Annotated in this window: 40 protein-coding genes and 1 pseudogene (1 of these 41 running past the window's edge); 7 read left to right on the top strand and 34 right to left on the bottom strand. The window is 73.9% G+C overall.

Annotated elements, in window-relative coordinates; translation table 11 throughout:
• Positions 1-392: 392 nt before the first annotated feature.
• The 9 genes from dapB to O2W16_RS11570 form a co-directional block, all read right to left on the bottom strand.
• Positions 393-1,202, bottom strand: coding sequence for a 4-hydroxy-tetrahydrodipicolinate reductase (gene dapB / locus O2W16_RS11610; RefSeq protein ID WP_269158975.1), 810 nt, complete (start codon positions 1,200-1,202; stop codon positions 393-395).
• Positions 1,203-1,262: 60 nt separating this feature from the next.
• Positions 1,263-1,643, bottom strand: coding sequence for a VanZ family protein (locus O2W16_RS11605; protein WP_269158974.1), 381 nt, complete (start codon positions 1,641-1,643; stop codon positions 1,263-1,265).
• Between the two features lie 7 nt (positions 1,644-1,650).
• Positions 1,651-3,042: a M16 family metallopeptidase gene (locus tag O2W16_RS11600; RefSeq protein WP_269158973.1), complete on the bottom strand. Its 1,392-nt coding sequence runs from the start codon at positions 3,040-3,042 to the stop codon at positions 1,651-1,653.
• On the bottom strand, positions 3,039-5,303 hold the full coding sequence (locus tag O2W16_RS11595; RefSeq protein WP_269158972.1) for a polyribonucleotide nucleotidyltransferase: 2,265 nt from the start codon (positions 5,301-5,303) through the stop codon (positions 3,039-3,041). The genes O2W16_RS11600 and O2W16_RS11595 overlap by 4 nt, the downstream gene beginning before the upstream one ends.
• Before the next feature lie 259 nt (positions 5,304-5,562).
• Positions 5,563-5,832, bottom strand: coding sequence for a 30S ribosomal protein S15 (rpsO, locus tag O2W16_RS11590; RefSeq protein WP_091942961.1), 270 nt, complete (start codon positions 5,830-5,832; stop codon positions 5,563-5,565).
• Positions 5,833-6,048: 216 nt separating this feature from the next.
• On the bottom strand, positions 6,049-7,020 hold the full coding sequence (locus tag O2W16_RS11585) for a bifunctional riboflavin kinase/FAD synthetase (RefSeq protein WP_269158971.1): 972 nt from the start codon (positions 7,018-7,020) through the stop codon (positions 6,049-6,051).
• 37 nt (positions 7,021-7,057) lie between these two features.
• A complete protein-coding gene (locus tag O2W16_RS11580; protein ID WP_269158970.1) occupies positions 7,058-8,209 on the bottom strand; it encodes a branched-chain amino acid aminotransferase in 1,152 nt (383 codons plus the stop codon).
• Between the two features lie 196 nt (positions 8,210-8,405).
• Entirely contained in the window at positions 8,406-8,732 is a 327-nt protein-coding gene (locus O2W16_RS11575) for an antibiotic biosynthesis monooxygenase family protein (protein ID WP_269158969.1), read from the bottom strand.
• Positions 8,733-8,823: 91 nt separating this feature from the next.
• Positions 8,824-9,324, bottom strand: coding sequence for a GNAT family N-acetyltransferase (locus O2W16_RS11570; RefSeq protein ID WP_269158968.1), 501 nt, complete (start codon positions 9,322-9,324; stop codon positions 8,824-8,826).
• Positions 9,325-9,362: 38 nt separating this feature from the next.
• Here O2W16_RS11570 and larB point away from each other — a divergent pair, with 38 nt between their 5' ends.
• Positions 9,363-10,040 (top strand): nickel pincer cofactor biosynthesis protein LarB, encoded by a 678-nt coding sequence (gene larB, locus O2W16_RS11565; RefSeq protein WP_269158967.1) that lies wholly within the window; start codon positions 9,363-9,365, stop codon positions 10,038-10,040.
• Here larB and O2W16_RS11560 read toward each other — a convergent pair.
• From O2W16_RS11560 to rimP, 12 genes and pseudogenes are all read right to left on the bottom strand, one after another.
• Positions 10,031-10,864, bottom strand: a complete 834-nt coding sequence (locus O2W16_RS11560) for an ExsB family transcriptional regulator (protein WP_269158966.1) — start codon at positions 10,862-10,864, stop codon at positions 10,031-10,033. The genes larB and O2W16_RS11560 overlap by 10 nt on opposite strands.
• Before the next feature lie 22 nt (positions 10,865-10,886).
• A complete protein-coding gene (truB, locus tag O2W16_RS11555) occupies positions 10,887-11,807 on the bottom strand; it encodes a tRNA pseudouridine(55) synthase TruB (protein WP_269158965.1) in 921 nt (306 codons plus the stop codon).
• Positions 11,804-13,066, bottom strand: coding sequence for an MATE family efflux transporter (locus O2W16_RS11550; RefSeq protein ID WP_269158964.1), 1,263 nt, complete (start codon positions 13,064-13,066; stop codon positions 11,804-11,806). The genes truB and O2W16_RS11550 overlap by 4 nt, the downstream gene beginning before the upstream one ends.
• Positions 13,067-13,101: 35 nt before the next feature.
• The gene (locus O2W16_RS11545; RefSeq protein WP_269158963.1) at positions 13,102-14,091 is read right to left on the bottom strand and encodes a DHH family phosphoesterase; all 990 of its coding nucleotides are present in this window, start codon (positions 14,089-14,091) and stop codon (positions 13,102-13,104) included.
• A gap of 4 nt (positions 14,092-14,095) precedes the next feature.
• Entirely contained in the window at positions 14,096-14,338 is a 243-nt protein-coding gene (locus tag O2W16_RS11540) for a hypothetical protein (protein ID WP_269158962.1), read from the bottom strand.
• Complete coding sequence (gene rbfA, locus O2W16_RS11535; protein ID WP_269158961.1) at positions 14,335-14,886, bottom strand: 30S ribosome-binding factor RbfA; 552 nt, start codon at positions 14,884-14,886, stop codon at positions 14,335-14,337. The genes O2W16_RS11540 and rbfA overlap by 4 nt, the downstream gene beginning before the upstream one ends.
• Before the next feature lie 85 nt (positions 14,887-14,971).
• The gene (locus O2W16_RS11530; protein WP_269158960.1) at positions 14,972-15,271 is read right to left on the bottom strand and encodes a DUF503 domain-containing protein; all 300 of its coding nucleotides are present in this window, start codon (positions 15,269-15,271) and stop codon (positions 14,972-14,974) included.
• 79 nt (positions 15,272-15,350) lie between these two features.
• On the bottom strand, positions 15,351-17,189 hold the full coding sequence (infB, locus tag O2W16_RS11525; protein WP_269158983.1) for a translation initiation factor IF-2: 1,839 nt from the start codon (positions 17,187-17,189) through the stop codon (positions 15,351-15,353).
• A gap of 1,053 nt (positions 17,190-18,242) precedes the next feature.
• Positions 18,243-18,383 (bottom strand): annotated as a pseudogene (locus tag O2W16_RS11520) (translation initiation factor IF-2 N-terminal domain-containing protein); the annotation flags it as partial.
• 212 nt (positions 18,384-18,595) lie between these two features.
• Positions 18,596-18,862: a YlxR family protein gene (locus tag O2W16_RS11515; RefSeq protein WP_269158959.1), complete on the bottom strand. Its 267-nt coding sequence runs from the start codon at positions 18,860-18,862 to the stop codon at positions 18,596-18,598.
• A gap of 8 nt (positions 18,863-18,870) precedes the next feature.
• Positions 18,871-19,995, bottom strand: coding sequence for a transcription termination factor NusA (gene nusA, locus O2W16_RS11510; RefSeq protein WP_269158958.1), 1,125 nt, complete (start codon positions 19,993-19,995; stop codon positions 18,871-18,873).
• Positions 19,992-20,825 (bottom strand): ribosome maturation factor RimP, encoded by an 834-nt coding sequence (gene rimP, locus O2W16_RS11505; protein ID WP_269158957.1) that lies wholly within the window; start codon positions 20,823-20,825, stop codon positions 19,992-19,994. Before rimP ends, nusA begins: the two co-directional genes overlap by 4 nt.
• A gap of 225 nt (positions 20,826-21,050) precedes the next feature.
• Here rimP and O2W16_RS11500 point away from each other — a divergent pair, with 225 nt between their 5' ends.
• Complete coding sequence (locus O2W16_RS11500; RefSeq protein WP_269158956.1) at positions 21,051-21,554, top strand: hypothetical protein; 504 nt, start codon at positions 21,051-21,053, stop codon at positions 21,552-21,554.
• 39 nt (positions 21,555-21,593) lie between these two features.
• The gene (locus tag O2W16_RS11495; RefSeq protein WP_269158955.1) at positions 21,594-22,067 is read left to right on the top strand and encodes a ferritin-like domain-containing protein; all 474 of its coding nucleotides are present in this window, start codon (positions 21,594-21,596) and stop codon (positions 22,065-22,067) included.
• Here O2W16_RS11495 and O2W16_RS11490 read toward each other — a convergent pair.
• The 5 genes from O2W16_RS11490 to dxr form a co-directional block, all read right to left on the bottom strand.
• Entirely contained in the window at positions 22,064-23,956 is a 1,893-nt protein-coding gene (locus tag O2W16_RS11490; RefSeq protein WP_269158954.1) for a penicillin-binding transpeptidase domain-containing protein, read from the bottom strand. The two genes, O2W16_RS11495 and O2W16_RS11490, sit on opposite strands and share 4 nt — an antisense overlap.
• A 127-nt stretch (positions 23,957-24,083) precedes the next feature.
• Positions 24,084-24,938: a GNAT family N-acetyltransferase gene (locus O2W16_RS11485; RefSeq protein WP_269158953.1), complete on the bottom strand. Its 855-nt coding sequence runs from the start codon at positions 24,936-24,938 to the stop codon at positions 24,084-24,086.
• A gap of 37 nt (positions 24,939-24,975) precedes the next feature.
• Positions 24,976-26,136, bottom strand: a complete 1,161-nt coding sequence (gene ispG, locus O2W16_RS11480) for a flavodoxin-dependent (E)-4-hydroxy-3-methylbut-2-enyl-diphosphate synthase (protein WP_442928909.1) — start codon at positions 26,134-26,136, stop codon at positions 24,976-24,978.
• Positions 26,137-26,201: 65 nt separating this feature from the next.
• Positions 26,202-27,656 (bottom strand): M50 family metallopeptidase, encoded by a 1,455-nt coding sequence (locus O2W16_RS11475; protein WP_269158952.1) that lies wholly within the window; start codon positions 27,654-27,656, stop codon positions 26,202-26,204.
• Entirely contained in the window at positions 27,593-28,825 is a 1,233-nt protein-coding gene (gene dxr, locus O2W16_RS11470) for a 1-deoxy-D-xylulose-5-phosphate reductoisomerase (RefSeq protein WP_269158951.1), read from the bottom strand. The genes O2W16_RS11475 and dxr overlap by 64 nt, the downstream gene beginning before the upstream one ends.
• A gap of 259 nt (positions 28,826-29,084) precedes the next feature.
• Between dxr and O2W16_RS11465 the strand changes: the two genes are divergently transcribed.
• The 4 genes from O2W16_RS11465 (at position 29,085) to O2W16_RS11450 (ending at position 32,618) form a co-directional block, all read left to right on the top strand.
• Positions 29,085-30,059, top strand: coding sequence for a hypothetical protein (locus tag O2W16_RS11465; RefSeq protein WP_269158950.1), 975 nt, complete (start codon positions 29,085-29,087; stop codon positions 30,057-30,059).
• 2 nt (positions 30,060-30,061) lie between these two features.
• Positions 30,062-31,048 (top strand): LCP family protein, encoded by a 987-nt coding sequence (locus O2W16_RS11460; RefSeq protein ID WP_269158949.1) that lies wholly within the window; start codon positions 30,062-30,064, stop codon positions 31,046-31,048.
• Between the two features lie 70 nt (positions 31,049-31,118).
• Entirely contained in the window at positions 31,119-31,439 is a 321-nt protein-coding gene (locus tag O2W16_RS11455) for a DUF2631 domain-containing protein (RefSeq protein ID WP_269158948.1), read from the top strand.
• Positions 31,440-31,760: 321 nt separating this feature from the next.
• On the top strand, positions 31,761-32,618 hold the full coding sequence (locus tag O2W16_RS11450; protein ID WP_269158947.1) for a hypothetical protein: 858 nt from the start codon (positions 31,761-31,763) through the stop codon (positions 32,616-32,618).
• A 236-nt stretch (positions 32,619-32,854) separates the two neighbouring features.
• Here O2W16_RS11450 and O2W16_RS11445 read toward each other — a convergent pair whose 3' ends face one another.
• From O2W16_RS11445 to tsf, 8 genes are all read right to left on the bottom strand, one after another.
• Entirely contained in the window at positions 32,855-33,562 is a 708-nt protein-coding gene (locus tag O2W16_RS11445) for a VIT1/CCC1 transporter family protein (RefSeq protein ID WP_269158946.1), read from the bottom strand.
• 2 nt (positions 33,563-33,564) lie between these two features.
• The gene (gene rlmN, locus O2W16_RS11440) at positions 33,565-34,743 is read right to left on the bottom strand and encodes a 23S rRNA (adenine(2503)-C(2))-methyltransferase RlmN (protein WP_269158945.1); all 1,179 of its coding nucleotides are present in this window, start codon (positions 34,741-34,743) and stop codon (positions 33,565-33,567) included.
• A 95-nt stretch (positions 34,744-34,838) separates the two neighbouring features.
• Positions 34,839-36,347, bottom strand: a complete 1,509-nt coding sequence (locus tag O2W16_RS11435; RefSeq protein ID WP_269158944.1) for a hypothetical protein — start codon at positions 36,345-36,347, stop codon at positions 34,839-34,841.
• Positions 36,348-36,631: 284 nt separating this feature from the next.
• Positions 36,632-37,315, bottom strand: coding sequence for a TrmH family RNA methyltransferase (locus O2W16_RS11430; protein ID WP_269158943.1), 684 nt, complete (start codon positions 37,313-37,315; stop codon positions 36,632-36,634).
• Positions 37,316-37,380: 65 nt separating this feature from the next.
• Positions 37,381-38,325 (bottom strand): phosphatidate cytidylyltransferase, encoded by a 945-nt coding sequence (locus tag O2W16_RS11425; protein ID WP_269158942.1) that lies wholly within the window; start codon positions 38,323-38,325, stop codon positions 37,381-37,383.
• A 293-nt stretch (positions 38,326-38,618) separates the two neighbouring features.
• Positions 38,619-39,176 carry a ribosome recycling factor gene (gene frr, locus O2W16_RS11420; protein ID WP_269158941.1) on the bottom strand — a complete coding sequence of 186 codons (558 nt, stop codon included), beginning with the start codon at positions 39,174-39,176 and terminating at the stop codon, positions 38,619-38,621.
• Between the two features lie 93 nt (positions 39,177-39,269).
• On the bottom strand, positions 39,270-40,031 hold the full coding sequence (gene pyrH, locus O2W16_RS11415) for a UMP kinase (RefSeq protein ID WP_269158940.1): 762 nt from the start codon (positions 40,029-40,031) through the stop codon (positions 39,270-39,272).
• Between the two features lie 160 nt (positions 40,032-40,191).
• A protein-coding gene (tsf, locus tag O2W16_RS11410) for a translation elongation factor Ts (protein WP_269158939.1) crosses the window boundary here: on the bottom strand, positions 40,192-40,933 show its 3' portion. Its footprint extends 74 nt past the window's final position; only the last 742 of its 816 coding nucleotides appear in the window; its start codon lies off the right edge, out of view — the gene reads right to left on this strand; its stop codon occupies positions 40,192-40,194.

Genomic DNA, 40,933 nt, shown 5'->3' with positions numbered 1-40,933 from the left:
AAGACACCGAAGGGGGATTTGTTACTTGGCACTGACTTTCGGCACGCTGTTGAGTTCTCAAGGAGCGGACGCGCACGAAACCCGACCAATTGCTTGGCCCTCGTTCGAGGCGGCTTGTCCGACTGTACGCCGTGCACGGCTCGCTGTCACACCCGGGGGTCTGACCTCGCGGCTCCCGGCTCTTTCGACCCGGTCTCGCTCGGCGCAAAGAAGAACTTACGTGCCGTCCCCGGCTCCGTCAAACCGCCAGAGGGCCCCGGAGCGCCCTGACCGGCTCCCGAGGCCACTCGCCGGAGAGAAAGCCCAGGTCAGCGCCGATCACCCGACCGGAGATTGCGAGGCAGGTCACCTTCCGAGCGCCCTGGAACGACCCGTGGACCGCCCTGAGGGCCTCAGAGGCCGAGCAGGGACTCGATCCCGACGGTGAGGCCGGGCCGGCGGTGGATCTCCCGGACGGCGAGGAGCACCCCGGGCATGAACGACGCCCGGTCGTAGGAGTCGTGCCGCAGGGTCAACGTCTCTCCCGCGGCTCCCATCAAGACCTCCTGGTGGGCGACGAGGCCTGCGAGCCGGACCGCGTGCACGGGCACGCCCTCGACGTCGGCACCGCGCGCCCCGGGCAGGGAGTCGGACTCCCGGGTCGCGTCCGGGGCGGCCGGGACGCCCGCGGCCCGTCGGGCGGCGGCGACCAGCCGGGCCGTACGGGCTGCGGTGCCCGAGGGTGCATCGACCTTGTTCGGGTGGTGCAGCTCCACGATCTCCACGGACGGGAAGAAGCGGGCCGCCTCCTGGGCGAAGCGCATGAGGAGGACTGCCCCGATCCCGAAGTTCGGTGCGATGAGCACCCCGACGTCGGGCTTGGGCTCCAGCCACTCGGCGATCGTGGCCAGTCGCTGCTCGTCGAAGCCCGTCGTCCCGACGACGCAGTGGATGTTCTGGTCGATGCAGAAGCGGATGTTGTCCATGACCGAGTCGGGACGGGTGAAGTCGACGACCACCTGAGCACCGGCGTCGGCGACGTTGAACAGCCAGTCCCGCTCGTCGACCATGGCGACGAGCTCGAGGTCCTCGGCGGCGTCGACCGCCCGGCAGACCTCGGCGCCCATCCGGCCCCGAGCGCCGAGCACCCCCACCGAGACCAGCGGGGCCTCTCCGGAGGTGGCGGACGGGGGCTGGACGTCGGGGGCCGGTGGGGTGCTCATCCCGCGATGCTCACCAACGCGGGCGCCGCACGCAAGGCGGCACCCCACCCACCGGCACGGTCAGGCGGGGCGGGTGCCCCGGTGCCGGGCGAGGGCGTCCCCCACCAGGAGCCCGACGACGACCCCGGCGACGTCGGCGAGCAGGTCCACGACCGACGTCGACCGGTTGAGCACGGGCAGGGACTGGACCAGTTCGCTGACCGCGGCGTAGACCACGAGGACGATGGCGAGCACCGCCCGGCCGACGCCGGCCCATCGACCACTGACCGCCAGCACCGCGAACAGCAGCACGTGTACGACCTTGTCCACGCCTGCCGGAGCGGACGGGACACCCGAGGCCGGCGTGAACAGCACGGCCAGGGAGACCAGCACGACGACCGCGAACACGCCGCGCGCGAGCGGACCGTGGCCGGCGGACACCGCGGTCGGGCGGGAGGTCATCGGCGGCTCAGGCGGCGAGCAGCCGGTCGAGGTCGCGTTCGCGGTACGGGCCGACGACGGCCAGGCAGGTCGGCCGGGTGAACAGGTCTGCGGCCACCGCGCGCACCTGGTCCTCCTGCACGGCCTCGATCCGGTCGAGGACGGCCCGCACCGGCAGGTACTCGCCGTAGGACAGCTCGCTCTTGCCCAGCCGGCTCATCCGCGAGCCGGTGTCCTCCAGCCCCAGCACGAGACCGCCCTTGAGCTGGCCACGCGCCCGGGCGACCTCCTCGGCGGTCAGGCCGGTGGTCGCGACCTCCGCGAGTCCGGCCCGGATCAGCCGGAGCACCTCGGGCACCCGCTTGGGCGAGCACCCGGCGTACACGGAGAAGCTCCCGGTGCCGGCGTAGTGGGTGAGCGAGGAGCCCACGCTGTACACCAGGCCCCGCTTCTCCCGGATCTCCTGGAACAGCCGCGAGCTCATCCCGCCGCCCACCGCCGCGTCGAGCACGGCCCCGGCGTAGCGGCGCTCGTCCAGCCGGCCCATCCCGAGGCTGCCCAACAGCAGGTGGGTCTGCTCGGTGCGCCGGTGGATCAGCCCGGTGGGCTGCGCCGGTCCGGCGAGGACGACGTCGGTCCCCAGCCGCAGCGGATCGGGCCGTGCTCCCCCGGTCAGCCGGTCGCCGAAGGCGGCGGTGACCAGGTCCAGCACCTGCTGGTGGTCGACCCGCCCGGCCGCCGAGACGACGATCGAGGGGACGGCGTAGCGGTCGCGGTACCAGCCGTCGACGTCGTCCCGGCTCAGCGCCTCGATCGAGGCCACCGTGCCGAGCACCGAGCGCCCCAACGGGGTGTCGCCGAACAGTGTCTCCGCGTACAGGTCGTGCACCGCATCGGCGGGCTCGTCGTCGCGCATCGCGATCTCCTCGAGCACCACCGTGCGCTCGGACTCCAGGTCCGGTGCGGTGTTGAGGGCCTCGGTGACGAGGTCACCGAGGAGGGTCACCGCCAGCGGGAGGTCACTGGCGAGGACGTTCGCGTAGTAGCAGGTGTGCTCCTTGGCGGTGAAGGCGTTCATCTCACCGCCGACGGCGTCCATCGCGGTCGCGATCTCCAGCGCCGTGCGGCTCTGCGTGCCCTTGAACAGCAGGTGCTCGAGGAAGTGCGAGGAACCGCCCAGTTCCGGGCTCTCGTCCCGGGACCCGACGCCGACCCAGATGCCCAGCGTCGCCGACAGCACTCCGGGCATCGTCTCGGTGAGCACCCGCAGGCCGCCGGGCAGCTCGGTCCGCTCCACCCGGCCGCCGACCTCGTCGACGTCCAGCAGCTGCGTCACCCCGGGGGTGGTGACACCGACCGGGGCCGGGACGGACGCCGCAGCGCCCGCCCCGGCCCCGGTCAGGTCGGTACTCGTGTTCACGCCTCCGTGGGGGCGGCGGTCTCGTCGGCCGAGGCTGCGTCACCGGCAGCGCCGGCCTCGCCCTCGACGACCGGCACCAGGCTGATCTTGCCGCGGGCGTCGATGTCGGTGATCTCGACCTGCAGCTTGTCCCCGACGTTCGCGACGTCCTCGACCTTGGCGATCCGCTTGCCGTTGCCCAGCTTGCTGATGTGGACCAGGCCGTCGCGGCCGGGCAGCAGCGAGACGAAGGCGCCGAACGCCGTCGTCTTCACCACGGTGCCGAGGAACCGCTCGCCGACCTTCGGCAGCGTCGGGTTGGCGATGGCGTTGATCCGGTCGACCGCGGCCTGGGCCGAGGGGCCGTCGGAGGCGCCGACGTAGATCGTGCCGTCGTCCTCGATGGTGATGTCCGCGCCGGTCTCGTCCTGGATCGCGTTGATCATCTGGCCCTTGGGGCCGATGACCGCGCCGATCTTGTCGACCGGGATGCGCACCGTGGTCACCCGCGGGGCGTACGCGCTCATCTCGTCGGGGCCGTCGATCGCCTCGAGCATGACGTCGAGGATGTGCAGCCGGGCCGCGCGGGCCTGGGTCAGCGCACCGGCGAGGACGTCGGAGGGGATGCCGTCGAGCTTCGTGTCCAGCTGGAGGGCCGTCACGAAGTCCTTGGTGCCGGCGACCTTGAAGTCCATGTCACCGAAGGCGTCCTCGGCGCCGAGGATGTCGGTCAGCGCGACGTACTCGGTCGTGCCGTCGACCTCGTCGGAGACCAGGCCCATGGCGATGCCGGCGACCGCGGCCTTCAGCGGCACACCGGCGTTGAGCATGGACAGCGTCGAGGCGCAGACCGAGCCCATCGAGGTGGAGCCGTTGGAGCCGAGGGCCTCGGAGACCTGACGGATCGCGTAGGGGAACTCCTCGCGGTCCGGCAGCACCGGCAGCAGTGCCCGCTCGGCCAGCGCGCCGTGGCCGATCTCGCGGCGCTTGGGCGAGCCCACCCGGCCGGTCTCACCGGTGGAGTACGGCGGGAAGTTGTAGTTGTGCATGTACCGCTTGCGGGTGACCGGGTTCAGCGTGTCCAGCTGCTGCTCCATGCGGAGCATGTTCAGCGTGGTGACGCCCATGATCTGGGTCTCGCCACGCTCGAACAGCGCCGAGCCGTGCACCCGCGGGAGCACCTCGACCTCGGCCGACAGCGGCCGGATGTCGGTGAGCCCACGGCCGTCGATGCGGACCTTGTCGCGCAGGATGCGCTGCCGGACGACCTTCTTGGTCACGGCGCGGAAGGCTCCGGAGATCTCCTTCTCGCGGCCCTCGAACTGCCCGGACAGGGCGGCCTTGACCTCGTCCTTGAGCGCGTCGGTGGCCTCCTCGCGCTCCTGCTTGCCGGCGATGGCCTGGGCCGCGGCGAGCTTCTCGGCGGCCTGGGCCTCGACGGCGGCGTACACGTCGTCCTGGTAGTCCAGGAAGCGGGGGAAGTGCGCCTCCGGCTTGGCGGCCTTGCCGGCCAGCGCGGACTGCGCCTGGCACAGCGCCTTGATGAACGGCTTCGCCGCCTCGAGGCCCTGGGCCACGACCTCCTCGGTCGGGGCGGTGGCGCCACCGGCGATCAGCTCGATGGTCTTCTCGGTGGCCTCGGCCTCGACCATCATGATCGCGACGTCGCCGTCGGGCAGGAGCCGGCCGGCCACGACCATGTCGAAGACTGCGTCCTCGAGCTCGGCGTGGGTCGGGAAGCCCACCCACTGGCCGTTGATCGGCGCCACCCGGGTCGCGCCGATCGGGCCGGAGAACGGCAGGCCGGAGAGCTGGGTGGAGGCCGACGCGCCGTTGATCGCGAGCACGTCGTACAGGTGGTCGGGGTCCAGGGACAGGACCGTGATGACGACCTGGACCTCGTTGCGCAGGCCCTTGGCGAAGGTCGGCCGCAGCGGGCGGTCGATCAGCCGGCAGGTGAGGATCGCGTCCTCGGAGGGGCGGCCCTCGCGGCGGAAGAACGAACCGGGGATCTTCCCGATCGAGTACATCCGCTCCTCGACGTCCACCGTCAGCGGGAAGAAGTCGAACTGCTCCTTGGGCTGACGGCCGGCCGTGGTGGCCGACAGCAGCGTGGTGTCGCCCATGGTGGCGACGACGGAGCCGGCGGCCTGCTTGGCGAGGCGGCCGGTCTCGAAGGTGACGGTGCGGGAACCGAGGGCCCCGTTGTCGATCACCGCGGTGGCGGTGAACACGCCGTCCTCGGCGTCGAAGTCGGTGGGATCTGTGGTGGGTGCGGACATCGTGTCCTCTTCCTACGTCGCATACGGCGACGTCCTCTTCGCGGCGTCGCGCCGGCGGCGTCCGGGGCGACCGGTCTTCGATCGAAGCCCTCGGGGTCGCGCTCGCGGGTCCTGCACTCAGGGTCGCTGCGTCCCGGGGGCCACTACCGAGGACCGGCCCTCGCGGGGCGGCCGGCGTGGGGCCGGTGTTCCCGTGCGGCGGGTGCCGCACGAGTGAGGGGACCGTCCCGGCGTGGCCGGAGCGGTCCCCTCGGTGGTGCTAGCGGCGCAGGCCGAGCCGCTCGATGAGCGAGCGGTACCGGTTGATGTCGGTCTTGGCCAGGTAGTTCAGCAGCCGCCGGCGACGACCGACCAGCAGGAGCAGGCCCCGCCGGCTGTGGTGGTCGTGCTTGTGCAGCTTGAGGTGCTCGGTCAGGTCGCTGATCCGTCGGGTCAGCATCGCGACCTGCACCTCGGGGGAACCGGTGTCGTTCTCGACCGTCGCGTACTCGGTCATGATCTGCTTCTTCGTCGCGCTCTCCAGCGCCATGGTGCCTCCAGGGCAGGTCACGTGTGGCCCCCGGTCTGTGTCACGGGGGCAGCATGCACACACGTCGGTCACCCGACGTCGGTTCGAGGTTACACGGCCGCACCAGGGGCACGCCCCGCCGAGTGGGGCCGGAGGCTGGCCTGTGGGCGCGGGGACACGGCCCGGCCCGGGGAGGGATCGGCAGCCGACCGCGTCACGGCCCGGCGGGCTGCGGTCTCAGACCGCCAGGACGGCGCGGGTCCGGGCGACGTCCTCGCCCATGGCCACCAGCAGTTCCGGGACGCCGGAGAAGCTGAGCATCGGGCGCAGCCGCTCGACGAACTCCACGCCCACGTGCTCGCCGTAGAGGTCGCCCTCGAAGTCGAGCAGGTGCGCCTCGACGGTGCGCCGGGCGCCGGCGAAGGTGGGGTTGCTGCCCACCGAGATCGCGGCCGGGTGGGTGCTGCGGCTGGCCCCGCGGTGGTCGCGCAGCACCAGGCGCCCGGCGTACACCCCGTCGGCGGGGATCGCGGTGTGCGCGGGGCTCTCCACGTTGGCGGTCGGATAGCCGAGCTCCCGTCCCCGGCGGTCGCCCCGGACGACGATGCCGTCGACCCGGTGCGGGCGGCCCAGGGCCAGCGCGGCCGAGCTCATGTCACCGGCGGCCACACAGGCCCGGATGTAGGTGGAGGAGATGGTCACCTCGCCGTCGCCGGCCAGGGCGGGGGCCGAGCCGACGCTAGTCAGGTCGACGCCCTCGACGCTGAAGCCGAACCGCCGGCCCTCGGCGGCCAGCGTCTGGACCGTGCCGGCCGCCTTGTGCCCGTAGGTGAAGTTCCGGCCCACCACCACCTGGGCGGCGTGCAGGTGCTCGACCAGCACGGTGTGCGTGAACTCCCCCGGGGACAGCCGGCTGAACTCCGCGGTGAAGGGCAGCACGCACATCGCGTCCACGCCCAGTTCGGCGACCAGTTCCGCCTTGCGGTCGGCCGAGGTCAGGATCGCCGGATGGGACCCGGGCCGCACCACCTCGGAGGGGTGTGGGTCGAAGGTGAGCAGCAGCGCGGGCCGCCCGAGCGCCCGCGCCCGGGCCACCGCGGCACCGATCAGGTGCTGGTGGCCACGGTGCACCCCGTCGTACATGCCGACGGTGACCACGGTGCGCCCCAGGTCCTGCGGGGTCGAGTCCAGCCCACGCCAGCGCAGCACGCCGTTCCTCTCCCCCGGTGCCGAGTGGTCGACGTGCTCAGGAGGCCGCGGGCGCGACGCGGTGCAGCCAGCCGTGGGTGTCGGGCACCCGGCCGTGCTGCACGTCGAGCAGGTGCGCGCGCAGCTGCATGGTCAGCGGGCCGGGCTCCCCGGTGCCCACGGTGAAGTCGCCGGTGCGCGCCTTCACCTGGCCGACGGGGGTGATGACGGCGGCGGTGCCACAGGCGAACGTCTCGGTGATCGAGCCGTCGGCCACGCCCGCCCGCCACTCGTCCACGCTGAACTTCCGCTCGGTCACCGGGTGCCCGAGCTCCCGGGCGACGGTGATCAGCGACTCGCGTGTGATGCCGGGAAGCAGCGTGCCGGTGAGCTCGGGGGTGACGAGCTCCGCGTCGGCGCCGGAGCCGAGGACGAAGAACAGGTTCATCCCGCCCATCTCCTCGACGTAGCGCTTCTCCACCGCGTCGAGCCAGACCACCTGGTCACAGCCGGCGGCGATCGCCTGCTCCTGGGCCAGCAGGCTGGCGGCGTAGTTGCCGGCGCACTTGACGTCGCCGGTGCCGCCGGGGGCGGCCCGGATGTAGTCCTCGGAGAGGTAGACCGAGACCGGGTGCACGCCGCGCGGGAAGTACGCCCCGGCCGGGCTGGCGATGACGATGAACAGGTACTCGTGCGCCGGGCGGACGCCGAGGAACGGCTCCACGGCCAGCATGTACGGCCGGATGTAGAGGGTCTGGTCGGGGCCGGTGGGCACCCAGTCGCGGTCGGCGTCGACCAGGGCGTCGACAGCGGCGAGGAAGGACTCCGCGGGCACCTCGGGCATCGCCAGCCGGGCGGCGCTGCGGGCGAACCGGGCGGCGTTGGACTCCGGCCGGAAGGTCGCGACGCTGCCGTCGGGCTGGACGTAGGCCTTGAGGCCCTCGAAGATCGACTGCGCGTAGTGCAGGGCGGCGGCGCTCGGGTCCAGCTGGAGCGGGGCGTAGGCGGTCAGCCGGGCGTCGACCCAGCCCTGGCCGACGCGGTACCGGGCCACGACCATCGAGTCGGTGAAGTACCGGCCGAAGCCCGGGTCCTCCAGCTGACGAGTGCGCTCGGCGACCGAACGGCGGGGCACGTCCTCCACGACCAGCGGCACACCCGCGGCGAAGTCCCGGGGGGAGGTACGGCTGTCGGCGAGCGTGTCGGTCATGGCTCCCACCTGCTGGTGCTCGTGCTGGAGCGAGGCCCGGCGGTTGCCAGGCCCGCACGGTCACCCTAGCCCGGCAGCGCGGGCCCGCAGCACGTGCAGCGGGACGAACGCCGTCCAGGAGCTGGTGCGGCCGGACCGACCGGCGGGCCCGGCCGTCGTCACCGCGGCGGCGGCGACGACGGCACGGGCCGGCGGGTCAGCTGCTCTTCGGGGCCGCGGACTCGACGACCTCGTAGCTCCACACGTGCTGCTGCGAGCGCTCGGCGGCCGGGGCCAGGGTGTCGCCCCCGCCGTCGTGCGCCCGGTCGAAGTCCTGGCTGTTCTGCCAGGCCTCGTAGGCCTCCTGGCTCGTCCACCGCGTGTAGACGAGGTAGGAGTCGGTGCCCGCGACCGGGCGGAGCAGCTCGAACCACTCGAACCCGGGGGTGGTCTCCACCGCACCGGCCCGCCCCTTGAACCGCTCCTCGAAGCGGGCACGCTTGTCCTCGGGCATGGTCACGACGTTGATCTTGACGACGCTCATGCACGGCATCCTGCCCAGCGACGACCGGCTCGACACGGCGGGTGCGGACACACGGCCGCTCGTCACCGTCCGCTGGTGCGGGAGGGTGCGGTCACCCCGGCGGCGGGGGGAGGTAGACCCGGATCGACGGACGCGCTCCCGAGGGCGTCGTCCAGTCGGCCGACCGGCGGTCGACCAGCCGCCATCCCAGCCGCTCGTACAGCCGCACGGCACCGCTGCCCTCGACCACGTCGAGCACCACCTGCAGGCCACGCTCCGTGGCGCCCGTGGTCACCGCTCCCAGCAGACCGGCGCCGAGACCCCGCCCTCTCCCCTGCGGCGCGACGTACAGCCGGGAGACGGCACCCAACCCGTCGGCCGGCGCCCCGGTCAGTCGGCTCACCACCCCGTCCACGACGCCGCCAACCAAGCAGGCGTGCCCGACGACGACGCCGGTCACCTCGGCCACCCAGCAGTCGACGGTCCCGCTGGGCGTGAGCCACGCCGCTGGGTCCGCCGGCCACCGGGCCGGGTACCCGTCGGCCTCGTGCACCTCCCGCAGGGCGCGGACGCTGCCCGGGAGGTCGTGGCCCACCCGTCGCCGCACCAGCACCCGGACAGTGTGCCGAGCCGGTGGGCGACACTGGCGCGGTGACCGAGCAGCCACGTACCGCCGACATCGGCCTCGCCCGGCTCGACCCCGACCGGGCGGCCCGGACCGGCACCCCGGAGGTGGTCTTCGCCGGCGGCAAGACCCCGGCCGAGACGGTGGCCTGTCTGGCCGGGCTGCGCGACGCCGGCGTCCCGCTCGCCTGGGCCACCCGGGTCGACGAGCCCACGGCTGCGGCGGTGCGCGACCGCTGGCCGGAGGCCCACGTCGACCCGGTCGCCCGGGTGGCCTGGGTGGGCACTCCCCCGCCCCCGGTGGGCCAGGTGCTGGTGCTCACCGCCGGCACCTCCGACGGCGCGGTCGCCGCCGAGGTCGCCGCCACCCTGGCCGCCAGCGGGGTGGGGTGCCGGCGGGTGGACGACGTCGGGGTGGCCGGTGTGCACCGGGTGCTCGCCGTCGCCCCGGACCTGGCCGCGGCCGATGCGGTCGTCGTGGTCGCCGGGATGGACGGCGCGCTGCCCAGCGTGGTCGCGGGGCTCACCGACCGGCTCGTGGTCGCCGTCCCCACCTCGGTCGGCTACGGCGCCGCGTTCGAGGGCCTGGCCGCGCTGCTCACCATGCTCACCGCCTGCGCCCCCGGTGTGCTGGTGGTCAACATCGACAACGGCTTCGGCGCCGGCGTCGCGGCCGCGCGGATCGTCCGGTCAGCTCACCGGTAGCGCACCGGGTCCGGCAGCAGCTCGTTCATCGCCCCCGACCGGAAGCCCCGAGGGTCCAGCTCCACCCGGTCGAAGCCGGTCACCACGGCCAGCAGCTCCGGCCCGACCACCGGCACCAGCGCAGCATCGACCTCCACCCGCGCCACGTCGCCCCCCATGTCCCGCACCCGCAGGTCCCGCACCACGTGCCCCGCCCCGGTCAACGCCGCCCGCAGCGCCGCCTCCGCCGCCTCCACCCGGGCCAGCCCCACCGCCGACACCGGCACCCCGTAGGCGATCCGGCTGGCCAGGCACGCCGCCGCCGGCTTCTCCGCCAACGGCAGACCCCACAACCGGGCCGCCGCCCGCACGTCGTCCTTGCCCATCCCCGCCCGGGCCAGCGGCGCCCACGCCCCCCGCGCCGCCGCCGCCGCGATCCCCGGCCGGAACCCCGCCCGCAGGTCATCGGCGTTCGTACCGGTCACCACATCAGCGATCCCCAACTCCACGGCCAACGGCGTCAACACGTCCACCAGCTCGGACTTGCAGAACGCACACCGGTCCCCGGCGTTGGCCACGTACCCCGGCCGCGACAGCTCATCGGTGCCCGGCTGCTCGTGCCGCACCCCCAGACCCACCACGAACTCGTGCGCCGCCACCCGCTCCGCGGCCGGCAGGCTCGGCGACACCGCCGTCGCCGCCACCACCCGGTCCACCCCCAGCGCCCGCACCGCCGCCGCCAGCACCACCCCGGAGTCCACCCCACCGGAGAACGCCACCAGCACACCGGGCACGGCGCCGAGCTCGGCGTCCAGCAGGGCCAGCCGGTGCTCGAGTCCGCTCATCGTGGCCAGGGTGTCATCCGGGTCAGCCGGGCGGGAAGCCGACCGCGACCCGGGCGACCGATCCGGCGTCCTCCACCAGCGCGACCAGCCGCCCGTCGGGGGCGACCGCCGCGTGCAACCCGGGCGCACCGGTGGCCGGGACCCGCTGGCCGTACCCCAGGGCGACGGCCTCCTCCGCGGTGAGCTCGCGGGCCGGGAAGACCGCCCGGGCGGCGTCGGTCAGGCCCAGGACGCCCGGCCCGCTGCCCGGTCCGGCCAGCGCCCCGGCGGCGTCCTCGACGGGGCGGGCCGCGGTCGTGGCGAAGGGGCCGGAGGAGGTGCGGCGCAGCGCGGTGAGGTAGCCGCCGACCCCGAGGGCCGCGCCCACGTCCCGGGCGATCGCCCGGATGTAGGTGCCGGTGCTGCAGGAGACGGTCACGTCGACGTCGACCAGGTCGGGGGTCGGACGGCGGACGGCGTGGACGTCGATCCGGTGCACCGTCACCGACCGGGCCGCCAGCTCGAACTCCTCACCGGCCCGCACCCGGTCGTAGGAACGCCGGCCGTCGACCTTCACCGCACTGACCGACGACGGCACCTGCTGCAGCGGACCGACCTGGCCGGCCAGCGCGGCACGGACGGCGTCCTCGGTGACCGCGGCGGCCGACGCGGTGGCGGTCACCTCGCCCTCGCGGTCGTCGGTGACCGTGGTCTGGCCGAGCCGGACGGTGGCCTCGTAGGTCTTGTCCGAGCCGGCCAGGTGGCCGAGCAGCCGGGTGGCCGCCCCCACGCCGAGCACCAGCAGCCCGGTGGCCATCGGGTCCAGCGTGCCGGCGTGCCCCACCTTGCGCACCGACAGCACCCGCCGGGCGCGCGCGACGACGTCGTGGGAGGTCATGCCGCCGGCCTTGTCGACCAGCAGCAGGGACGGCGGGACGTCGGCGTCAGGCTTCTTCGGACTCACGCTGCCACGCTCTCACCCAGCCAGGCGGTGCCGCGCATCCGCCAGCCGACCGCGACCAGCCGCAGCACGATGAACAGGGTCAGGCCGGTCCAGACACCCGGCAGCCCCCAGTCCAGCCAGCCGGAGAGCAGCGACAGCGGGACGAACCCCACCAGGGCTGCGCCGACGGTGACCGTGCGCAGGTAGGCGACGTCGCCGGCACCCATGAGCACCCCGTCGAGGGCGAAGACGACGCCGGCCAGCGGCTGCATCAGCGCCAGGAACCACCACACGACGCCGGCCTCGGCGAGCACGGCCGGGTCGTCGGTGAACAACGGCGGCAGCACCGGGCGCAGGGCGAGCAGCAGGACGGCGACCAGGACGCCGGTGCCCAGGCCCCAGCCGACGACCCGACCGGCGGTGGCCCGGGCCTCGGCCGGACGGGCCGCGCCCAGTGCCGTACCGACGAGGGTCTGCGCGGCGATGGCGTACGCGTCGAGCACCAGGGCCAGGAACAGCCACAGCTGCAGGGCGATCTGGTGCGCACCGAGCTCGGCGGTGCTCGACCGGGCCACGACCGCAGCGGCCGCGGCGAAGGCGAGCTGGAGCACGGCTGCGCGCAGCAGCAGGTCCCGCCCGAGCACCAGCTGGGCCCGCAGCGCGGTCGCCCGGGGCCGCAGCGAGATGGCCGAACCGGCCAGCTCACGGGTCAGCGCGCGCACGAAGAGCGCCGCGGAGACCGCCTGGCCGATCACGTTCGCCACCGCGGAACCGACCAGGCCCATCCCGACCGTGTGCACCAGCAGCGGGCACAGCACGAGGCTGACCAGGCTGCCGGCCAGCACGTAGCCCATCGGCCGGCGCAGCTCCTGGACACCCCGCAGCCAGCCGTTGCCGGCCAGCGCGATCAGCAGCAGCGGCAACCCCAGGCTGCCGACCCGCAGCCACTCCTCGGCGGCGTCGGCGACCGGGCCGGCGCCGCCGGCCAGCAGCCGGGTCAGCGGCCCGGCCGCGACCTGGAAGACGGCGGCCAGCCCGACGCCCAGTCCGAGTGCCAGCCAGGTCGCCTGGACGCCCTCGGCGACGGCGCCGGCCCGGTCGCCGGCCCCGGCGCGACGAGCTGCGCGGGCGGTCGTGCCGTAGGCGAGGAAGTTCAGCAGCGCGGCCACGTAGGCCAGCAGACCGCCGCCGACCGCCAGGCCGCCGAGGCTCACGGTCCCGAGGTTGCCGACCACCGCGGTGTCGACGAGCAGGTACAGCGGCTCAGCGGCGAGCACCACCAGCGCCGGTGCCGCCAGGGACGGGATCGACCTGCTCAGCGGGCCAGCTCCTGCCGGAGCGCGGCGATCGTGTCCTCCCGGTCACTGGTCGACGTGTAGCCGGCGGCTGCGCGGTGACCACCGCCCCCGAGGGCCATGGCCACCCGGGACAGGTCGGTGGCCCCGCGCGAGCGGAGGGAGACCGACCAGCAGCCGTCGTCCTGGCCCTTGAGCACGCAGGCGACGTCGGCCTCCTCGGTCGCCCGGACGACGTCCACCAGGGCCTCGAGCTGGTCGGCGGCCAGGCCGTGCGCCACCGCCTCGGCTGCCGTCGACCAGGTCCAGACCAGGCCGGCACCGACGTCCCGCTCCAGCACCGCCCGGCCGGTGACGGCCGAGAGCAGCCCCAGCCAGCCGAAGGGGGCGGTGTCGAACAGTTGCTGGCTGATCGCCGCGTGGTCGATGCCGGTGCGCAGCAGCCGGGCGGCCAGCTCGTGGGTGCCCGGTGCGGTGTTGCCGAAGCGGAAGGAACCGGTGTCGGCCGTCAGCCCCGCGTAGAGGCAGGTGGCCAGCGACTCGTCGAGCTCGACGCCCAGCCCGTCCAGCAGTTCCGCGACGAGCACGACGGTGGCGGCGGCGTGCGGCTCGACCACCCGGATCTCGCCGAACCCCGGGTTGCTGGCGTGGTGGTCGACGACGACCGACCGCCGCGCGGTGGTCAACAGGGCGGCCAGGTCACCGAGGCGACCCGGTGAGGCGGCGTCCAGGCTGACGAACACGTCGACGTCGGCCGGGACGGTCCGCGGACCGACCAGCTGTCCTGCACCGGGCAGCCACCCCAGCGAGGCCGGCAGCGTGAACGGCTCGGGGAAGGTCGCGACCACCCGGGCGCCGCAGCGGCGCAGCCCCTCGGCCAGCGCCAGGGTGCTGCCCAGGGCGTCCGCGTCGGGCTGCACGTGCCCGGACAGCACGATCGTCTGCCCGGCGGCCGCCGCGGCGGCGAGCAGCTCCACGGCCGCGTCCGCGGGCGCGGAGACGGTGCTCATCGGTTCAGGTGCCGTCCGGGCCGGCGTGCGGTGGCTGCTGCGGCTCGGGGTCGATGTTGCCGCCACCCACCGCGTAGTGCGTGCCGTCGTCCGGCTCGTCCGCCGCGATGCTGTCGGTCGTCCCGACGTCACCGTGCTTGCCGCCGGCGGTGGGGTCGCCGGTGGCCGGCTCCTCCCGACCGCCGAACCCGGCCGTCTGCTGCTGCCCGGCCAGGTCGTCCGGGTCCGGGTCGACGGCCCCGGTCACGAGGCGTTCCGCTCGGCGGCGGAGGGACGGCCGTCGGCGTAGCCGTCGGTGCGCCCGGCAGCGGCGTCCGCCGGCTCGTCGGTCGCGACCTCGAGGTCGTCCGCGTCCTCGGCGTCCTCGTCCTCGTCGACCGCGGGCTTGCGGTACGGGTCGGGCTCGCCGGCGTACTGGGCGCCCTCACGTGCGCGTGCCAGCTCGGCGTCGGCCTCCCGGACTCGCGCCAGCGCCTCCTCCAGCTCCCGGGCGGTGTCCGGGACGATGTCGGCGATGAAGGTGAGCGTCGGGACGAACTTGATCCCGGTCTGCTTGCCCACGGTCGAGCGGAGCACACCGGTGGCGCTGGCGAGGGCCCGCGCGGAGTCCTCGATCTGCTGCGCGTCGCCGTAGACGGTGTAGAACACCGTCGCCTCGCGCAGGTCACTGGTGACCCGCGCGTCGGTGATGGTGACCATCCCGAGGCGGGGGTCCTTGATCTGCATCTCGATCGTGGCGGAGACGATCTGGCGGATGCGCACCGCCAGCCGTCGCGCCCGGGCCGGGTCGGCCATCTCGGATCTCCTGGTTCGTGGGATGGAGCGGCCCCTCGCCGGGCCCGCCGAGAGCGTTCCAGCGGCGGGGCGAGGGGTTCGTCCGTCAGTCGGTCTCGCTGAACAACTGCCGGTGCGTGGACAGCAGCGTCACCTCCGGCCGGTCTGCCAGCAACCGCTCGCAGGCGTCGAGGACGTCGGTCACCTGAGCGGGCTGGCCCGCCACGGTGGCGACCCCCACCTGCGCACGACGGTGCAGGTCGGGGTCGCCCACCTCGGCGGCGGCCACGGCGAAGTGGCGCCGCAGCTCGGCCACGATCGGCCGGACCACGGCGCGCTTCTCCTTGAGCGAGTGCACGTCGCCCAGCAACAGGTCGGCGGTGAGCGTGCCCGTGAACACGCTCACCGCCTCTCCGTTTCTCAGTGCGTCACGGCCCCGTTCTCCTCATGCCGAGCCTGCGAGGCGTGAGGAGAACGGGGTCACGTCAGGCGCGCGGCTTCTCGCGCAGCTCGAACGTCTGGATGACGTCCTCGGGCTTGATGTCGTTGAACGACCCCAGCCCGACACCGCACTCGTAGCCCTCCCGGACCTCGGTCGCGTCGTCCTTGAAGCGACGCAGCGACTCGACGGTCAGGTTGTCCGCGACCACGGCGCCGTCCCGGATGAGACGGGCCTTGGAGTTGCGGACGATCGTGCCGCTGCGCACCAGCGAGCCGGCGACGTTGCCGATCTTCGGGACCCGGAAGACCTCCCGGACCTCCGCGGTGCCCAGCTGGACCTCTTCGTACTCGGGCTTGAGCATGCCCTTGAGCGCGGACTCGATCTCCTCGATGGCCTGGTAGATGACCGTGTAGTACCGGACGTCCACGCCTTCGCGGGAGGCGAGCTCCGTGGCCTGGCCCTCGGCCCGGACGTTGAAGCCCAGGACGATGACGTCGTCGGCCAGCGCCAGGTCGATGTCGCTCTTGGTGATCCCGCCGACGCCGCGGTGGATGACCCGCAGCGTGAGGTCGTCGCTCACCTCGATCTTCATCAGCGCCTCTTCGAGCGCCTCGACGGTGCCCGAGTTGTCGCCCTTGATGATCAGGTTGAGCTGACGGGTCTCCTTGAGCGCCGCGTCGAGGTCCTCCAGGCTGATCCGCTTCCGCATGGACGCGTTCTGCGCGTTGCGGATGCGGGCCTGACGGCGATCGGCGATCTGCCGGGCGATCCGGTCCTCCTCGACGACGAGGAAGGTGTCACCGGCGCGCGGCACGGAGGTCAGACCGACGACCTGGACCGGACGGGCCGGCAGGGCCTCCTTGAGCTTGTTGCCGTGCTCGTCGAGCAGCGACCGGACGCGACCGTAGGCGTCGCCGGCCACGATCGAGTCGCCCTGGCGCAGGATGCCGCGCTGGACCAGCACCGTGGCGACGGGGCCACGGCCCTTGTCCAGCTTGCCCTCGATGACCACACCCTGGGGGTCCTGGCCCACGTTGGCGCGCAGGTCCAGCGAGGCGTCGGCGGTCAGCAGGATCGAGGTCAGCAGGTCGTCGAGGCCCTGACGGGTGGTCGCGGAGACGTCGACGAACATCGTGTCGCCGCCGTACTCCTCGGCCACCAGCCCGTACTCGGTGAGCTGCTGACGGATCTTGGCGGGGTTGGCCCCCTCCTTGTCGATCTTGTTGACCGCGACCACGATCGGCACCTGGGCGGCCTGGGCGTGGTTGAGCGCCTCGACCGTCTGCGGCATGACGCCGTCGTCGGCGGCCACGACCAGGACGACGATGTCGGTGACCTTCGCGCCGCGGGCACGCATCGCGGTGAACGACTCGTGACCCGGGGTGTCGATGAAGGTGACCGGGCGCTCGTTGCCCTCGAGCTCGGTGACGATCTGGTAGGCGCCGATGTGCTGGGTGATGCCACCGGCCTCCTTGCCCGCCACGTTGGCGTGCCGGAGCGCGTCCAGGAGCTTGGTCTTCCCGTGGTCGACGTGACCCATGACGGTCACGACCGGCGGGCGGATGCCCCAGTCGTCCTCGTCGTCGCTCTCCTCGTCACCGAAGGTGAGGTCGAAGGTGTCGAGGAGCTCGCGGTCCTCGTCCTCCGGGCTGACGACCTGGATGACCCAGCCGATCTCGGCACCCAGCAGCTGCAGGGTGTCGTCGTTGACCGACTGCGTCGCGGTGATCATCTCGCCCAGGTGGAACAGGGCGGTGACCAGCGCGGCCGGCTCGGCGTTGATCCGCTCGGCCAGGTCGGTCAGCGAGGCGCCACGCGGCAGGCGGACGGTCTGTCCGTTGCCACGGGGCAGCGAGACGCCGCCCATGCTGGGCGCCGCCATGGAGTCGAACTCCTGACGCCGCTGCTTCTTGCTCTTGCGCCCACGGACCGGACCGCGACCACCCGGACGCCCGAAGGCACCCGCGGTGCCGGCACCCGAGCCACCGCGACCACGACCACGGCCACCGCCGCCACCACCGGGACGGAAACCGCCACCGGCCGGCGCGCCACCGGGACCACCGGGGCCACCGCCACCGGGACGGAAGCCACCGCCAGCGCCGGGACCACCCGGACGGCCACGGCCACCGGCACCGCCGGGGCCACCAGGGCCACCGGCGCGACCGCCACCGGCCGGCCGCGGCGGCATCATGCCGGGGCTCGGACGCTGCGGCATCATGCCGGGGTTGGGACGGGGCCCACCCGGACCGGCGGCGGGACGGGGCCCGCCAGGACCGGACGCGGGGCGCGGGCCACCGGCGCCGGCACCAGGACGGGGCCCACCCGGAGCCGGACGCGGCCCACCGGGACCGGCCTGGCCGGGCGCACCGCCACCCGGACGCGGACCGGCGGCAGCCGGACGCGGGGCGCTGCTGAAGGGGTTGTTGCCCGGCCGGGGGGCCGGACGGGGGCCGGGCCGTGGCCCGGGAGCGGCCGGACGCGGAGCACCCGGAGTCGCTCCACCGGCGGCCGGGCCGCCGGCCGGTGCACCACCGGCGGGACGCGGGCCCGGGGCAGCCGGACGGGCGCCCGGCTCGGCCGGGGCGGCCGGAGCCTGCTGCTCCGGGGCGCTGGCAGCGGGCTGCTGCGCAGCCGGTGCCTCGGCCGCCGGCTGCGGCGCCGGCCGGGGGCCGGGACGCGGGCCCGGGGCAGCCGGACGGGCAGGCGAGGGAGCCGGCACGTCAGCCCGAGCGGCAGGGGCCTGCGGAGCCGGCGCCTGCGGCGCGGCGGGAGCAGGGGCCGGTGCTGCGGGGGCCGGAGCAGCCGGGGCGGCCGGAGCAGCCGCCACGGGCGGGGCCGGTCGAGGGCCGGGTGCGCCGGGACGGGGACCGGGGCGGGCGCCGGAGGCGTTGCCGCCGCCGGAGCTCGGGGCACCGTCGCCGGGGAAGGCCTCACGCAGCCGTCGGGCCACGGGGGCCTCGACGGTGGACGAGGCGGACTTCACGAACTCGCCCTGCTCCTTGAGCTTGGCGAGCACTGTCTTGCTGTCGATACCGAGCTCTTTCGCGAGCTCGTGTACGCGGGCCTTGCCTGGCACGGGTCTCCTCTGGTGAGGCCGGCGGCTGGCCCGCTCGACCTCTGATTCAGTGGTGCATGGTCATCGTGGCGACTTCACGGGTTGCTCATCCGAGGTCGTCCTGCTCTCGACTGTGGACCGGCCGGGTGCCGGTCCGACTGGATCGCGCTCAGTGCTGGGTGCTCACTGCCTGGTGCTCGGTGCTGTCCGCCCGGGACCGGCGCCGTGGCGGGTCAGCTGACCTGCCGGAGGACGTGGGCCTCGAGCGGACCGGTCTCCAGCGGCGTGCTGCTGCGCAGCGCGCGCGGGAAGGCCCGGCGCCGAACTGCTGCCTGCAGGCACTCCGCGGTGGGGTGCAGGGACGCACCCCGGCCGGGGAGCCGTCGCCGCGGGTCAGGGGTGAGCCCCCCGCCGCGGACGACGACACGCAACAGCTCGGTGGCCGGTGCGCGTCGCCGGCACCCCACACAGGTGCGGACCGGCGTCGACGAATCGGCCATCACGGAGTCTAGCGCGCCGTGGGCCCGGGATGTTCCGCGCGCCGCACGGGCGGCCGGTGACCGCCCTGCGGACCACGGGCACCGGGCCGACCGGCCTGCACTCCCGGACGCAGCGGAGCCCGCCCGACCCCCGGGGAGACCGGGGCACCGCCGTCGGTGGACTCGGCGTCACTGCGGATGTCGATGCGGCACCCGGTGAGCCGGGCGGCCAGCCGGGCGTTCTGCCCCTCCTTGCCGATCGCGAGCGACAGCTGGTAGTCGGGCACGACCACCTGGACGGCCCGGGCGGCCGCGTCGACCACCCGCGCGCTGGTGACCCGCGCTGGCGACAGCGCCGAGGCGACGAAGCTCGCCTCGTCGTCGGACCAGTCGACGATGTCGATCTTCTCGCCGTGCAGGTCGCTCATCACGTTGCGGACCCGCTGGCCCATCGGGCCGATGCAGGCGCCCTTGGCGTTGAGCCCGGGGACGCTGGTGCGGACGGCGATCTTCGACCGGTGCCCGGCCTCCCGGGCCACCGCGACGATCTCCACGCTGCCGTCGGCGACCTCGGGCACCTCCAACGCGAAGAGCTTGCGGACCAGGTTGGGGTGGGTGCGCGACAGCGTCACCTGCGGGCCGCGGAACGTGCGGGCGACCGAGACGACGTAGGCCTTGAGCCGGCTGCCGTGGCGGTAGTCCTCGCCGGGCACCTGCTCGGGCGCCGGCAGGGTGGCCTCCACCTTGCCGATGTCGACCAGCACCATGCCCTGGGTGTTGCGGCGGTCGTGCGCCTGCACGATGCCGCTGACGATGTCGCCCTCCTTGCCGGCGTACTCACCGAACGTCTGCTCGTGCTCGGCGTCCCGGAGCCGCTGGATGATCACCTGCTTGGCGGTGCTGGCCGCGATCCGGCCGAAGTCCGAGGGTGTGTCGTCCCACTCGTGCACGACCTCACCGTCCGGTCCCAGCTCCTGGGCCAGGACGGCGACCTCCCCGCTCTTGCGGTCGACCTGCACGCGCACGTGCTTGGCCGCCCCGTCCGCGTGCCGGTACGCGGTGACCAGGGCGGTCTCGATCGCCTGCAGCACCGTGTCCGCGGGGATGCCCTTCTCCCGCTCTACCGCCTTGAGAGCCGTCACGTCGATGTTCACTTGTTGCCTCCTCGTCGCGGCCGGGGATCCCGCGGCGCGCGGCGCGGGGCCGGTCGTCCGGTCCTCCCGCTCGCGTCGGTCGCATCGGCCCCGGCCGGGTCCTGCTCGTGGTCGTGCTCGGCGCCCGCGGGCACCTCGTCGTCGGTCTCGTCGTCGTCCTGGTGCGCCTCGTCGTCCTGGTGCTCGTCGCCGTGCTCGTCATCGTCGTGCTCGTCGTCGTCGTGCTCGTCGTCATCGTGCTCGTCGTCGTGCTCGTCACCGGTGCCGTCGGCGAGGTGGGCCAGCGCGGCGTCGCGGTGCCCGGCCGGACGGGTGAACTCGACCTGCACCCGGGCCTCGCCCAGCTCGGCCCAGCGCACGGCGCGCTCGCCGACCGCCTTGCGCACCTGACCCTTCTTGGTGCCGCCCTTCTCCACGGCCAGCACGACCCCGTCGTCGTCGACCCGGAGCACCCGTCCGGTCAGCTGCTCCCGGCCGGAGTCGGGGCCGACGGCGACGCTGACCAGCCGGCCGACGTTGCGGCGCCAGTGCCGCGGCAGGGTGAGCGGACGGTCGACGCCCGGGCTGGTGACCTCCAGGACGTACGGCGAGCGCCCCAGCGCCTCGTCCTGCGCGTCGAGCACCTCCGACAGCGCGCGGCTGACCTCGGCGACGTCGTCCAGGCTCACCCCGGCGTCCCGGTCGACCACGACCCGGACCACCGAACGCTGGCCGGCGGGACGGACGACGAGCTCCTCCAGGTCGTAGCCGGCGGCGGTGACCACGGGCTCGACCCAGCCGGTCAGCTTGGCGGTCACCACGTCCGCGGTGCCTGCACCTCGGGTGGACACCGACTGCCTCCTGTTGTCTGGGAACCGCGACGTCCGGAACGGCGACGCGCCCACCGGAGGTGGACCCGGTGGCCGGCCGGTCGGACCCGATGGGCCACCGGCGTGCTCCGCGTGAACCTTCAGGCTACCGCCCGCCCCGCCGGCACCACCGGTCCTGCAGGTGGCGACCGCCGCGCCGGTGCGTTCGGCGAGGAGAGCCCCCCGGGACTGTCAGGATGGACGGCGATGTCCGGACTCCTCCCCGCTCCCCCGGCCGCCGGCGCCTTCACCCGACGGAGCCTGCTGCTCGCCACGCTCGCCGGCAGCGCGCTGGTCGCCACCGGCTGCACCGGCACCCCCGGCGACGTGACCGACGCGGTCACGCCGGCGCAGGTCGACCAGCTGGCCGCCCAGGTCCGGGTGCAAGAGGCCGTGGTGACGGCCTACGACCAGGCGTTGAGCACCGCCCCGGAGCTCGCCGCGTCGCTGACCCCGCTCGCCGCACAGGCCCTCGCGCAGCTGGACCGGCTCCGGGCGGCCGCCCCGGGGGACCTCGGGACGACCGCCGCGGCGACCAGCGGCGTCGCCGCGCCGACCGACCCGACGGAGGCACGCGCCTGGCTGCGGGGCCTCGTCGGCACTGCGGCCGCCGCGCACGCCGCGGCCTGCCCGGAGTTCACCGGAGGCCGTGCGGCGCTGCTCGGCAGCATCGCAGCGGGCCTCCGGGGGCAGGAGACGGTGCTGGCATGACCGCTGCTCTGGAGCCCACCGCCGGGAGACGGGACGACGATGGCTGACGGGACGCGTTCACCTTCCGCGTCGCCGACCGCGACGGAGGACGCCGCACTGCAGGAGGCGCTGGCCGCGGCCCACGTGGCGATCTGGGGCTACGGGGTCGTCGGTGCGGCGCTCCCGCCGGAGTCCCGGGACCTCGTCGTCGCGTGCGAGCTGGCGTACCTGGACCTCCGCGACCAGCTGCTCGCCCTGCTCAGCGCCCGGCAGGTCGAGCCGGTCGACGACGAACCGGGGTACACGCTGCCCTTCCCGGTGTTGTCCCCGGTCGACGCCGCCGCACTGGCGGTGACGTTGGAGGAGGGGTCCTCCGCAGCCTGGACCTGGGTGCTGGACCAGGCGACCGAGCGCAGCACCCGCCAGTTCGGCGTGGCGGCGTTGGGCGCCGCCGAGCTGCGGGCGGTCGGCTGGCGCATCCGGGCCGGGCGGACCCCACCCACCACCGCGTTCCCCGGCCTGCCGGAGGCCTAGCCGCCGAGGGCGGCGAGGAAGGCGTCGGCGACCTGGACGGCGACGCTGCTGGACTGCCCGGCCTCCACCAGGACGGCGAAGGCGATGTCGCCCTGCGGGCCGCCGAGCTGGTAACCCATGAACCACCCGTGCGCGTCCAGCGGGGTGTTGCTGCCGTACTCCGCGGTGCCGGTCTTCCCGTACACCTCGCCTCGGTCGGCCAGCTCGGCGGCCGTCCCGCCGACCACCACCTGGCGCATCATCGGCCGCAACGCGTCGAGGACGGCCGGGGCCGGCCCGGCGGGGGCCGCACCGGCCGGATCGCCGCCGACGACCTCCACGGGCACGGCCGGGGTGCCACTGGCGATCCCGGCGGCGACCAGCGCCAACTGCGCCGGGCTCATCAGCACCTGGCCCTGCCCGATCGCGTCGGCGGCCTCGGTGGTGCCGGTGCTGGCCGCGGGCACGTCCCCGCTGAAGACGTCGACCGGCAGCTGCCAGTCGGTGCCCACCCCGTAGGAGGCGGCCGCGTCGGCGAGCGCCCCGTCGGGGAGGGTGAGGGCCTGCTGGATGAAGGTGGTGTTGCAGGACCGGGCGAACGCCTCGGTCATCGGCACCGTCCCGAGGTCGAACTGGTCCTCGTTCTCGAACTCCCGGCCCTCCACCGTCCTCGTGGCCGGGCAGGGCACGAGCGTGTCCGGCGCGACCGTGCCGGCCGACAGCAGTGCCGTCGCCGTGATCGCCTTCATGGCCGAGCCGGGCGGGAACTGCCCGGCCAGGGCGTTGACCGGGTTGGCCGCCTCGTTGGAGCTGACCGCCAGGAGCTCACCTGTGCCCGGCCGGACCGCCACCAGGTGGGTGGCCAGCGGCTGGGTGGCCACGGCGGCGTCGGCGGCGTTCTGGACCGCCGGCAGCAGCGGGGTCTGGACCGGGGTGCCCGGCACGGGCTCGACGGTCCCCACCACCCGCCCGGGGTCCTCGAGGGCCTCGTCGGTGCTGACCACCCGGACGGTGAACCCGGGGGTGCCGGCCAGTTGCTCCTGGCGGGCCCGCTGCAGGCCGGACAGGCCCAGCCGGTCCCCGGCGGCGTAACGCTGCTCGCCGTCGGCGTCGACGGCACCCTCCAGCACCTCGGCGGTGGCCTCCCCGACCCGGCCCAGCAACGCGAGCCCGAACCGGGACGTGGGCGCCAGCAACCGGGTGCTGGTCGGGAAGACCGCGCCGGGCAGGTCGTAGATCTGGGCTCGGATCGCCTCGAAGTCCGGCCGGCGCAGGGTGATCACCGGGACGAACTGCCCGGCCGGCGCCGCCTGCACGTCGGCGGCGATCTCCTCCGCCGGGATGCCGGTCGCCGCGGCCAGCCCGGCGGCCAGCGCCGGCAGGTCGGTGACCTGACCGGGGTCCACCCCGACGTCGACCACCTCGGTCTCGGTGAACAGCGGCGCACCGGTGCCGTCGGTGATCGGCGCACGTTCCGGCAGCGACCGGGCGAGCTCCAGGTGCTGCCCCTCCGCCAGCTCCGGGTGGACGACGGCCGGGGAAGCGACGACCTCCCAGCGCTCCTCGCCGTCCTGCTCACCCTCCTGCAGCTCCAGGGTTGCGTCGTAGCCCCAGTCCGGTGCCGCGGCGAGGTCCCAGGTGGCCTGCCAGGCGACGGTCGCCACGCCGTCCTCGACCTGCACCTCGCCCAGCTCGGTGGTCAGGGTCGCGTCGGGCAGGTCCTCGGCGGTCTGCTCGAGCAGGGCACCGGTCACGACGGGGTCGGTGGTGCGGTCGGCGGCTGCGTCCGCCCGGCCGGCGGCCCAGTCGTCGAGGAACGCCTGGGCGGCGTCCCGGACGTCGTCGGAGGGGTCGCCGGAGCACCCGGCCAGCAACGGGGCGAGCACCAACACCGCGGTACCTCCGGCCATCGCCCCCCGGAGCGTCGCCCCGCGCCTGCTGCTGGATCCGTGTCGGCTGCTCACGGCCCCACCCTGGCAGAAGGCCGCAGCCGATCCGGAACTCCTCGCCGCACCAGCCCCAGGGCTCACACGACGTCTAGAACAGGACGGACGCGTACGTGCCGACCTGCTGGAAGCCGACCCGCTCGTAGGCGGCGCGGGCGGCCCCGTTGTAGTCGTTGACGTAGAGGCTCACCACCGGGGCGATCGCGGCACGGGCGTGCTCGACCACGGCCGCGGTGCCCCGCTGACCGATGCCCTGCCCGCGGTGCTGCGGGGAGACCCACACGCCCTGCACCTGGCACGCGTCCCGGGAGACGGCGCCGATGTCGGCCTTGAAGAGCACCTCACCGCGCTCGATCCAGGCGAACGAGTGGCCCGCGCGGACCATCTCCGCCACCCGGGCGCGGTAGCCGGCGCCGCCGTCGACGCGCGTGGGGCTGACCCCCACCTCCTCGGTGAACATGGCGACCGCGGCGGGCAGGAGGGTGTCCAGCTCCTCGGGGCGCACCGGGCGCACCTGCGGCTCCGCCGGGACCTCCGGAGGACCCGAGATGGCCAGCAGCGGCTGGCGGGCGCGCACCTCCCGCGCCGGGCCCCACCAGGGCGCCAGCAGCTCCCACAGCGGCAGCACGGCCGCCGCCGGGCCGACCACGGTCGAGCACCGTCGCCCGGCCCGCCGGGCCCGGTCGGCGAACGCGGCCGCCGCCGCCTGCTCGGCACCGGGCCGGGCCAGGGGGATCAGGTTGGCACCGGCGAGGCAGACCGCATCGAGCCGGCGACCGGCGTACAGGCCCCACAGCGGCGCCCCCAGGGACGCCGTGGCGGTGCCGTGGGTCTCGATCCGCCCGGCGAGCATGCAGGCGCCGACCGGGTCGGTGGCCAGCAGCTCCCGGACGGCGCCCTCGTCGCCGGCGTCCAGGACCCGGGCGGGGGACGTCGAGCGCAGCACGCGGACCACTGTCCTCGGTCGACCGGTGCGGGCCGGGTCAGGAGACGGAGACGACCGGCGGACCGGACGGGGTGCCGTCGGCCGTCTGCGCCTCGGCGATCCGCATGGCCTCCTCGATCAGGGTCTCCACGATCATCGACTCGGGCACGGTCTTGACGACCTCGCCCTTGACGAAGATCTGCCCCTTGCCGTTGCCGGAGGCGACGCCCAGGTCGGCCTCGCGGGCCTCCCCCGGGCCGTTCACCACGCAGCCCATGACGGCGACCCGCAGCGGCACCTCCATGCCCTCCAGGCCTGCGGTGACCTCGTCGGCGAGCTTGTAGACGTCGACCTGAGCCCGGCCGCACGAGGGGCAGCTCACGATCTCCAGCCCGCGCTGGCGCAGGTTCAGCGACTCCAGGATCTGGTTGCCGACCTTGACCTCCTCCGCCGGCGGGGCGGAGAGGGAGACCCGGATCGTGTCGCCGATGCCCTGGGACAGCAGCGCACCGAAGGCGACCGCGGACTTGATGGTCCCCTGGAAGGCGGGGCCGGCCTCGGTCACGCCGAGGTGCAGCGGGTAGTCGCACTGGGCAGCCAGCAGCTCGTAGGCGCGCACCATGACCACCGGGTCGTTGTGCTTCACCGAGATCTTGATGTCCCGGAAGTCGTGCTCCTCGAACAGCGAGCACTCCCACAGCGCGGACTCGACCAGCGCCTCCGGGGTGGCCTTGCCGTACTTGGCCAGCAGGCGCTTGTCGAGCGAGCCGGCGTTCACCCCGATCCGGATCGGGGTGCCGGCGTCCTTGGCCGCGCGGGCGATCTCACCGACCTTGTCGTCGAACTTCTTGATGTTGCCCGGGTTGACCCGCACGGCGGCGCACCCGGCGTCGATGGCGGCGAACACGTAGCGGGGCTGGAAGTGGATGTCCGCGATGACCGGGATCTGCGACTTCCTCGCGATGATCGGCAGCGCCTCGGCGTCGTCGGTGTCGGGCACCGCGACCCGCACGATCTGGCAGCCCGACGCCGTCAGCTCGGCGATCTGCTGCAGCGTCGCGTTGATGTCGGCGGTCTTGGTGGTGCACATCGACTGGACGCTGACCGGGGAGTCGCTGCCGACCCCGACTCCGCCCACGTCCAGCTGTCGCGTCTTGCGTCGGGGAGCGAGGACGGGAGGGGGCGCAGCCGGCATGCCGAGACTGACGGGGATCGCCATGACCTCAGTATCTACCGCCGGCGACGGCGCCGCCGGTGACCCCGCTGTGACGTCGGTGCGACCGGTCAGCTCAACGTGATCGGGTTGACCACGTCGGCGATGACCAGGAGCCCGGACAGCAGGATGAACAGCCCCGCCACGACGTAGGCGACCGGCATCAGCCGGGCGATGTCGAACGGGCCGGGGTCGGGCCGCCCGCGCAGCCGGGCCACGGTCGAGCGGGCCTTCTCGTACAGCGCGCCGGCGACGTGACCGCCGTCCAGCGGGTACAGCGGGACCAGGTTGAACAGGAACAGCACCAGGTTGACGCTGGCGAGCAGCGACACGAAGAAGCTGAGCTTGTCCACGTTGCTGAACTGCTCCAGGGCGAAGGCCTCCCCGGAGAGCCGGCTGACCCCGACCAGTCCGATCGGCCCCTCGCGGTCGCGTTCCTCCCCCATGAAGGTGGCCCGGAACAGCTGCGGGATGCGCTCGGGGATCTGCACCAGCCGCTGGACCGACTCGGTCACCACGGTGCCGAAGTAGCCCGGGAGCGTGCTCAGCGGTTGACCGACGTACTCCGTCGCGGACTGGACGCCGAGGTACCCGACCTCCTCGGTGCCGTCGGGCTCTCCGTCGGCGTCCGGGTCCGTGTAGACGGTGTTCTCGATCGGGGTGACCGTGAGGTCGAACTGCTCGGTGGCGCCCTCGGCGTCCTCGCGGGCGACGGTGAGCGTCAGCGGCGTGCCGGCGCTGGCCTGCACCGTCTCGACCAGCGCGTCCCAGCCGTCGCCCGGTTCCTGGGTGACCGGTTCGCCGTCGATGGCCAGCACGGTGTCCCCGGCCATCAGCCCGGCCTGGGCGGCCGGACCGGCCGGCGGCAGTGCACAGTCGGCCGCCCCTCCGGCGCACAGCGCACCGGCCGGGGTGATCGGCACCTCGCAGGGGTCGGCCGCGCCGGCGCTGGCCGCCCCGGCCGGCAGCACGCAGTCCGGCACGTCCGCGATCGTGGTGGTGGTCGTCGGCAGACCGATGCCCACCAGCAGGACGAGGAAGAGGAACACGGCCAGCACCAGGTTGTGGAAGGGGCCGGCGAACATCACGATCACCCGCTGCCACCAGGGCTTGGCGTAGAACACCCGGCCGCGGTCGGTGGGCAGGACGTCGTTGAGGGCCGCTCCGCGCACCTCGGCGATGAAGCTGCGCATCCGGGTGGCGCGCTTGCTCTCACCCTCCTCGGCCGGCGGGATCATGCCGACGATGCGGATGTAGCCGCCCAGCGGGATCGCCTTGATGCCGAACTCGGTCTCCCCGCGGCGGCGGGACCAGACCGTCGGCCCGAAGCCGACGAAGAACTGCGGCACCCGCATGCCGAACTTCCGGGCCCAGTAGAAGTGCCCGAACTCGTGGAAGCCGATGCTGAACAGCAGCCCGACGGCGAAGGCGACGATCCCGAGGACCGTCAGGAGGAACCCGCTCAGCTCAAGCTCCGTCTCGGGTTGTCCGCGTCGATGGCGCCGCGAGCGTGCTCCCGGGCCCACTTCTCAGCGGCCAGCACGTCCTCGACGCAGGTGGGTGCGCCGAGGTCCGGCGCGGCGTCGAGGGTACGCGCGATCACCTGCACGATCGCTGGGAACGAGAGGTGTCCGGCTGTGAACGCGGCGACCGCCTCCTCGTTGGCCGCGTTGTAGAGCGCCGGGACGACGCCGCCGGCCTCCCCCGCCTGCCGGGCGAGTCGGACCGCCGGGAACACCTCGCCGTCCAGGGGCAGGAACTCCCAGGTGCTCGCGGTCGACCAGTCCAGGGCCGGCTGGACGTCCGGCAGCCGGTCCGGCCAGGCCAGCGCCAGGGCGATCGGCAGCCGCATGTCCGGCGGGCTGGCCTGGGCGATCGTCGCGCCGTCGGCGAACGTCACCATCGAGTGCACGATCGACTGCGGGTGCACCACCACGTCGATGTCGGCGTACGGGACACCGAAGAGCAGGTGCGCCTCGATCAGCTCCAGCCCCTTGTTCACGAGGGTCGCGGAGTTGATGGTCACCACGGGGCCCATGTCCCAGGTGGGGTGGGCCAGCGCCTGCTCCCGGGTGACGCCGGCGAGCTCTGCGGCGGAGCGGCCCCGGAACGGCCCGCCGCTGGCGGTGAGCACCAGCCGGGCCACCTCGCCGCGCGCACCACCGCGGAGGCACTGGGCCAGTGCGGAGTGCTCGGAGTCGACCGGCACCAGCTGGCCGGGTGCGGCCGCCGCCGTCACCAGTGCGCCACCGGCGACCAGCGACTCCTTGTTGGCCAGGGCGACGGTGCGTCCGGCGGCGAGCGCCGAGAGCGTCGGCCGCAGCCCGATCGACCCGGTGATCCCGTTGAGCACGACGTCGGCCGGGCGTGCGGCCAGCTCCTCGGCCGCGCGCGGGCCGGCCAGGATCTCCGGGAGCGCGTAGCGCCCCTGCGCCCAGCCGCGCTGCTGTGCCGCGGCGTAGAAGGCGAGCTGCAGGTCCTGGGCGGCGGTGGCCCGGGCGATCGCGACGGTGCGCACGCCCAGCGAGAGGGCCTGCTCGGCCAGCAGTGCGACGTCACCCCCGCCGGCGGCCAGTCCGGTGACCCGCAACCGGTCCGGGTTCTGCCGGGCGACCGCGATCGCCTGGCGGCCGATCGACCCGGTCGAGCCCAGCACGGTGACCGTTCGCGGTTCGGTGGTGCGCGGCTCGCTCATGCACCTGATCCTGCCAAGCCCGCCAGCCTCCGGCCGACCGACCTGTAGAAATGCGAGCCCCTTGTCGTGATCTGTTCAGCATCACGGTGTTCATCACGAGCTCTGCCAGTCCAGATCTGGACGATTCCATCCACCTCTGGCAGAGGTTGTCCAAAAGATCGGCGCGTCGTCCGGTGTACGGGTCAAGGTCAGCCGTTCCCGTACCGATACTCCTCGTGACGGCTCGGACACCGGGCCACCGACCAACCGGAGAGACCTCATGTCCCGCGTGTCCACCCGCCGCGCCACCGTCGCCACCGGCCTCGCCCTCGGCACCGCCACCCTCAGCTTCGCGTTCGCCCCGGCCGCCCTCGCCGCCCCCGGCGAGCTCCCCGCCCTGCAGGGCCCGTCCACCGCGGTGATCGGTCAGACCTACGAGCTGTCCGGCACCGAGTGTGCGGCGACGTACCCGGACAAGCCGGCCACCGTCTACGTGGACGTCTTCGCTGCAGCAGACGCCACCGACCCCACAGCCGAGCCGCTGCTCAGCCTGACGGGCCCGGTGGAAGCGGGCGACTGGACCGCGACGCTGGCATTCTTGCCGGGTGCGACGCCGGGCGGCTACGTGGCCTTCGCCCTCTGCGAGCCCTACGACGGCGGGGAGACCGACACCGGTGCAGACTGGCTCGCCTACCCCGAGTTCTCGTTCACCCTGGCGGCAGCGCCGGTCACCCCGGGCCCGGTCACCCCGGGCCCGGTCACCCCGGAGCCGGTGGACTCGCCCCCGACCACCGTCGCCCCGACCGGCGAGCTGCGCGGCGAGTCCGCGAACAGCGCCGGCGTCGCCAGCACCAAGACCAGCTCCACCACCGGCGCCCAGGCCACCCAGGGCACGAAGATCGTCAAGGTCCTCACCGGCTTCAAGCCCGGGGAGAAGGTCACCGTCACCCTGCACTCGGACCCGCAGACCGTGGGCACCTACACCGCCGACGCCGACGGCACCGTGACCGTCAGCTTCACGCTGCCGGCCGGCACCCCGGCCGGTGAGCACGACCTGGTCTTCGAGGGCGACATGGGCACCTACTTCCAGGAGTCCCTGACGGTCACCGCGGCCAGCTCCTCGGACTCCGACAGCCTGGCCTACACCGGCGCGAGCGTCGCCCTGCCGCTGTCGCTGGGTGGCGGGCTGCTCGTCGCCGGCGCCGGCGCACTGTTCGCCCTGCGCCGCCGTCCGGCAGGTGCACAGGACGTCTGAGCATGACCTTTCCGCTCGAAGCAGACGCCGGCCAGGTACCTCCTGGCCGGCGTCCGCCGCGTTCCGGGAAGACGGTTCGCCGCTGGCGCATCGCCCTGGCCCTGCTCGCCGTCCTCCTGGTCGCGCTGGGCGCGGACGCAGCCGTACTGGCCGGCCGCATGGGCCAGATCGACGTCGACCTGTCCGGCGGACCCGGCGACACCGACGGGCGGACCTGGGTGCTGGTGGGACTGGACTCACGTGACCGGCTGCCCGACGGCGCCGACGCCACCGCCTTCGGCACTCCCGACCAGGTGCCCGGGGCCCGCACGGACGTCATCGTGGTCGTCCACCAGACCGACGCCGCCACCACCGTGTTCTCGGTCCCGCGCGACGTCGTGGTGCGCACCGACCGACGTCCTGGCCGGCTCGCGCTCACCTGGCTGAGCGGACCCCGAGCGACCGTCGACGGGCTGTGCCAGCTCGGCATCCCGACCGACCACCTCGTCTCCGTCGACCTCGCCGGCTTCGCCGCGGTGGTCGACGCCGCCGGTGGTCTGGACGTCGACGTCCCCGAGCCGGTCCGCGACCCGTCCGCCGGGCTACAGCTGACCGGGACCGGCCACCAGCAGGTGGACGGCGCGACCGCGCTGGCCCTCGTCCGTTCCCGGCATCCGGAGCACCTGGTCGACGGCGAGTGGGTGCCGGCACCGGTGGACCCCGACGGTCGGGCCACAGCCGCCGGCACCGTGCTCTCCGCCCTGATGACCCAGGTGCGATCGGCCTCGCTGCGCCCATGGCGGCTGCAGTCGGTCGCCTGGGCGGCCTCCGGAGCCCTCGCCACCGACCCGGGCACCTCGACCGGGGACCTCGCCTCCCTGGCTCGCGCGGAGCTGGACGACCTGCGGGTCCTGCCGGTCGGCGAACCGCTGGGCGGCACGATCGCGCGACTTCCGACGGCGGACACCAGGGCCGCGGTCGCGTCGGCCGGGCTCTCCTGCGACCGGTGAACGGACACCATCCCGCGCCACGACCGCGCCCAGCGGGTGCAGCGCACGGGGGTTTGGCAAGATGGACGCCGTGAGTGAGCACAGCGGTCGGGGACAGGGTCAGCAGACGAACGCCGGGGTGGTCGCACAGTCCCGACGCGAGGAGGGCATCGTCCGCCCGGGCGAGACACCCGTCCACGACGAGCACCCCGCGGACTGGGGCTGGCACGCCGAGTCCGGCCGTTTCGGACGGATCACCGGCTGGCTGATGGTGCTGGCCCTGCTGGCCCTGCTGTTCGGCAACCACGAGGGCCAGGTCGAGAACCTCTGGATCCTCGGCTTCGTGCTCACGCTGGTGGTCATGCTGCTGTGGGACGTCCGCCGGCGGAAGAACGCCTGGCGCTCCCGCTGAGCCACCCGCCGCTGCCCAGCGGCGCCCCCCTCCGACAGAGGCCGTCTCCCCCAGGGAGACGGCCTCTGTCGCGTCCGGCCCAGCCGCCGCAGGACGCCAACGATGCACGGCCCTGTACAGACGTGTTGGTGATCGATCAGTCGAGGTGCACATCTCGACAGCGAACCGAACACCGGCCGTGGACGGTTCTACCGACTGCTGTGCACTTTTGGCCGACCCAACCGCGTGTCGCACAGAAAACTGACAGGTCGGCGGGATGAAGGCACTAGACAGTGCCTCACAGGTCCGGACGCCCGGGCCGCCACCACACGGAGGAACCCGATGAGCCGCCTGACCCGTACCCGCGTCGCCGTTGCGACTGGTCTCACCCTGGGCACGGCCACCGCCGGCCTCATGCTCGCCCCGGTCGCGTTCGCCGCCCCGGCTGCCCCGACGGTCTCGCCGTCCAGCACCCTCTCCCCGGGCGCCGAGTACACGGTCGCCGGCGTCGGCTGCACCCAGGCCTCCGACACCGACGGGATGCCGTTCGTCTCGATGGTCCCCGACGTCGCGGAGCCCCAGTCCGGTGATGGCACCGAGCCCACCGCGGACGGCGCCTGGAGCTTCGACGTGACCGCGCCCATGGAGCTGGGGAGCTACACCTACCGGCTGACCTGCGACCAGTACACGAGCGAGTTCAGCTACGACAAGGTCACCATCACGGTCACCGCCGACGGCAAGCCGGTCCCGGCCCCCGCACCCGCCGCCTTCGTGCCGGGCGCGACGCCGAACACCCCGGGCATCGCCGCGACGTCCAGCACCGCCACCAGCAACGTCGCCGCCCCCGGCCAGGAGGTGACCAAGACCTACAAGGGCTTCAAGGCCTTCGAGAAGGTCACCCTGGTCCTGCACTCGGACCCGGTCGTCCTGGGCACCTACACCGCCGACGCCAACGGCGTCATCACCGCGACCTTCACGCTCCCCGCCGGCACCACGCTGGGCACCCACACCCTCGCCCTCGACGGCGACGCCGGCAGCCACTTCGAGGAGACCATCACGCTGACCGCCGACGGCAAGGCGCTGGCCTACACCGGGGCGAGCGTCGCCCTGCCGCTGGTCGCCGGCACCGTGCTCGTCGGCGCTGGCGCCGGCGCCCTGGTGCTCAGCCGCCGCCGCACCGCGGGGGCCAGCCAGGCCTGAGCATGACCCGCAGCACCACGACGAACGCCGGCCAGGCTCGCCCTGGCCGGCGTTCGCCGCGTTCCCGGGCCCGTCGGTGGGCGCTGGAGGACCTCGGAGCGGTGTCCGTGCTGCCGGTGGGTGACCCGGTGGCTGGCACGCTGCTCCGCTCCCCCTCGCCAGCGCCCGCCGCCGCGCTCACCTCGGCCGGGATGTCCTGCATCGCGTGACGCCGACCTGGCCCGCGCCTTCCCGGGTCAGTTGACCGCGACGCCGATCGCGCTGCCGATCAGGTAGGTCGCGCCGGCGGCCAGCGCCCCGAACAGCAGTTGGCGCAGCGCCGACCACCACCAGGGCCGGGGGGTGAAGCGCGAGGACAGCGCACCGGCCACCGCCAGTCCCACACCGCCGCAGACGAGCGCCACCCACAGGGTGCCCAGCCCGAACAGGTAGGGCAGCAGCGGCACCGCGGCCCCGACCGAGAAGGTCACGAACGAGGAGACCGCAGCCACCCTCGGCGACGGGGTGTCCTCCGGGCTCAACCCCATCTCTGCGACGACGTGCAGGCGCAGCGCCGTCTCCGGGTCCCGGGAAAGCTGCACCGACACCCGCTCGGCGAGGTCGTCGTCCACCCCACCGGCGCGCAGGAGTGCGACCAGCTCGTGACGCTCCCCCTCGGGGTTGCGTGCCAGCTCCCCGCGCTCCTTGGCGACCTCGAGTTCGAGCTGCTCGTTCTGGGTGGTCACCGACGTGTACTCACCCAGCGCCATCGAGATGGCCCCGGCGACGAGGCTGGCGACCCCGGAGAGGAGGACCGTCTGCGCCGCGGCGCCCCCGGCACCGACGCCGGCCACGAGGGCGGTGTTGGTCACCAGGCCGTCCATCGCGCCGAACACGGCAGCCCGCAGCCAGCCACCCGACACGTCGGCGTGGCTGTGCTCGTGCGCCTCCGCGTCGGGCAGCACGGTCAGCCCTGGTCCGACTCGGCCCCGAGGGGCACGCCCTCCTCGATGCCGGGCACCGGGACGGCGATGCTCGGCACCCCGTCGACCTGGTCGGCAGCGGCCAGCTGCCCGCAGGCGCCGTCGATGTCCGAGCCGCGCGTGTCGCGGACCGTGGTCGGCACCCCTGCGGCGCGCAGCCGGGCGACGAACTCCCGCTGGGCAGGCAACGGACTGGCGTCCCACTTGCTGCCCGGTGTCGGGTTGAGCGGGATCAGGTTCACGTGCGCCAGCCGCTTGGCCAGCAGCTTCCCGAGCAGGTCGGCCCGGAACGGCTGGTCGTTGATGTCCCGGATCAGGGCGTACTCGATGGAGTACCGGCGACCGGTGCGTCGGGCGAAGTCGTCAGCGGCGCCCAGCACCTCGTCGACCTTCCAGCGGGTGTTGATCGGCACCAGTTCGTCACGCAGTTCGTCGTCGGGGGCGTGCAGGCTGACCGCGAGGGTCACGTTGAGCCCTTCCTCGGTCAGCTTGCGGATGGCCGGGACGACGCCGACCGTCGAGACGGTCACCGCGCGCTGGGAGAGCCCCAGCCCGTGCGGCGCGGGGGTCAGCAGCGCGTCGAGCGTCTTGCGCACCCGGGCGTAGTTGGCCAGCGGCTCACCCATGCCCATGAAGACGACGTTGGACAGCCGGCCGGGGCCACCGGGGATCTCACCGTTGGCCATGGCGGCGGCAGCAGCGACCGCCTGGCCGATGATCTCGGCCGCCGAGAGGTTGCGGGTCAGGCCGCTCTGGCCGGTCGCGCAGAACGGGCAGGCCATCCCGCAGCCTGCCTGGCTGGAGATGCAGACGGTGGCGCGGTCGGGGTAGCGCATGAGGACGCTCTCGACCAGGGCCCCGTCGTGCAGGCGCCACAGCGTCTTGCGGGTGCGGCCGCCGTCGGCGGACTGGTGGCGCACCGGGGTCAGCAGCCCCGGCAGCAACGCACCGGTCAGCTCTGCACGGGAGGCGGCCGGCAGGTCGGTCATCTGGTCTGGGTCGGTCACCCCGGCGTAGAAGTGCCGGGCCAACTGGTCGGCGCGGAAGGCCGGCTGACCCAGCTCGACGATCGCCGCACGGGCCTCCGCACGGGTCAGGTCGGCGAGGTGCCGAGGCGGCTTGGTGCGGCGGGGGGCCTCGAAGACCAGGGGCAGGGCAGTCATAACGACGTCCATGCTCCCACCACCGGGCCGCTGGGGGTGGCTCGGTGGTAGGTGACATCGCTCCCTGGGAGGGGCCAGCGCAGGCTGCTCCCCCGTCAGCTCCGACCGAGGGCCTCGGCCAGCGTCACCGACGGGTCAGGTGCTCCGGACGTCGGGGAGGTCGTCGCAGTCGGCGGCGGTGGCGAGGTGACGGTCGGCGTCGGGGTCGGGGTCGGGGTCACCGTCGGGGTGGGGGTCGGGTCAGGACCGGCCGTCGGCGGCACGGGCCCGCCCCCGCCGGAGGACCCGTCCCCGGGTCCGCCGGGCACCTGCGGATCACCGGGGTCGGTCACCACCGGATCCGGGGCCGGCGGGTCGGTGCCCACCGGTCCGGGCTCCTGCGGATCGGTGGCGTCCGGACCGGGGCCCTGCTGGTCGGGGTCCACCGGCGCGCACGTCGCGGCCAGGACGTCGACGACCACGTCGACGGCAGGGCCGTCGGTGCTCTCGTCCGGGGTCTCGCTGTCCTCGGGCACGGCCACGGGCACGGGCACGGGCACGGAGCAGTCGCCGTCCGGCAGCGTCGGTTCGCCGACCGGGCCGGTGGCGGGCGGGCCGATGGGTGCGGGGTCGGTGACGACCTGAGCGGAGCCGTCCGGCGCCGGCGCGTTCGGGGCAGGCCGCATCGGCGGTGCCGGCCGCTGCACGACAGAGCCCGCGGTAACGCGGGGCTGCACGCGGGACCGAGGCGCCGCCATCACCTGCCGCACGCGGTCCCGGACCGCCGAGGTCGACTGGGTCGACGCGGTCCGCGGACGGGGTGCCGCCGCGGTGCCCGGCGACCCGGTCGGGGCCGTGGTGACGGGCGGGGCCACGAGGCCGTCGCCGGCGTCGGGTGCAGGCACCCCGCCCGGCCGCACCGCCGGTGGTCGGCTCGACGTCGTCGGCGCGGCCCGCTGGTCGGTGTCCCGCTGCACGGCCGCGACCGAGGACCCCGCACCGTCCGGCCCACCGGGCAGGGTGAAGCCGGCCACGACCCCGGCCAGGACGAGCACCGCCGCCGGGAGCAGCACGCGGTACCGCCGCCGCCGAACAGGGGCCGGCGGGGTCCGGACGGCGGGCGGCGCGTCGGCTGCGGCCGTGACGAGGGTGCCGGCAGCGGCGGCGGTCAGTGACTCCGCAGCCGCGATGTCGGTGGCCCAGGCAGCGAGCTGCGCCTGGTCGTCCTCGGCGGTGAGATCGGCCCCCGGCAGGTCCGTGACCAGTGCGGTGGACGTCCCCGGGGGCAGGTCCTCCCGGTCGACCGGCTCGGGGACCGGCCCCGGCCCGGGGAGGACGTCGGACTCCTCGGGCGGCAGCACGCCGTTCGTCAGCAGCCCGGCGTGGACCCACTGCGGCAGCCACGCCTCGTCCCAGGGGGCCTCGGCCCACGGCGACTCCTCGGCCGTCACCTGACCGTTCGGCGCATGGCCGGTGGCCGCGGGTTCCGCGGACTCGTCGGCGGCCGGGCGGGCCAGCTCCGCCACGTCGAGCTCTGCTGCCTCGATCTCGGGCGCCTCGACGTCCGCCACCCCGACGTCGGGCACCACGGCCTCGGGCACCACGGCCTCCGGGACCTCGGCCACCGCATCACCGGCCGCAGACCCGTCCGGTCCCGGGCGTACCGAGGCGGGCTGGTCCTGACCGTCCACCGGCGACGCCGTCTGGTCCTGAGGCGACTCGTCACCCCACGGTCGGCCCGACACCACGGCCACTCCTCCCCGGCCGGTCGCCGTCTCGGCCACCGTTCGTGGACGAGCCCGGACACCAGACCCGAACGGCCATGCTGCCGGAGAAGAGCCTGCCCATCCGGTAGGCGCGGCGTGATCGACCGGTCACACTGTGCTCACCTCACCGGTCGACCGGTCGATCAGCCGGGCTGGACCACGGCACTGGGGTCGGCGTGCTCCCGGATCCAGGCGTGCATCGCGATCCCCGCCGCGACCCCGGCGTTCAGCGACCGGGTCGAGCCGAACTGGGCGATCGACACGGTGAGCGCGGCGCCGTCCCGGGCCTCCGCCGTGAGACCGGGGCCCTCCTGGCCGAACAGCAGGACGCAGTGACGCGGCAACGAGACCGTCTCCAGCGGGACGGCCCCGGGACCGTTGTCCACCGCCACCACCGTCAGCCCCTCGGCCGCCGCGTGCTCGAGCAGCCCGCTCACGTCCGGGTGGTGACGCAGGTGCTGGTAGCGGTCGGTGACCATGGCGCCCCGCCGGTTCCACCGCCGGCGGCCGACCACGTGCACCTCCGCCGCCAGGAAGGCGTTGGCCGTGCGCACCACCGTGCCGATGTTCAGGTCGTGCTCGAAGTTCTCGATCGCGACGTGGAACGGGTGCCTCCGCGCGTCCAGGTCGGCGACCACCGCCTCCAGGCGCCAGTAGCGGTAGCGGTCCACCACGTTCCGCCGATCACCCTCGGCGAGCAGTTCGTGGTCGTACCGAGGATCAGTGGGCCAGGGACCGGCCCAGGGGCCGACGCCGACCGACCCACCCCACTCGGTCGGACCGGGCACCTGCCCGTCCGCCACCTGCCCGTCCGTCGTCTCGGTCACCGCCGGGATGCTGCCACGCCACGTCGACGGGCCACCCCGACCGGCTGGCCCGGCCCACCGCCGGGTCAGACCGGTGCGACCACCGACAGGATCAGCCACGCCACCGCAGCCGACGGCAGCAGCGAGTCCATCCGGTCCATCAGACCGCCGTGGCCGGGCAGCAGGTCGCCCATGTCCTTGATGCCCAGGTCCCGCTTGATCAGGGACTCCCCCAGGTCGCCCAGGGTGGCGGTGATGGCGATGGCGACGCCGTAGACCACGCCGCCCCACCACGGCCCGTCGAACACCAGCGTGACCAGCAGCGTGCCGATGAGCACGCAGGCCGCGACCGACCCGGCCAGCCCCTCCCAGGACTTCTTCGGACTGACCGTGCGGGCCAGCGGGTGCTTCCCGAAGAGGACGCCCGCAGCGAAGCCGCCCACGTCGCTGCAGACCACCGTGCCGATGAACGTCAGCACCCGGGCCGCGCCGTCGTCGGGCACCAGCAGCAGCACGGCGAACCCGGCCAGCAGCGGCACGTAGAGGGCGACGAAGACCGCAGCCGACGCATCACGCAGGTACCCGACCGGGCCGTCGCCCAGCCGCCAGAGCAGCACGGCGAAGACGGTCAGCAGGAAGGCGATGACCAGACCCGTGGGGCCGCGGGTCCAGGCCAGGGCTGCCATCACCACCGCCCCCACCAGCACGGGCGTGCGCGGCGGCCGATGACCACCCTTCTCCAGCGCCCCGCTCAGCTCGAAGACGCTGATCAGGACGGCTGCGGTGACGACGACGAGGAACGAGGGCCGCCAGAGCAACAGCGTCGCGAAGACGACCGCACCCATCGCCAGCCCGACACCGACCGCGGCGGCCATGTCCCGGCCGGCCCGGCCGACGGCCCGCGGTGCGCCACTCGGGGTGTCCTGCGGCGCCTCTCCGGTGACCTCGGTCCCCAGGGCGTCGGGCACCGCGGTGAGCGGAGCGTCCGCGGGATCCCGACCCAGCTCCTCGGCCGCCGGGCCGCTCGGCACCGGGGCGACGGGATCGGGGCGCTGGTCGTCCCAGCGCAGGCCCTCGGTCTGCGGACCCGTGACCGGTCCGGGCCGGGGCCCGGACGGTCGGGCCGCAGGCCGCGACGGCACCGGTGGCTGGTCGATCCTGACGAGCGGCCCGGTGTCGGGGTCCTGCCGACGGGCCGGGCTCCCCCCGGTACCGCCCGCCCCGTCGGCCGTCCCGGTCCGGGCGCGGGCAGGCTGGCGCCCCGAGCCGAGGGGCTCGGGGCGGTGCGGGTCGCGGGTCACGGCGGCGGCGGCGGGCGGTCGGCTCAGACGTCCAGGAGCTCGGTCTCCTTGTTCTTCATCGCCTCGTCGATGCTGGCGACGTGTGCGGCGGTGAGGTCGTCGAGCTCCTTCTCCGCGCGGCGCACGTCGTCCTCGCCGGCCTCGCCGTCCTTGTTGATGCGGTCCAGCTCCTCCTTGGCCCGACGGCGCACGTTGCGGATCGAGACCTTGGCGTCCTCGCCCTTGGACCGGGCCATCTTCACGAGGTCGCGACGGCGCTCCTCGGTCAGCTGGGGGAAGACCACCCGGATCAACGACCCGTCGTTCGTCGGGTTCACCCCCAGGTCGGAGTTGCGGATGGCCTTCTCGATGGCCTGCAGCTGGGTGGCGTCGTAGGGCTTGATGACCGCCATCCGCGCTTCGGGCACGGTGATCGAGGCCATCTGCGGCACCGGGGTCATTGCGCCGTAGTAGTCGACGAAGATCTTGTTGAACATGGACGGCGCGGCGCGGCCGGTGCGAACGGAACCGAGGTCCTCGCGAGCGACCGACAGGGCCTTGTCCATCCGCTCCTCGGCGTCGAGCAGGGTGTCGTCGATCACGGGTCTTCTCCTCCTGCGGCAGCTGCCGGGTCCTGTGCGGTGTGCGGGTGGGGCGGCACCCGGCGTGCGCCGCCCCGATCGACGTCCGGCCGGTCAGGCCTGGGCGCTGATCAGCGTGCCGATCCTCTCACCTGCCACCGCGCGGGCGATGTTGCCGTCGCGCAACAGGTTGAACACGACGATCGGCATCTGGTTGTCCATGCAGAGGCTGATGGCCGTGGCGTCGGCGACCTTGAGCTGCTTGGCCAGCACCGTGCCGTAGTCCAGGTCGGTGTACATGGTGGCCGCGGAGTTGGTGCGCGGGTCGTCGTCGTAGACGCCGTCCACGCCGTTCTTGGCCATCAGCAACACCTGGCACTCGATCTCCAGGGCGCGCTGCGCGGCCACCGTGTCGGTCGAGAAGTACGGCATGCCGGCGCCTGCCCCGAAGATGACCAGGCGGCCCTTCTCCATGTGGCGGATCGCCTTGCGCGGGATGTAGGGCTCGGCGACCTGCCCCATGGTGATCGCGGTCTGCACCCGGGTCTCGAGCCCGGCCTTCTCGCAGAAGTCCTGCAGGGCCAGGCAGTTCATCACCGTGCCGAGCATGCCCATGTAGTCGGCGTGGCCGCGGTCCATGCCGGCCTGCGAGAGCTCGGCACCGCGGAAGAAGTTGCCCCCGCCGACGACGACGGCGACCTGGGTGCCGGAGCCGACCACGGCGGCCAGCTGCTCGGCGATGGTGCGGATGATCACCGGGTCGACCCCGACCTTGCCGCCACCGAAGGCCTCACCGGAGAGCTTGAGCAGGACCCGGCTGTAGCCGGACCCGTCCAGCGGGGCGAAGGCGGTGGGCGCGGACTTCAGCACGGTCACGGGCGTTCCTCGGTTCGGTGTCGGGTGTGTCGATCCTGCCGCATCCGGCGCGCACCGGTGTCCCGGCGGCGGGTCCGGACAGGCCACCGGCCCCGTCCTGGAGAGAACGGGGCCGGTGGGTGTTCCGTGGCTGAGAGCTCTCAGGCCTCGGAGGTCGGGCTCAGGCCTGGCCGACCTCGAACCGGGCGAACCGGTCGACGGTCAGGCCGGCGTCGGCGATGACCTGCTTGACGGTGCGCTTCGGCTCGGTGATCGAGGGCTGCTCGAGCAGGACGAAGTCCTTGAAGTAGGCGTTGACCCGCCCCTCGACGATCTTGGTGATCGCCTGCTCGGGCTTGCCCTCCTCCTTCGCGGTCTGCTCGGCGACCCGGCGCTCGGTCTCCACGGCCTCCGCGGGGACCTCCTCGCGGGTCAGGTAGCGCGGACGCGCGGCGGCGATGTGCATCGCCAGCGAACGCGCCGCGTCCGCGTCGCCACCGGAGTACTGCACGGCGACGCCGATGGCCGGGGGCAGGTCGGTGGCCCGCTTGTGCAGGTAGACCGCCGTGGTGCCCTCGAAGACGGCGAACCGGGACAGCACCAGCTTCTCGCCGATGCGGGCCGACTCGGACTCGATGAGCTGGGCGACCGACTGGCCGTCGACCTGGGTGGCCATCAGCGCGTCGACGTCGGCCGGCTTCTCGACCACGACCAGGTCGAGCAGGCGCTCGGCGAGCTTGACGAAGTCGGCGTTCTTGGCGACGAAGTCGGTCTCGCAGTCGAGCTCGAGCAGGGCGCCGTCCCGGCTGACGACCACGCCGTTGGTGGTCGAGCGCTCCAGGCGCTTGCCGACGTCCTTGGCGCCCTTGACGCGCAGGAGCTCGATGGCCTTGTCGTAGTCGCCATCGGCCTCGGTCAGGGCC

It is taken from the genome of Modestobacter sp. VKM Ac-2984 (assembly GCF_026967985.1).
GTDB lineage: Bacteria > Actinomycetota > Actinomycetes > Mycobacteriales > Geodermatophilaceae > Modestobacter.
The sequence above is the reverse complement of the archived record's forward strand: the minus strand, read 5'-3'. Positions and strand labels throughout refer to the sequence as shown.

Excerpts from the sequence above, each read along its gene's own strand:
- O2W16_RS11575 (WP_269158969.1), bottom strand. The coding sequence starts at position 8,732 with ATGAGCGTCGTCAAGATCAACGTCGTGACCATGCCCGAGGACAAGCGT.
- O2W16_RS11560 (WP_269158966.1), bottom strand. The coding sequence starts at position 10,864 with ATGAGCGGACTCGAGCACCGGCTGGCCCTGCTGGACGCCGAGCTCGGC.
- infB (WP_269158983.1), bottom strand. The coding sequence starts at position 17,189 with ATGGCGGCGCCCAGCATGGGCGGCGTCTCGCTGCCCCGTGGCAACGGA.
- O2W16_RS11605 (WP_269158974.1), bottom strand. The coding sequence starts at position 1,643 with ATGACCTCCCGCCCGACCGCGGTGTCCGCCGGCCACGGTCCGCTCGCG.
- rpsO (WP_091942961.1), bottom strand. The coding sequence starts at position 5,832 with ATGGCGCTGGAGAGCGCGACGAAGAAGCAGATCATGACCGAGTACGCG.
- O2W16_RS11515 (WP_269158959.1), bottom strand. The coding sequence starts at position 18,862 with ATGGCCGATTCGTCGACGCCGGTCCGCACCTGTGTGGGGTGCCGGCGA.
- O2W16_RS11495 (WP_269158955.1), top strand. The coding sequence starts at position 21,594 with ATGGCTGACGGGACGCGTTCACCTTCCGCGTCGCCGACCGCGACGGAG.
- O2W16_RS11595 (WP_269158972.1), bottom strand. The coding sequence starts at position 5,303 with ATGTCCGCACCCACCACAGATCCCACCGACTTCGACGCCGAGGACGGC.
- dapB (WP_269158975.1), bottom strand. The coding sequence starts at position 1,202 with ATGAGCACCCCACCGGCCCCCGACGTCCAGCCCCCGTCCGCCACCTCC.
- O2W16_RS11490 (WP_269158954.1), bottom strand. The coding sequence starts at position 23,956 with ATGGCCGGAGGTACCGCGGTGTTGGTGCTCGCCCCGTTGCTGGCCGGG.
- O2W16_RS11465 (WP_269158950.1), top strand. The coding sequence starts at position 29,085 with ATGTCCCGCGTGTCCACCCGCCGCGCCACCGTCGCCACCGGCCTCGCC.
- O2W16_RS11460 (WP_269158949.1), top strand. The coding sequence starts at position 30,062 with ATGACCTTTCCGCTCGAAGCAGACGCCGGCCAGGTACCTCCTGGCCGG.
- O2W16_RS11450 (WP_269158947.1), top strand. The coding sequence starts at position 31,761 with ATGAGCCGCCTGACCCGTACCCGCGTCGCCGTTGCGACTGGTCTCACC.
- O2W16_RS11580 (WP_269158970.1), bottom strand. The coding sequence starts at position 8,209 with ATGACCGACACGCTCGCCGACAGCCGTACCTCCCCCCGGGACTTCGCC.
- O2W16_RS11545 (WP_269158963.1), bottom strand. The coding sequence starts at position 14,091 with ATGAGCACCGTCTCCGCGCCCGCGGACGCGGCCGTGGAGCTGCTCGCC.
- rbfA (WP_269158961.1), bottom strand. The coding sequence starts at position 14,886 with ATGGCCGACCCGGCCCGGGCGCGACGGCTGGCGGTGCGCATCCGCCAG.
- O2W16_RS11500 (WP_269158956.1), top strand. The coding sequence starts at position 21,051 with ATGTCCGGACTCCTCCCCGCTCCCCCGGCCGCCGGCGCCTTCACCCGA.
- dxr (WP_269158951.1), bottom strand. The coding sequence starts at position 28,825 with ATGAGCGAGCCGCGCACCACCGAACCGCGAACGGTCACCGTGCTGGGC.
- rlmN (WP_269158945.1), bottom strand. The coding sequence starts at position 34,743 with ATGACTGCCCTGCCCCTGGTCTTCGAGGCCCCCCGCCGCACCAAGCCG.
- ispG (WP_442928909.1), bottom strand. The coding sequence starts at position 26,136 with ATGGCGATCCCCGTCAGTCTCGGCATGCCGGCTGCGCCCCCTCCCGTC.